We start from the raw sequence: 53,852 nt of genomic DNA, 5'->3' as shown, positions 1-53,852 counted from the left end.
CCCACCCGGGCGCTGGGCCGGTTCGACGCCGGGCGCCCGCCCCGCACTATCGATGAGATGTATGCCTGCGCGGCAACAGAATCCGAGCGCGCAGCGATCGATGACCTGTTGTTCGGGTCGGTCAGCGATGTCCTGGACCGGTATCTACCGGACCGGGACAAACACGGCGCGCTGCGCGGCATGCTGGCGTTCCTGGCGGTCAACACCACCTACCGGGGTCCCGAGACGCCCGGCAGCGCGGCCGCCCTCGCCTACGGTCTGGCGGTGCCCGACGAGAACGCCATGCTGATGAAGAAGCTCGCGGGCGGGATCGGCGCCCTGACCGAACATCTGCAGTCGGTGTTCACCGCCGCCGGTGGCGAGCTGCGGTTGCGCAGCAGCGTCGAGCGGATATCGGTCGACGGCGGCCGGATCACCGGGATCCGCCTGGCCGGCGGCGCGACGATCACCGCCCCCGTCGTGGTGTCGGCGATCGCTCCGGACACCACGGTCACCGGGCTCATCGATCCCGAGGCGTTGCCGGTCGAGGTGCGTGAGCGGTACACCCGCATCGATCACCGCGGCAGTTATTTGCAGATGCACTTCGCCCTCGACGGTGCTCCCACCTTCGACGCTCCCTACGAGATGCTCAACGACCCTGAGATGCAGGCCGCCATCGGCCTTTTCAGCACTCCCGAGGAGCTGCAGCAGCAATGGCAGGATGCCCGCCACGGGATCGTGCCCGCCGATCCGGCGATCGCCTTCCAAATTCCGTCAGCACATGATCCGACGCTGGCTCCGGCGGGTAAACACGCGGCCTCGGCGTTCGCGTTGTGGTTCCCGGTCGAGGAGTCCGCCACCGGGTACGGCGAGATGAAAGCCGAGATGGGCCGGCGCGTGATCGAGAAGATCACCAGGTTGGCACCGGATTTCGAGCGCCGGATCCTCCGTCACACCACGTTCACCCCGCGCCACATGGGGACCATGTTCGGCGCGCCGGGCGGCGACTACTGCCACGGCCTGATTCATCCCGAGCAGATGGGGCCCAACCGTCCGGGGCCGAAAGGGTATGTCGGTCAACCGATTCCCATCGACGGGCTGTATCTGGCCAGCGCCGGGTGCCACGGTGGCCCGGGGATCACCTTCATTCCGGGTTACAACGCAGCCAAGGCCGTGCTCGGCGACTAGCGGTTGCGTAGCTGCTCGACCCAATCCTTGGGCACGCGCCCCTTCGGTCCTGGCACCGGCTGATCATCGGGATGATGCTGTGGCGGCGCCAGCTCCGGCCCGTCGTAGTAGTCGTTGGTCTCGAAGTTCCAGAACCAGTCCTCGCCCGGCTCGAACGAGCGGATGATCGGGTGTCGGCTTTCACGCCAGTGCGCCGACGCGTGACGGGCCGGCGAATCATCGCAGCACCCGATGTGCCCGCAGGCCGCGCAGCGCCGCAGATGCACCCACCAACCTCCGTCGGCGGTGCACTCGGCACATCCGGGTCCGCTGGGCCGAGCGGTCGGATCGACGGCATTGCTCATATCCTGCAGCGTAGCCCCGAGTAATCTCGCCGCATGGCAACCAGCGATTCGCGTGAAGTAGTCATATCGAGGCGACCCCGCAGGAGATCCTCGACGTTGTGGCCGATGTGGAGGCGACGCCCACCTGGTCGCCGCAGTACCAGCGGGCCGAGATCCTGGAGAGCTACGACGACGGGCGTCCCAAGCAGGTCAAGATGACCGTCAAGGCCGCGGGCCTGACCGACGAGCAGGTGATCGAATACACCTGGGGCGAGAACAAGGTCAGCTGGACTCTGGTGAGTGCCGGCCAGCTCAAGGCCCAGGACGCCAGCTACACCCTGACTCCCGACGGCGACAAGACCAAGGTCCGGTTCGACATCACGATCGACCTTTCGGTGCCGCTGCCGGGCTTCATTCTCAAGCGGACCATGAAGGGCGGCGTCGAAACCGCCACCGAGGGTCTGCGCAAACAGGTGCTCAAGGTCAAGAAGGGCTGAGCGCGTTCGTCATCCGGGCCGGTTGGTTCGCACGTCGAAAGTGAAGTGCTGGCCCTCGTCCAAGGATCCGTCGGGCCGTCGCCGCCGGTAGTGCAGGTCGACCTTCGCATACCGCAGGGTCACCGTTTCGGTGTAGGGCTGGGCCTCCAGGCCGGTCTGGGTGACGGCGTTGATCGTCACATCGGTGAGCTTCACCGTCAGGAAGTCCTGCTGGTTCTCACCGGCCTTGCGGTGGCTGATCGTCGCTTGGGCCAGATGCCGCCCGCTGGCGCAGGCCGACAGCAGCGCGGGCGTGGCGCTGTCGATGGTGTGGACGATCAGCAGATCCTGAAACGTCGCCTTGCCCGCGCCGGCACCGCCGCCCGCCGCCGGGGATCCGCCGGCGGCGACACCCCACGAGAACGACACCACGTCGATCTCGTCCCGATGCCGGGAATCGACCGATTCACCTTTGATGTCACCGATTTTGGCGAAGATTTCTGTGGGCACCGGATGTCCTCCCGTGAGATCAGCAGTTCATTTGCCATCTCAACCGGGTGGGTGCCGTCGCGAATAGAGTAATTGCCTACTCGAATTCACGGTTCGGCCTCGCCGGGCTAACTGGAGTTGGCGTCCGAGGCGGACTGTGCCAGCTCGGTCAGCAGGGGCGGGATGTCCATCCGGCCCAGCATCACCTCGACCAACACCATGCGGTCGGGTGTCGCGGCCGCTGCCGTGAGTGCATCGTCGAGTTCGCCGTAGGTGCTGACCCGGAACGTCAGCGCGTCGGGGACGCCCAGCGCGGCGGGCAGCTCCGTCCAGCGCCATCCGGTTATGTCGTTGTATTCGGCTGTGACACCGTGGATTGCGCGTTCCACGGTGTAGCCGTCGTTGTTGACCACCACGATGACGGGTGCCAAGCCCTCACGGCCGAAGGCCCCCAGCTCCTGGATGGTCAGCTGGGCGGCGCCGTCGCCGATCAGCAGCACGGTCCGGCGGTCGCGGTCGGCGAGTCCGGCGCCGAGGGCGGCCGGCAGGGTGTAGCCGATCGAGCCCCACAGGGGTTGGCCGATGAATGTCACCCTGGAGGCCAGCCGGTGTCCGGCCATTCCGTAGAACGACGTGCCCTGGTCGGCCAGCACCACGTTGCCAGGGGTGAGGGCCTCAGAAAGCCTGTCCCACAAGGATTCCTGGGTCAGCGCGGCGTCTCGGGCCGGAGGGTCGGCGGCTGTGCGGGTGGTGAGCGGGGGCAGCGCGGGTGAGGTGATGCCGCGCTCGGCGAGGATCGCGGTGATGGCGTCGAGTGCTGCGGCCATGTCCAGTGGGGCGTACACCTGCCCGGCCACGACGCTCTGGTTGACGCCGATGTCGACAGTGCGTGCCGGGTCGAGGCGCTGGCTGAAGAACCCGCTGACCATATCGGTGAACAGCACCCCGGCGGTTACCAGCACCGGCGCGTCCTCGATCGCCCCGCGCACCGAATCTTCGCTGGCCGCACCCGCGTAGATGCCCAGATAATTCGGCGAGCTCTCGTCGACCAGGCTCTTGCCCCACATCAGGGTGGCGTGCGGCACGGTGTCGGCTGCCAGCAGCTTGTTGAGTTGGTCGACGCAGTCCATGCGGTGCACCAGGAAATCGGCGAGCACGGTCAGCCGGTGGTCAGCGATCAATTCGGCCGCCGCGGCGGTGAACATCGAAAGGGCTCGCGGACTCGTGCCGCCGGTGTAGCGGGGCAGCGGCGCGGCGGGAGGTTCGGTGGGGAACCGGGCCACATCCGTGGCGATCAACAGGTAGCCGGGCCGTTTCTGTTCTCGCACCTCGGAGAGCACGCGGTCGATGTCGCGGGTTGCCGTCGCCGGCGCCAGATTGGCTTGGGCGCAGGTGATCTCACGACTGATCCGCAGGAAGTGCTCGAAGTCGCCGTCGCCGAGGGTGTGGTGCACGATGCGTCGCGCACCCTGGGAATCCTTGGAGGGTGCGCCGACGATGTGCACCACCGGTACGTGTTCGGCGTAGCTGCCGGCGACCGCGTTGGCCGCCGACAGTTCACCGACGCCGAATGTGGTGACCAGGGCGGCCATGCCGCGTAGCCGGCCGTAGCCGTCGGCCGCATAGCCGGCGTTGAGTTCGTTGGCGCCGCCCACCCACCGCAGCGTCGGGTGGGCGAGGATGTGGTCGAGGAATTCCAGTTGGTAATCGCCGGGGACGCCGAACACCTCGGTCACCCCGAGTTCTGCGAGCCGGTCCAGCAGATAGTCACCGACGGTGTAGAGGTTTTCGCCCATCCTTTAGTGTGCCTCGCATGACCAACACCGGACCGCTCGCCGGAGTGCGAGTTATCGAACTCGGCGGCATCGGCCCCGGGCCACACGCCGCGATGATGCTGTCGGATCTGGGCGCCGACGTGGTGCGGGTGCGTCGCCCGGGTGGCCTGACCATGCCTGCCGAGAACGTGGATCTGCTGCACCGGGGCAAGCGCATCGTCGACCTCGATGTGAAGAGCGAGCCGGGCAAGCTGCTGGATCTGGTCGCCAAAGCCGATGTGCTGTTGGACTGTTTCCGGCCCGGCACCTGTGAGCGCCTCGGCATCGGTCCGGCTGACTGTGAGGCCGTCAACCCGCGGTTGGTCTTCGCCCGGATCACAGGCTGGGGCCAGGACGGGCCGCTGGCCACTACCGCCGGCCATGACATCAACTACCTGTCGCAGACGGGCGCGCTGTCGGCGATCGGCTACCGCGACCGCCCGCCGGTGGCCCCGCTCAACCTGGTCGCGGATTTCGGTGGCGGCTCGATGCTCGTCGTCATCGGTATCGTCACCGCGCTGTACGAGCGGGAGCACTCGGGCAAGGGCCAGGTGATCGATGCCGCGATGGTCGACGGGGTCAGCATGTTGTCGCAGATGATGTGGACGATGCGGGCCACCGGATCGTTGCGCGACGAACGCGAGTCGTTCCTGCTCGACGGCGGCGCCCCGTACTACCGGACCTATGAGACCTCCGACGGCGGCTACATGGCGGTCGGGTCGATCGAGCCGCAGTTCTTCGCGCAACTGGTCGCGGGTCTCGGGCTGGACGCCGGCGAGATTCCGGGGCAGTTCGAGCTGGCCCGCTACGACGAGATGCGGGCCATCTTCACCGAGCGGTTCGCCACCAAGACGCGTGACGAGTGGACCGAGATCTTCGCCGGTACCGATGCCTGCGTGACACCGGTGCTCACCTGGGGTGAGGCGGCCAAGAGCCAGCATCTGCTGGACCGCTCGACACTGATCACAGTCGACGGTGTCGCGCAGGCCGCCCCGGCTCCGCGGTTCTCCCGTACCCCGCCGGGCGCACCCGGGCAGCCGCCGCAGTCGAGCACCGACATCGCCGACATCGGCTGGACCTGACACGCACCTGAGGCCTTTGGTCCCTGGCCATTGCGGCGCGCAGCAGCCACGATGAACGTGTGACTTCCTCCAACGCACCTGTAGTGGTCGGAATCGACGGCAGCGACGGGGCGCTCGATGCGGCCCGTTGGGCCGGTGCGGTCGCCGCACGTTTCGGCGCGCCGCTGCGCATCGTGCACGCGCTGCCGTCTGTGGGCCGCAATCTGACCCAGACCGCGGCCGCGTTCACCGCGGCGATGATGTCCTATCAGCGCGACATGGCGGACGCCTTCCTGAAGGCCGCCACCGAGGCCGTGCGCGGCGATCATCCGGAGTTGCCGGTGTCCACGGTGTCGTTCAACGAGCCCGCCGACCAGGTGTTGATCGACGCCAGCGCCGATGCGAGTCTCGTCGTGCTCGGCGGTAAGAAGGTGACTCCGGCCGCGGCACTGTTGCTCGGGTCGACGGCGCTGTCCGTGGCGACCCGGGCGGCGTGCCCAGTGGTCGCCTTCCGAGGGGAGAACGTGGCTCCGGACGACGGTCCCGTCGTGGTCGGGGTCGATGACAGCCCTGCTGCGCAGGCCGCGCTGGAGACGGCATTCGAATTCGCCGATGGCTTCGGGCTGACGGTCAACGCGGTGCGGTCGTTGTCTTTGGCCGCGCCGACCCAGACCGGCGTCACCATCCCGCTGCTGATCGACTGGGATGGCGTGGAGTCCGCCGAACTGGCCGACCTCACCGAGACCGTTGACGTTCACCACAAACGTCACCCGGGCGTCGACGCGAAGTGTTTCATCGAGCCGGAATCCCCTGGCAAGGCACTGCTGAAGCATGTCGCCGACTCCGGGCTCGTGGTGGTCGGTTCCCGGGGCCGCAACGCGCTGGCCGGCGTCCTGCTGGGTTCGACCAGTCTCAACCTCCTGCACCACAGCCCGGTGCCGGTGATGATCTGCCGCGCTGCACAAGGAGATTCGAATGAGTGAACATGACGTCCGCCACGGCATCGTCGTCGGCGTCGACGGGTCGCCCGCCTCGGATGCCGCCGTCGCCTGGGCGGCTCGCAACGCGGTGTTGCGGGGCGTCGGGCTCACCCTGGTGTACGCGCTCCCGGGAGCGGCGTCACCCGTCTGGCTGGATGTCGCTCTGCCCCAAGACTATTGGGATTACCAGGATCAGCAAGGCCAGAAGATTCTGGATGCCGCGCGCGGAGTCGCGGTCAAGGCGATCGCCGGCCATCAGGAACCTCGGATCATCGCGAAGGCGGTTCCCGGGCACGCGGTGGCCACGCTGATCGAGTACTCGCGGCGCGCCGATCTGGTGGTCGTGGGTTCGCGTGGTCTGAGTAAGTGGGGACGCCGGTTGCTCGGATCGGTCAGCTCGAGCCTCGCGGCGCATGCCCACGGACCGGTTGCGGTGATTCCCGAGCGCGAACCCCCGTCGGACGGACCCGTGGTGGTGGGGGTGGACGGGTCGCGCGCCTCGGAGTTCGCCACGGAGATCGCCTTCGACGAGGCGTCGCGGCGCGGTGTGGAACTAGTGGTGGTGCACACCTGGACCGATCTGAACTTCGAGTTCCCCGACCTCAAGTGGGAAGACCTGAGCGCGGAGGCCGAGCGTGCCCTGGCCGAGCAGCTGGCCGGGTGGTGCGAGCGATACCCCGATGTGGTGGTGCGCCGCGTGGTCATGCCCGACAAGCCGGCTCGTCAGTTGCTGGCGCAGGCCGAGAGCGCGCAACTGGTGGTGGTCGGCAACCGTGGCCGGGGCGGTTTCACCGGATTGCTGCTCGGCTCGGTCAGTTCCGCGGTGGTGCATTCGGCCATGTCACCGGTGATCGTCGCGCGACAACCCGGCTGACCGGCCGCGCAGGCTTGTCCCTGACGGCTTCGCTTCGGCGAACCGCAGCCATGGGCGGCGCGCTTCGCTAGATTTGGAGGCGTGGCCGTGCAGGCATCACGCGAGGCGGTCTTCGACGCCTCGCCGGAGGCGATCATGGAGGTGCTCGCCGATGTTGCCGCGCTGCCGTCCTGGTCTGCGCTGCATCGTCGCGTCGAGGTCATCGACCGCTATCCCGACGGCAGGCCGCACCACGTCAAGGCGACGATGCGGCTGCTGGGCATCACGGACAAAGAGCTGCTCGAATTCCATTGGGGCGACCACTGGATGTTGTGGGATGCCGAGCCCAACCTGCAGCAGCGCGGGCAGCACGTCGAATACAACCTGACGCCCGAGGTGGACAAGACGCGCGTGCGCTTCGACATCATCGTCGACCTCGCGATGCCGATCCCGGAGTTCCTGATCAAGCGCGGACGGACACTCGTGCTCGACGTCGCCATCGAGCGGTTGCGTCAGCGCGTCATGAGGCATTCACAGCAGCGCTGATTCCCGGCAAGTCGGCCCCGCCGGTGGAGGATGGCGGGGCCGACGGCCATGGGGTGCGGTTACTCGCTGTCCTTGACGGAGCCCGAGCCGGCGCTGTCGGTGCCGCCATCGGCCTTCTTGGCGCTGGGCTTGGCAGTGGCCTTCTTGAGCCCATCGCGGATCTTCGAGACCGTCGAATTCACCTTCTTGCCGACCGAATCGGCAGACGTCTTGATGTCGCTGCGAAGCTTCTCGGCGGCGACAGCCGTCTTGCCGGTCGTGGACTTGACGCTGCTGCGCACCACCGGGGTCTCGGTGGTCTCGTCGGTGCTGGTGGTCTCGGTGTCGGAAACCGTTGTCTCCGTGTCGGTCACGGTGGCCTGTTCGGCGACCTTGACGACGGTGGCCTTCACCTCGGGCTCCGTGGCCAGGCTGACGGCCACGGTGTCGGCGGTAGCCGACGGCAGCGCGGCTGGATCCTCGGTGGTCGCCGTGTCGGTGGGCGCGGTGAGCGCAGCCACTTTGGCGGCGGGCGCCGGCGCGCCGATCGCCTGGGCGATGGCCCGGCGGACCTGCACCATCACGCCGGCGATCGGGCCGGGCAACGGGGACATCGTGGGACTTTCGGGCGTCAGGATCCCGGGCGTGAACTCCGTGCCGTTGATCACCCCATTGAGAACCAAGGCCGGCGTGGCGATCAGGGCGTTAACGGCCGCGACTGCATCGCCGCCCTTCACCGCGTCGGCGAAGGCCTGCACGCCGACACCGAGCTGGCCGCTGAAGCTCGACATGATCTGCAGCGAACCCAGGACGGTGCCGAACAGCGTCATCGGGTTGGCGATGGTCTGGGCCACGTTGTAGAGGTTCCCAGTGATGCCGACGGTGATCGACGACAGCGACATCAGGGGCATCGCGATGCCGATCGCCAACCCGAACAGTGGATATGTCATCTGCGCAATGGCCAGGTCGAACCGGCCTTCGTCCAGTGCGGTTTTCACCATGTCCGCATACATCGGCAGGTCGTTGACCCACTGCACCACACCGTTGCCCATGCCCTGGACGATGGTGCTGATCGTCTGGGCGTGTTCGGCCCCGTTGTGCAGCAGCTGGGTCAGGATCGGTGCCGGGTCGGCGAGGATCTGCTCGGCAAGTGTGGTCGCGCTGACCCCGGTGTTGGTGAACAGCTTGACCCACGCTTCCAGCGGATCAATCGCTGCGGTTAGCTGAACGGCCGTCGACTGGATTGCCGGCGCCGGTAGATCCGCAGGAAGGGGCGATAGCGGCGTGAGCGCGATGGCGCCGGCGCCGATCAGGGCGACTCCTGTTGCGAGTGGTGAGCGAAGTGTGACGGGCATCTAGTTCCTATCGGTGGGTGATCTTGGACACCGGGAGAGTACCTGGGAAATGCCTGAAAAACACAAAATGGAACGTGTTCGTACCGGGGTGGCGCGGCGGGATATTTTCGTCGGTGCCTGCCAATTTATTGCTGGTCATGCCTGGGTCTGCCACGCCGGGTTCGGAAACTACGACGGTTCACATCAGTCGCCGCGTGGCAGGTGCCCATCGTTGCGTAGGAATGTTTGATTGCCGCTGGTCGAATGACAGGTATCCAGACCTGCCGATCTTGATGGAGCCGTCACGGCAAATTATTTGCTGGGACAAATCCGACATGGCTGCAGAATGAGCCGGTAAGTCTCGCCTTTGCTCGGCGTAGCCGAGAATTTCCACTGAAGTTTGCTGGGTGGCTGTCGCGGGTATGGCGCAGCGTGAGCGGAACGGAATAGCCCGAACTGGCGCGCCGGTTGGTGCGGTTATGCCGACCGGAGTAGTTCTTGCCCTCGACCCATCCGCCCCCAATGTCGTCGACGCCGCGATATCGCAGGCCCGCACCGCGTATGCGGCCGGGGTGCATCAGATCTGGCTCGCCCAGCAATTCGACGTCGACGCCATCACCCTGGCCGCGCTGATCGGGGCGGCCGTGCCCGGCCTCGGCGTGGGCACGTCGGTGGTGCCGATCAATCCCCGCCATCCGCTGTTGGTGGCCTCGGCCGCGCAGACCGCACAGGCGGCCGCGCACGGAAACTTCACGCTGGGGCTCGGTCTGGGTTCGCATGCGCCCGAGCACCGGGCTTTCGGCACGGTGTGGTCCGATCCGGTGGGCCGGCTGCGCGAACACCTGCAGGTGCTCCACGCGATCCTTCACGATGGTGAGGTCGACTTCCACGGCAGTGCCTTCACCGCGAACCCCGAGTGGCCCGTGCGTGTGCCGGGCGGCGCTCCGGTCCCGGTGTACGTGGCTGCGATGGGACCGAAAGCCCTTCAGGTCACGGGTGAACTGGCCGACGGGACACTGCCGTACCTGGCCGGGCCTCGCACAGTGGGGGAGTTCATCGTGCCGACGATCACCGCGGCAGCCGAGGCGGTGGGTCGGCCGCAACCCCGCGTAGTGGCCATGGTGCCGGCACTCGTCGCCGCCGACGCCGATGCTGCCCGCAGTGCCGCCGCGCGGCAACTGGCCTTCTACGAGACCATCCCGTCGTATCAGAAAGTCATTGCCCGCGAGCAGGTTTCCAGTGTGGCTGAACTGGCGGCGGTCGGGTCGGCGGCGCAGGTGCGGGTCCAGCTGCAGCGGTATCTCGACGCCGGCGCCACTGATGTGGCACTCAGCCCGATCCGAACCGAGCCGGAGGACCTGGCCGCCCTGTGGGCGGTGGCCGCCGGCCTGTCCTAGCGCTCGGCGGCGCAGCCGAGGTGGACATACCACTCGAAGGCGCGCGGTGTGCCGGAATGCGGCAGCAAAGTGTCGCGATCTGCGGCCGATTCCTTACATGGTGACAAGGTGGCGCCTAGGCCTGGGCTGGCAGCATGGCAGGCCCAACGCCACTTTCCTCAAAGGGGTGAACGCCTTGTCCCGCACGCTTTTCGACCGTCAGGCCCTGCCGGAATTCGTTGTGCGACAGGCGATACCCGACACCGCCGCCCGCCCGGCGATCCCGATCAACCGCTCCCCGCGCAACCTGCCACCACCTGCGATCGATGAGTGGAGTTGGCAGCAGAGCGGCCTGTGTCGGGACCATCCGGCCGAGGTGTTCTTCCCGGAGGAAGCCCGCGGGCGCCCGCTGCGCCGCCGGGAGGACGCGGCCAAGGCGATCTGCCGCGCCTGTCCGGTGCTGGAGCGGTGTCGTGCGCATGCCCTTTCCGCTCCCGAGGCCTACGGCATCTGGGGTGCGATGACCGCCAGGGAGCGTGCCGTCGAACTGAGCGGCGAACGCTAGACGCGCAGCACGTCGAGCCGGCGGATCGCCTCTTCCATGGTGTCATCGCGTTTGCAGAAAGCGAAGCGCACCAAGTGATTCCACAGATCGGCGTGCGGAGCCTCGGGATCGCAGAACGCCGACATCGGGATCGCGGCGACCCCGGCCCGGTGCGGCAGCTCGGCGCAGAACTGTGTGCTGTCGGAGTAACCCAGCGGCCGCGGGTCGGCGCACAGGAAGTATGTGCCGCGGCTGTCGTGCACCTCGAACCCGATGTCGGCCAGTGCGTTGGACAGCCGGTCCCGCTTGGCCTGGAAGGACTCGCGCAGGTCGGCCACCCAGCCGTCCTCGTGGTTGAGCGCGTGGGCCACCGCGGGCTGGAACGGGCCGCCGCCCACATAGCTCAGGTACTGCTTGGCGGCCCGCACCCCGGCGATGAGATCGGCGGGCCCGCAGGCCCAGCCGATCTTCCAGCCGGTGACGTTGAACATCTTGGCCGCACTGGAAATGGTCACGGTGCGTCCGGCCATGCCGGGATATCCGGCCAGCGGGAGGTGCTGGACACCGAACACCAGCTGCTCGTAGACCTCGTCGGTGATCACCAGCAGGTCATGCTCGATGGCCAGCGCCGCGATGGCCCGCAGCTCGGCATCGGAGGCCACCGCACCGGTCGGATTGTGCGGAGAGTTGAGGATCAGCGCTCGGGTCTTGGGTGTCACGGCCTGGCGCAGACCTTGTATGTCGATCCCGAACCCGGCGCCGTCGGCGACCAGGGGCACCGCGGTACGGACACATCCGGCCATCGCGATCACCGGGGAGTACGAGTCGTAGAAGGGCTCGATCACCAGGACCTCCGAGCCTGGCTCGACCAGGCCGATCACCGCCGCGGCGATCGCCTCGGTGGCGCCGACGGTCACCAGCACCTCGGTGTCGGGGTCGTATTCGATGCCGTAGTGGCGTTTGCGCTGCGCGGCGATGGCGTTCCGCAACTCGGCGATACCGAGGCCGGGCGGGTACTGGTTGTGCCCGCTGGAGATCGAGTCGATGGCCACTTTGAGCATCTCGGCCGGACCGTCCTCGTCGGGGAATCCCTGGCCGAGGTTGACCGCGCCCAGCCGACTGGCCAGCGCAGACATCTCCGCGAAGATGGTGACGGCGAAGGGCTGCAGTCTCTGGACGGTCATGTTGGTCGAGCGTAGGCGTGGTGACTGGCCGAGACTGCGGTGAGATCGTGAAATCGGGCGAAACTGCGGTCTGGACGCAGGCTCGGCGGTCGCAACGCGGGAATGATTGCCGCGCCCCCGGCGCTCTAAGACTGCGTGACCCAGAAACTGAACGCCGACGCCGCCCTGCTGCAGCCGATCCAGGTCGGTGACACCGCCGCCGCCAACCGTCTGTTCATGGCACCGCTGACGCGTTCCCGCGCCGATGCCGACGGCACTCCGTCACCGCTGGCCGCGCAGTACTACACGCAGCGCGCCGGTGCCGGCCTGATCATCAGTGAGGCCACGGCCGTCGCAGAGACCGCCAACGGTGCCTACATGAACACTCCCGGCATCTACACCGACCGCCATCAGCACGGCTGGGCCGAGATCGCGGACTCGGTGCACGCCGCGGGCGGCAAGATGTTCGTCCAGCTGTGGCACGTCGGCCGCCTGGCCCACCCCGAAATCAGTGGGTTCGAGGCCGTCGCGCCCTCGGCGATCGCGGCCGATGTGGTCACCCACACGCCCACCGGCAAGAAGCCGCTGCAGACCCCGCGTGCGCTCGAGACCGCCGAGATCCCGGTGATCGTCGGGCAGTTCCGGGCCGCCGCGCGCCGCGCTGTCGACGCCGGCATGGACGGCGTCGAGATCCATGGCGCCAACGGCTACCTGCTGCACCAGTTCGCCTCCGATGTGGTCAACCAGCGCACCGATGCGTACGGCGGTTCGCCGGAGAACCGGGCCCGGCTGACCGCCGAAGTGGTCGAGGCCGTGGTCGACGAGATCGGTGCGGGCCGCGTCGGGTTGCGCATCTCGCCCGGGAACACGGCGGGCGGCATGCGGGAGAACGACACGGTGGGCACCTACGAGGCGTTGCTCGACCGCATTGCCCCGCTGGGCCTGGCCTACCTGCACGTGCTGATCGATCCGGCCGAGCACGCGTTCGGCGTCGTCCGGGCGCTGTGGTCGGGCACCTTTGTCCTCAACACCGGCCGCAATTCCGGCACCGACTTCTCCCAGCTGGAGAGCTACGCCGAATGGGGCGCGATCAGCGCGGCCGCGGTGGGGCGGGCATACCTGGCCAACCCCGACCTCATCGACCGGCTACTGCTGGGCGCCGAGCTCAATGAACCCGACATGGCCACCTTCTATGCGCCCGGCCCGGCGGGCTACACCGATTACCCGACGCTGATGGCGATCGAGGAGCCCCGCTCCGCCTGACGGCTCCTACTGCCCGTTGCTTCTGCGGTGAAGGGCCAAAGTGTGGTCAGTCCGTCTCGACCTCGGTCACGCCAGACAAGTCCTCGATGGCGACCGGCGCCGACCCGGAGAAACGCACGCCGATGCCGAACTCCTCGCCCATTGCGAGGCCGCACTCGGCGAAGCGGATCATCCAGGAACCGTCGGCCCAGATGATCGCCTCGGGCAGGCCGAACGGCGCCTCCGGCTCGTCGAGCCGTTCGCGGTCCACCGAGTCGAGCGCCCACACAGGATCGGTGAGCTCGGCGACGAGATAGCGCGAAGCGGCGGCTGCGAGCTCGTCGAATCGGGCGATCGCCTCCGCAGCGGAGTCGACGGCCGCATCCGTCGGTGGCCCTGCCGGTTCGATGACGATGCTCACCGTGCGCTGTTCGCTACCGGGCAGAGTGGCCGACCAGCAGGCAAGCTCCTCCGAGAGTGGGATGCAGTCCAGCACGGAACCCCGCACCTCGATTTCCTCGGGTAGGTCGTTCATGCGGCGAGTCAACCATGGGCGATCGGCACTCTCCGGCTGTTGAGAGCGTGATCAGTCGCCTGGGTCCGCCGGTGCAGGAGCGCCGGTCAAAGATGATGCTGAGCACAGGCCCAACCAACGGGTTGGGCGAGGCTGATACTCTGCCGTTCAGAGGACTGCCCACATTGGCTGGACGGTTCCACAACCCAACCTGAACCTGGACGCCGATACGGCAGGGGAGCAGACATGTCCGAAGAAGCCTTCATCTACGAGGCGATCCGCACGCCCCGTGGCAAGCAGCGCGGCGGCGCACTCAACGAGATCAAGCCGGTCAACCTGGTTGTCGGCCTGATCGAGGAGATCCGCAGCCGGTACCCCGACCTCGACGAGACGCTGATCAGCGACGTCATCCTGGGCGTGGTGTCCCCCGTCGGCGACCAGGGTGGCGACATCGCCCGCACCGCCGGCCTGGTGGCCAAGCTGCCCGAGACCACCGGTGGTTTCCAGCTCAACCGCTTCTGCGCCTCGGGCCTGGAGGCCGTCAACCTGGCCGCCCAGAAGGTCCGTTCCGGCTGGGACGACCTGGTGCTGGCCGGTGGTGTCGAGTCGATGAGCCGCGTTCCGATGGGCTCCGACGGCGGCGCCTGGGCGTCTGACCCGGAGACCAACTACCGCATCGGCTTCGTCCCGCAGGGCATCGGCGCCGACCTGATCGCCACCATCGAGGGCTTCTCCCGCGACGACGTCGACGCCTACGCGGCGCGGTCGCAGGAGCGGGCCGCGGCGGCTTGGTCCGGCGGCTATTTCGCCAAGTCGGTCATCCCGGTCCGCGACCAGAACGGCCTCGTCGTCCTGGACCATGACGAGCACATGCGCCCCGGAACCACCGCGGCCGACCTGGGCAAGCTGAAGTCCGCTTTCGAGGGCCTGGGCGCGATGGGCGGCTTCGACGACGTGGCGCTGCAGAAGTACCACTACGTCGAGAAGATCAACCACGTCCACACCGGTGGCAACAGCTCGGGCATCGTCGACGGTGCCGGCCTGCTGCTGATCGGCTCCGAGGCAGCCGGCCAGAGCCAGGGCCTGACCCCGCGGGCCCGCATCGTGGCCACCGCCACCAGCGGCGCCGACCCGGTCATCATGCTCACCGGCCCGACCCCGGCCACCCAGAAGGTGCTGGACCGTGCCGGCCTGACCGTCGATGACATCGACCTGTTCGAGCTCAACGAGGCCTTCGCGTCGGTGGTGCTGAAGTTCCAGAAGGATCTGAACATCCCCGACGAGAAGCTCAACGTCAACGGTGGCGCCATCGCGATGGGCCACCCGCTGGGCGCCACCGGCGCCATGATCACCGGAACCATGGTCGACGAGCTCGAGCGTCGTGGCGCTCGGCGTGCCCTGATCACGCTGTGTATCGGCGGCGGCATGGGCGTGGCCACCATCATCGAGCGCGTCTGAGAGGGCTGAACAACAATGGCTGAGAACACCATTCAGTGGGACAAGGATGCCGACGGCATCGTCACCCTGACGTTGGACGACCCGACCGGTTCGGCCAACGTGATGAACGAGCACTACAAGGAATCCATGCACAACGCCGTGGAACGCCTTGTGGCTGAGCAGGATTCGATCACCGGTGTGGTCATCACCAGCGCGAAGAAGACCTTCTTCGCCGGTGGCGACCTCAAGGGCATGATGAACATCGGGCCCGACGACGCCGCCGAGGCGTTCGAGATGGTCGAGACCATCAAGGCCGACCTGCGCAAGCTGGAGACCCTGCCCAAGCCCGTCGTGGCCGCCATCAACGGCGCCGCGCTCGGCGGTGGCCTGGAGATCGCGCTGGCCACCAACCACCGCATCGCCGCCGACGTCAAGGGCAGCCAGATCGGTCTGCCCGAGGTCACCCTGGGCCTGCTGCCCGGCGGTGGCGGCGTGGCCCGCACCGTGCGCATGTTCGGCATCCAGAAGGCCTTCATGGAGGTACTGAGCCAGGGCACCCGGTTCAACCCCTCTAAGGCGAAGGAGACCGGCCTGGTCGACGAGCTGGTCGGTTCGGTTGACGAGCTCATCCCCGCCGCCAAGGCGTGGATCAAGGCCAACCCCGAGGCCCACACCCAGCCGTGGGACGTCAAGGGCTACAAGATCCCCGGTGGCACCCCGTCCAGCCCGGCGCTGGCCGCGATCCTGCCGTCCTTCCCGGCCCTGCTGAAGAAGCAGCTCAAGGGCGCCCCGATGCCCGCACCGCGGGCGATCCTGGATGCCGCTGTCGAGGGTGCGCAGGTCGACTTCGACACCGCGAGCCGCATCGAGAGCCGTTACTTCGTCTCGCTGGTCACCGGCCAGACCGCCAAGAACATGATTCAGGCGTTCTTCCTGGACCTGCAGGCCATCAACGGCGGCGCTTCACGTCCCGAGGGCATCGCCAAGCAGGAGATCAAGAAGATCGGTGTGCTGGGCGCGGGCATGATGGGCGCCGGTATCGCCTACGTGTCGGCCAAGGCCGGCTACGACGTCGTCCTCAAGGACGTCACCATCGAGGCCGCCCAGAAGGGCAAGGCGTACTCGGAGGGCCTGGAGGCCAAGGCGCTCAAGCGTGGGAAGACCACCGAGGAGAAGTCCGCGGCGCTGCTCGCCAAGATCACCCCGACCGCCGATCCGCAGGATCTGGCGGGCGTCGACTTCGTGATCGAGGCCGTGTTCGAGAACCAGGAACTCAAGCACAAGGTGTTCCAGGAGATCGAGGACATCGTCGAGCCCAACGCGCTGCTCGGCTCGAACACCTCCACGCTGCCGATCACCGGTCTGGCGACCGGCGTGAAGCGCCAGGAGGACTTCATCGGGATCCACTTCTTCAGCCCCGTCGACAAGATGCCGCTGGTGGAGATCATCAAGGGCGAGAAGACCTCTGACGAGGCGCTGGCCCGGGTGTTCGACTACACCCTGGCGATCCGCAAGACCCCGATCGTGGTCAACGACAGCCGCGGCTTCTTCACCAGCCGCGTGATCGGCACCTTCGTCAACGAGGCGCTGGCCATGCTGGGCGAGGGCGTCGAGCCCGCGTCGATCGAGCAGGCGGGTTCGCAGGCCGGTTACCCGGCTGCGCCGCTGCAGCTCTCCGACGAGCTCAACCTGGAGCTCATGCACAAGATCGCCGTCGCTACGAAGGAAGGTGTTGAAGCTGCGGGCGGCACCCACGTGCCGCACCCGGCCGAGGCCGTCGTGGAGAAGATGATCGAGCTCGGTCGCCCGTCGCGCCTGAAGGGCGCCGGGTTCTACGAGTACGTCGACGGCAAGCGGACGCAGCTGTGGCCGGGTCTGAAGGAGACCTTCAACTCCGGAAGCTCCTCGATCCCGCTGCAGGACATGATCGACCGCATGCTGTTCGCCGAGGCGCTGGAGACCCAGAAGTGCATCGACGAGGGCGTGCTCACCTCGACCGCTGACGCGAACATCGGCTCGATCATGGGTATCGGCTTCCCGCCGTACACCGGTGGTTCGGCTCAGTTCATCGTCGGCTACCAGGGTGAGCTCGGCGTCGGCAAGGAGGCCTTCGTGGCCCGTGCCAAGGAATTGGCCGCCCGCTACGGCGACCGCTTCCTGCCGCCGGCCTCGCTGGAGTCCTGAGCACCAAACGTCAGAAGCCCCCGGCGCAAGTCGGGGGCTTTTGCGTGCGTGGGTATCGAGATTGCGCTCATGGCTGTTGATTTCGAGATTTCACGACCCTGGGTGCAATTTCGATCTCAGCCGGGGTTCGAGTACACCCGCACCGGCGTGATCAGCACCGCGGCACGGCGCTCCTCACGCATGACGCGGTCATAGGTATCCCAGTCGTCGTGGGTGCCGCCGGCGGCTTCGAAGACGGCACGCAACAACAGCCGCAACGCCTCGGCGTCGGTGCCGGGTTCGGGATCGTCGGGCCCGATGATCCCGGCCGTGCCCTCGACCGTCACCCACTGCCAGCCGGTGCGGGCGACGACGGTGGCCCGCGGATCGGTGCGCAGGTGCCGGAGTTTGAGTGATCCGCCGATCGCCACGAGTGCGACGACCGGATCGCAGGTGCGGGGGTGGGCCATCACGCCGGCGTTGACCACCGAGGATTGGATGCTGCCGTCACCCCGCAGGGTGCTCAGCACGCAGAGCCCGTGATCGCCGGACAGCATCTCGGCGAATGCGGAAACCTCAGCCACGTCGGCTCCTCATCAATCCGCCACGTCGAAGGCGGCGTGCACCTTCGTCGGTTTGACCCGCACCACGAGTTCTCCGGGGACGCCGTTGCGCCGGCCGAATTCCTCGGCGCGGTCGGCGCCCATGTAGCGGCCGCCGATGCGGGTGGCGGTACCGAGCAACTCGTCGGGATCCTCGCTGATCGACGCGACACCCTGAACCTGGACGAACGAGAACGGCGGGGTGTCGTCATGGATGCACAGCACCACCCGCGAATCCCGGGCCAGCGCCCGGCCCTTGGCGGTGTTCTTGCCGGTGTTGAAGACGAGTTCGCCGTCGTCGACCGCGAACCACACCGGCGCCGACAACGGCCGGCCGTCAGTTGCCACCCAGCTCAGCACCGCGGTGCGGGTGCCTTCGGACAGAAAAGCGATCACATCCTCAGAAAGTTCGCCCATGCGGCCACGCTACGCCCAGACGGGCAACGGCATTGTGTCGTAGAGCCGCACGCCTTTGGTGTTGAGCCGGGCGAGCGACTGGATCAGGCCCAGTGGCAGCAGCGAGATCAATCGGCCGGCGCCGACCAGCGTGCGGATGCCCCAATCGGTGGTGGGCACCACGGTTTTCGCGTTCACGCGGGCCAGCTTGCGGCTGCCGACCACCGGCGCGAGCATCGTGCGTTCGTAGGCGGCGAACGCCGCGGCGTGATCGTCACCTGCCCGCACCATCTCGGCGGCCAGGACGTAGGCGCCGTACACCGCGAGGCTGGTGCTGCCACCGACCGCGGGACCGGGGCAGTAGCCCGCGTCGCCGACGAGGGTCACCCGGCCGCGCGACCAGGTCGTCATCTCCAGTTGAGTGATGGCGTCGAAGTAGAAGGTCGGCGTCCGCGGCACCTCGTCGAGCCAGCGGTCCACCTCGGAGCCCATGCGCTCGAACGCGGCGCGCAGTTGCGTCTTTTGACGGTCCACGTCGCGGTAGTCGTAGTCCAGCGGCTCGGTCGGCCGGAAGATGAACACCGCGCGCGCGTCGTCGAGATGGTCGGCGGTGTAGAGCCCGGCCATGTGACCGGGTTTGAAGTAGCCGGTCATCTCACCGTCTTGGGCCAGGTCCTTCGGTACCGACACCACAGAGAGGTATCCGCCGAGGAAGCTCTCGGAAACGTTGTCGCCGAACACCAGACGGCGCACCCCGGAGTGCAGCCCGTCGGCCCCCACCACCACGTCGAATCGCCGGGGTGGGTGCTGCTCGAAGGTCACGTCGCCATCAGGAGAGATCGAGGTGATGGTGTCGCCGAAGAGGTACTCGACGTCGTCGCGGCCGGCCCGGAAGTAGATCTCGCTCAGGTCGTCCCGCATGATCTCCACGTGCCGGTCGGACATGGCCCCGATGATCTTGAGGTAGTCCAGCCGGGCAGGCCGTGCGGCGCCGGGCCGATGGATGATCATCTGCGTGGTGCCGGTGGCGCGCGCCTCGATGTCGGAGAGCACGCCCATGCACTCGGAGATCTCCATGGCGGGCCGGAACAGGTCGACGGCGTGGCCGCCCGTTTTGCGCAGTGCGGGTGAGCGTTCGACCACGGTGACCTCGACTCCGTGTCGCGACAGCCAGTAGGCGAGTACGGGCCCGGCGATGCTGGCGCCGGAGATGAGTACTTTCACGATGCCCCCTTACTTAACGGTCGGTAAGTGCTCCTGTCGTGAGCTTACCTATCGTTAAGTAAGTTAGGGTGGCTACGTGGCCAAGCCTGCTCCGGATACCCGGCAACGCATCCTGGATGTGGCGCGCGAGCTGTTCGCCGAGAAGGGGGTGGTGCGCACCAGCCTGCAGGACATCGCCGACCGTCTCGGCATCACCAAACCCGCGTTGTACTACCACTTCCGGTCGCGTGAAGACCTGGTGCGCAGCATCCTGCAACCGCTCATCGAGGAAGGTGAGGAGTTCATCGCCGAGCAGGAGCGCAAGCGGGGCGCGGCCCGGGCATCGGCGCGAGAACTTCTCGAGGGCTACTTCGATTTTCACTACCGGCACCGTGCCGATCTCATCCTGATCGTGTCCGAGCTGACCACGTTGGTCGATCTGGGGCTGATCGACCAACTGCTGGCCTGGCGGGCCCGGCTCGGTGTGCTGGTGTTCGGGCGACGGCCGACGCTCGAACAGTCCACCCGCGCGGTCATCGCCTTCGGCGGCCTGCAGGACTGCTGCCTGCAGTTCCCCGACACTGGATACGAGCAGCTGCGCACTGCCACCGTCGATGGCGCGATGGCGGCGTTGGGCCTCTGACTGCCGCTACCGTCGAGTGGGCATGATTGATTGCATCGCCGATGACGGGGGGCTGGGAATGTCCGATGGTGTGGGAGACGTGAAACTCATCCCGCTCGAAGTCCTGCTGGGGCAGCCGGAACGGGGCGCGGCGCAGATATCGCCCGACGGCACCCGGCTGTCCTTCATCGCCCCGCTCGACGGAGTGTTGAACGTCTTCGTCGGTGACGCCGGGTCGGGTGTCGAGCGGCCGGTCACCCACGACACCGATCGCGGGATCCAGGGTTATTTCTGGGCGCATGACAATCGCCACCTGATGTACATCCGGGACAAGGACGGCAGTGAGAACTTCCGGCTGTTCGATGTTGATCTGCAGACTGGTGCCGAGCGCGATCTGACGCCGATGGATGACGTGCAGTGCCGGCTCATCGCGCATCGCAAGCGGTTTCCCAACGACGTGCTCGTCGGCATCAACAAGGACAATCCGCAGCTGCACGATGTGTATCACCTCGACCTGACTACCGGTGAGTTGCGCAAGGTCGTCGAGAATCCCGGCTACCTGGGCTGGGTCGTCGACGATGACCTGTTGGTGCGGGGTGCGGCCGCCCCGACCGCCGACGGCGGCCTGATCATCGTGGTGCGTGACGACGAGACGTCTCCGTGGCGGACGCTGCTGGAGGTCGGGCCCGAAGACGCCGAATCCACTGGGCCGGTGGGCTTCACGAAGGACGGCACGGCGATGTACCTGCAGTCCTCGGTCGGTTCGAACACCAGCCGGCTGGTTAGGATGGACATCGAGACCGGCTCGACCGAGGTGATCGCCGAGGACCCCACCTACGACATCGACGGTGTCATCATCCATCCCGACACCCGAGAAATTCAGGGCGTGACGGTGTATGGCGAGCGGCTGGAGTACCGGATTTTCGATGACTCGATTCGGGGCGACATCGAGGCACTTCAGCGGCTGCATCCGGGCGAGTTGGTGATCAGCGACCGCGACGACGCCGACACGACGTGGCTCGTCGCGTTCGACCAGGACTCGGGACCGGTGAAGTTCTACCGCTGGGATCGTGGTTCGCAAACGGCGACATTCCTGTTCGACCACCGGCCGGAGCTCAACGACTACCCGCTGGTGCCGATGGAACCGTTCAGCTACACCGCCCGGGACGGCCTGACGATCCATGGCTACCTGTCATTCCCTCCGGGCGTCGACCGCAGGAATCTGCCCACCGTTCTCGACGTGCACGGCGGGCCGTGGGGCCGTGTCGGCTGGGGCCTCGACCCCGAGGCGCAGTGGCTCGCCAACCGCGGTTACCTGTGTGTGCAGGTGAACTTCCGCGGCTCCAGCGGCTACGGCAAGGATTTTCTCAACGCCGGCAACCGTGAGTGGGCCGCCAAGATGCACGAGGATCTACTGGACGCCATCGATCACCTCGTCGGCCAGGGGATCGTCGACCGGGATCGGGTGGCGATCTACGGCGGCTCCTACGGCGGGTACGCGGCGCTGGTCGGCGCGACCTTCACACCCGACGTGTTCCGCTGCGCGATCTCCATGGTCGGCCCGTCCAACCTCAACACCCTCATCGAGTCGTTCCCCGAGTACTGGAAGCCGATGATCATGCTGTGGCACAAGCGAGTCGGGGAGGATCCGGACTTCCTGTGGTCTCGGTCGCCGCTGTCGCGGGTAGACGCGATCCGGATCCCGATCCTGATCGGCCAGGGTGAGAACGATCCGCGGGTGAAGCGCGCCGAGTCCGAGCAGATCGTGGCGGCCATGGAAGAACGGGGCCTCGACTACGAGTATGCGATGTACGAGAACGAGGGCCACGGTTTCGTCAAACCCGAGAACCGCCTCGACTTCTACCACCGGGCCGACCGGTTCCTGGCCAAGCATCTCGGCGGGCGTGCCGAGTGAGGGTCAGTCGAAGGTGACTACGGCGGCTGGTCCGCCGAACCACGATGGGCTGATGGCTGAGTCAGCCGCTGCGGGCGAACAGATAGTGCCGCGCGCGGTTGTTGCCGTTCTGGTCCAGCGCCGGCTCGTCTCCGCTGGAGAGCAACGTCCAGCCGTCCTTGAACCGGCGCTGGACTTCGTCGAACCCGATGCCGGGCACGCCCATCGCGGCGCCCGGGATGAAGGCCACGATCAGCAGTTGCGCACCGGGGGCGGCCACCGCTCCGACCTCCCGGACGTAGGCATCGCGGTCGGGGGAGCTCATGCCGTGCAGGCAGCCGCTGTCCACGACGAGCTGGAAGCCGGCCCCGATGCCTGATGAACTCAGTTGTGTCACATCGGCTTTGACAAAATTGGCGGGTAGGCCCGCGGCCTTGCGGCGGGCCTTCTTCAATGGTTTGGCCACAAAATCCACGCCGGTGACCTGCCAACCGTGCCGGGCGAGGTACACCGCGTTGTCCCCGGTACCGCAGCCCAGATCGAGCGCGGTCCCGGGGTGCGACCACGGGTGGGTGGTGTTGTCCACGAGTTTCGTCAGACTGTGCGCCAACGGGTGACCGTCCCAGGGCGTGAACCCGAGCCGGTAGAGCCACCGGTACAGCCGCTGACGCGAGCTCATGGGGTCACAGCGAACCCAGGTCAGAGGACAGCCAGTGCTCGGGCTTGAAGAACACCGCGACGCTCTCACCGTGCTCGCGGCGGGCGAACTCCAGGTACGGCTCCACCTTCTCCGGCGCCAGGTAGCGCTTGGTCATCTCGACGAGCTGCTCGTCGGTGCCCGGCTCGATGCGGGTGACCGGACCGTCGACGGCCACATAGCGCACCGTCGGCTCAAGCCGCTCGACCATCAACGTCAGATGGCCGGCCGCCTCGATCAGCCGGTGCTTGCGTGATCCCACTCCGGTCAACACCCACGGCTCCCCACCGGGGGTGTACTGGTACCAGATCGGGACGGTCAGCGGACCGCGCTTGTCGCCGGCGTAGACCGAGAGGGCGGCGATGTGCGGTTCGGCAAGAAACTGTTCGCGTTCATCCTTCGAAAGGGCCATGAATTCCAGGCTAGCCCCGTACCGCGACAGGGGTCGGCGTCGTAGAGTCGGGGTCCATGCGCTTCGGACTCTTCATCCCGCAGGGCTGGCGCCTTGACCTCGTCGACATTCCCACCGAAAACCACTGGCCGGTGATGCGTGACCTGGCTTCCTACGCTGACGCGGGCGACTGGGACTCGCTGTGGGTCTACGACCACTTCCACACCGTTCCGGTGCCGACCGACGAGGCGACGCACGAGGCCTGGTCGTTGATGGCTGCCTATGCTGCCACTACGTCGCGGATCAAGCTGGGCCAGATGTGTACCGCGATGAGCTACCGCAATCCGGCATACCTGGCCAAGATCGCCGCCACCACCGACATCATCTCCGGCGGCCGCGTGCAGATGGGTATCGGCGGCGGCTGGTATGAACACGAGTGGCGGGCCTACGGCTACGGTTTCCCGTCGGCGGGCGTGCGGTTGGGCCGGCTCGACGAGGGTGTCCAGATCATGCGCGACGCCTGGCGCGACGGGCGGGTCAGCTTCGACGGCAAGCACTACCAGGTCGACGGCGCGATCGTCGCACCTAAGCCGTTGCAGGACACCGGTATTCCGTTGTGGATCGCCGGAGGTGGGGAGAAGGTGACGCTGCGCATCGCAGCCAAGTACGCGCAGTACACCAACTTCACCTCCGAGCCCGAGGGCTTTGCCCACAAGTCGCAGGTCCTTGCCGACCATTGCCGCGACGTCGGAACCGACTATGGCGCGATCGTGCGGTCGGCCAACTTCAACGCCGTCATCGGCGACTCGGAGGCCGACGTCGCCGAGCGCGTCGCGCGGTTACGGGCCCGGCAGGCACCCGTGGCAGGGGAGACTGCCGTCGATGCCATGCTCGCCAACGCCACCGCGCCCGAATCGGCAAGCGGTACACCCGAACAGGTCGTCGAGAAGCTGCAGCGGATGCGCGACCTCGGTTGTGAGTACGCGATCCTGTACTTCCCGGAGGCCGCCTATGACCGGTCCGGTATCGAGCTGTTCGAGCAGAAGGTCATCCCCGCACTGAGCTAGGCCCGGGCGCAAAGGCCGTCAAACGTACATCGCATGACGGGCAGATGACCAGAGCCGTTATCTCGGGTTACACCTGTGTCATCGCTGGGAGCCGGGTGGGTGCTCCATGATCCCCACGTGACGCTGATATCACGGGAATTCGGTAGCGGAAGCATCTCCGCACCGACAGTCGGGGCCGATACGGCCGCGGTGCTCAACCCGCTGCCGCGCATGGTTTCGCGCGCGGCCGCCACCCTCGACTGTTCCAGGCCCGTGCACAGCGCTGACGTGGCCCAATCGCGGCTGTTCGAGGACATTCTGATCGACGAGATCGCCGAGCTGAAGGACCTTCTCGCCGCTACCGAACTGCGGTGGCGACGGGTGCGGGAACGCAGCCGGGTGGCGGATGCGCCCGTGCCGGAAGCACTGGTCCGGCTGCACGCGCGTATCGCCGAGGCCGAGCGTCTGCTCGTTCAGCTGCGCAGCCGGTTCGGCTACGACGGAGATTCACTCCGGGTGATTTAATCTCCGGCCCCGTATCGGTGCCCAGGAGGTTGCGGCACCGGGCTGACCTGGTAGTGCGCGATGCGCCAATCGTCGTCGGTGCGGGTCACCACCACGCTGAGGTTGAGGTGCACGGGATCCCGGTCGCGGAACGCGAATTCCGCGACCAGGTATCCCAGCGCCACATCATCGGCGGGCCTGCGGGTTTCCAGGAAGCGGAAATCCACGGTCATGCCCTGCGGCTGGGAGTCGTAGTAGTCGAAGACTCCCTGACGCCCGACGCTGTAGGGCCGCAGGCCCTGGAAGATGGCGTCGGCGGTGAACACGTCGGCCACCCGCTGTGGGTCATGCGTGTCGATGCCGGCTTTCCACTCGTCGAGGGCCGCGCGGACGATGGCCGCCGTGTTCTCCTCAGTGCCCGGCACTTTGGCCTCCGTCCACGTGCAGGATTTCGCCGGTGACGAAGCCGGCCCGCTCCAAGTACAGCACCGCGTCGACCACATCGTCGATATCGCCCATGTGGCCGACCGGGTGCAGGGCCGAGAGGAACGCGTGGGTTTCGGGCGCGTGCATCGGGGTGCGGATGGTGCCGAGTGCGACAGCGTTGGCGCGGATGCCACGGGTGCCGTACTCGACTGCCAGGGCCTTGGTCGCGGCATTCAGCCCGCCCTTGGTCAGGGATGCCAGGGCCGAGGGCACCTGGGAGTTGGCGTGGTCGACGAGGCTCGTGGAGATCGTGACGACGTGACCGCCTTCGCCGTGTGACTCGATGGCGGCGATGCCGGCCCGGGTGAGTTCGAAGAAGCCGCGCTGGTTCACGCCGGTGATGGCGTCGTAGTCGGCGTCGGTGTATTCGGTGAACGGTTTGGCGATGAAGATGCCGGCGTTGTTGACGAGGGTGTCGACGCGGCCGAAGCGCTCGACGGCGGCGTCGATCAGCTGCCTGCCGACGCCGGGCTGCCCGATGTCGCCCGGCACCGCCAGCACCATCGGGTCGTCGCTCTCGCCGATGTTGCGGGAGTTGGCGACGACGGCGTAACCCAGCTTGCGGTAGCCCGCGACCAGGGCCTCGCCGATGCCCTGGGAGGCGCCGGTGATGACTGCGACGTGTGGTGTGGTGCTCATGGGATGGTCTCCTTCGGTTGGTCGGATGCCTGGCTCAACGTGATCGCGGGTGCCGGTGATGTCCGCGCGACGGGACCTGTTGGCTCTCTGCTGGGAGGCTGCGCCTACTACGCTGCAACGGTGGAGCTACGGCAGCTGCGCTATTTCGTCACCGTCGCCGAGGAACTGAACTTCGGCCGGGCGGCCGAGCGCCTGCGGATCGCCGGGCCGTCGCTGTCCCAGCAGATCAAGGCGTTGGAGCGCGATCTCAAGGTCACCCTGTTCGACCGTGACCGCCGGTCGGTGGCGCTGACTCAGGCGGGCAGTTCATTGCTGCCAGAGGCGCGGGCACTCGTGGCGCAGGCGGATGAATTGCGCAGGCGCGCACAAGGTCTGGCGATGTCGGAGCCGGTCCGGATCGGGTATGTGAACTGGTGTCCGACCGATTGGGCCGAGCGGGCCGCCGGGGTGGCCCAGGTACGGGTGGACACCTGGGTCATGCCGTCACACACCCAGGCGGCCCGGGTCTCCGAGGGCAGCCTGGACTTGGCGATCTGCTGGGTTCAGGGTGCCGACCTGGACTCGTTGTCGTTGCAGGCCAGGCTGATCGGGGTGGATCGGCTGTACGCCCTGTCCGCCGGCACCGACGAATCCCCGGTCACTGCACGCGACACCACGGTTCTGATCGATACGGATGCGGCGAGCTGGTCGTCGTGGAATCGCTACGGCGAACAGTTCGCCGCCGCGTTCGGGGCGCCGGTGATGCGTACGGACGACGGCGGCGTGACCGGTCCGACGTTCTTCGAGCATGTCCGGCGGCTGGGCCGTCCCGTCCTCAACAACCCCAAAGGGCAGGATGCACCATTGCCCGCCGGCCTGGTGCGGCGCCCGGTGGTGGCTCCGACACCGTTATGGACGTGGTCGTTGGTCTGGCGTCGTGGCGAGTCCAGCCCGGCCGTGCTCGCCGTGGTCGACGAGTTCACCCGAGGTACAGGCGATCTCGTGCTGGGCGCCCCCGATACCTGGGTGCCGGACGACGATCCGCATCACCCCGGACACTGCCGCGGCGGCTAGCACCACGACCGCACCCACCAGCAGTGCGGGTCCGAAACCGTGGTGCAACAACGGGGCAACCACCAGTGGCCCGAGGATCTGGCCCACCGAGTACCCGGTGGTGAGGAGGGCGACAGCGCGCGGATACCGCAGCAGCCGCCCGGCCGCCAGGGCCAGCGTGCTGACACCGATGAAGGTCCCGCCGAACAGCACGGCGCCAACCAGTGCGGCGGTGACCCCGCCGAGCGCGCCGGCCACGGCGATCCCCACCGCCTGCAGGGCCAGCGCCGCCATCAGCAGCATCGGATGTGACCACCTGCCGCTCAGCGCCGCCCACAGCGCTGCCGACGGCACCGTGGCGAGCCCGACAACCAGCCACGTGCTCCCGCCCAGCCAGGGTGGTGCGCCCTGCGCAACGGCCGCTACCAGGAAGGTGCCGGCGATGATGTATCCGATCCCTTCCAGCGTGTAGCTGGTCAGCAGCAAGGTGAACGCGCCGTGGGGTGGCCGGGCATCGGCGGCCGGCGCGGTTGGGTTGCCGTGCGGGACGCCGGGCATCGACCAGGCGCAGGCGCCCAGCACGACCGCCACCGCCGCGGCGGCCCACCAGGCCACCTTCCAGTCCCCGGCGGCCAGCACCAGCAGCGCGGACAGGGCGATTCCGGCCCCGACCCCGCCGAATCCCCAGCCGGCTAGGTGTACTGAGTCATGAGGTTGGTGTCAGTCGGCTGATCGGTGGGAGGCCGCCGAGTGCGCTGTGACGTCGTTGAGTGTTGTAGTCCTTGAGCCAGGGCGCAAGGGCTGCAGCGCGGTCGGCGTTGGAAGCGAACACACGCTTGTAGGCCCATTCGGTCTGCAAGGTCCGGTTGAGGCGCTCGACCTTGCCGTTCTGCCACGGGCAGTGCGGCTTGATGAACACTTGCCGTGCGCCCAGCTGCGCGCACACGTCGCGGATTGAGTGGCGGTAAGCCCAGGCGTTGTCGGTCATCACCGCTTCGATGACCTCGATTCCGTAGGAGCGGAAGTTCAGGGCCGCCCGACGTAAAAATGCCGCACAGGTCGGTCCTTTCTCGTCAGGCAAGATTTCGGAATAGGCAAGACGCGAATGGTCATCGACTAGCGAATGCACATAGTCGAATCCGCTTCCGTTCCTGCGACTTCGATTGCCGCCACCCTGTCGGCCGTGCGCCCGCCAACCGCCACCGTCGGGAATTCGTCCCAGTTTCTTGACGTCCATGTGGACCAGTTCGCCGGGGCGGAGTCGTTCGTAGCGCACGGCTGTGGCCTTCGAGGCGCGGATGACCTGCCCGGTCATCGGGTCCAGGTCGCGTAGATAGGGCATCTGACGGCGGTTGAGCACCCGCGACACTGTTCGTGGGCACACCCCCAACTTGGCGCTGATCTCGTCAGGGCCGCACTGGTGGCGTTTGCGCCATGCAACGATCTGGTTTTCCAGCCGGCGCGGAGTTCGGGCCGGCATCGAGTGCGGACGTGACGACCGGTCGGCCAGGCCGGCCTGGCCCTCGGCTTCAAACCGGCTGATCCAGGTATGCACGCACTTGCGTGACACCCCCATTGCCGCGGCGATATGAGCCTTGGGCCAGCCAGCTTGATAGCGGCGCACCATCAGCAGGCGACCATGAAACGTCGTGCGGGCATTACGGTGGGACACGAGAACCTCCGGCGGGAAATGGACCTAGACAATCCACACCTCACCCGGAGGTTCTCCTCACATCAAGCCAACACGCCTGCTACCAACGTCCTGTCCAAGTACAGCTAGGTGCGCGGGGTGCCCGTGCAGGTGCTCGAGCATGGTGTTGACGGCGATCACGAACACCAGGGCACTGGTGAATCCGGCCACCGTGCGCAGGACTGCCCATTCGAAAGTGTTCGTAGACAACGGCATCGCGGCCAGGCTGGCCGCCATGATCAGGAGGCACACGCGGCACGCCGTGACCGAGCGGGCCAGCCGCGGCCAGACCGAACCCGCCACCGCACCGGCGAGATAACCCACATAGTTCGCCGTGGCCAGGACCGCGGCATCGTGGGCGGTGAGACCGGCCTGCGCCGACATCAGCGGCAGGATCGGGGTGTAGACGAAGCGGCCGATCCCCATCGCCGACGCCAGTGCCGCCGCGGTTCTGGCGACGTGTCGGTGTGTGCGCATCGGCCCATCGTGCGGTGCGCCGATCCGGTATCGCCACGACCGAAAGGCTCTCAGCTGGAAGGTGGTGTCTCTCACCGGTCGGTGCTGTCCTGGGCCGCTCGGCGCAGGTTCGGGCGTAGCGTGGGAAATTGTTCACGGTTCATCAACCGGAGGTGGCACGATCTGTGGGTATGGAGAAGATCTCGCTCACCGCGATCGCCCGTCAGCAGTTGGCCTCAGCCCGCACGGCCAGCAGCGGACGCAGTGCGCATACGGTCTACGGCGGGCATGAGCACCAGCTGCGCCAGACGCTGATCGCGCTGACCGAGGGCACCGGGCTCGATGAGCACGAGAGCCCCGGTGAGGCCACGCTCCAGGTGATCGAGGGCAGGGTGAGACTGGCCAACTCCGAAGCCAGCTGGGAGGGTTCGCCCGGCGATCACATCGTGATCCCGCGCACCCGGCACAGCCTGCACGCGCTCGCGGACTCGGTGGTGCTGCTTACCGTCGTCAAGAGCATGGGGCCGCACACCTAGAGGTTGACGCTGGCTTTAACCCGGTACCGCCGGTACTGTATACCCCGAGTCCGGGCTGGCTGTCCGGCGCTCACGGGGAGGTGGCCGGATGAACGTGCCCAGCGCGCAAACTGCCAACAGCGCATGCCCAGTTCGCGGGACCGGGGCATTGCACCCACCGCGCTGGGCGCCGACGCCGGTGCGCTGGCAGCACACCGAGATCGGGTACCTCACATCGTGGTGGCTGGCCCTCAAGGCGATCCGGGCCGGCTACCGGCACACCATCTACGAGTACGCCACCGAACTGCCCGGCCAGGACGACATCGTCGTCGCCCGCACACCGCTGGCCAAGTTCGTGGTGGTCCGCAATCCCGATATCGCCCGTCACGTGCTGGTGTCCAATCAGGACAACTACGCCAAGAATGCCGAGTACGACCTGCTGGCGGTGGCGTTCGGGCGGGGTCTGGTCACCGACCTCAATGATGAACTGTGGCAACGTAACCGGCGTTTGGTCCAACCGATCTTCGCCAAGCGGCAGGTGGATGCCTTCGCGCCGCAGATGACCGAGGCCGGTATGGCCGCCGCCCGGCGCTGGGAGGCAAACCTGGCCGCCGGTCAGCCGGTGGACATCGCCGCCGAGATGAACTACGTGACCCTGGACATCATCGCCCGCACGATGTTCGGCATCGAGCTCGACGGCCGCCTCGCCGAGCAGATGCGCACCGACTTCGCCCGTCTGTTGACGCTTTTCGGCTACGGGTTCCTGCTCGGGGCGGCCCGGCCACTGCGCCGGATCGCCGAGCGGCTTTCGTCGCCGCGGTTCTCGATCAACGCGTTGCGGCGCGGCGCATGGGTGGTCGCACCCCGGGCTCGGCTCGGGCTGCGGCGCATCGAACGGTTCATCGACCAGCTCATCGCCGACCACCGCAGCGGCAAGATTCAGCGCACCGACAATCTGCTGGCCTTGTTGATTGCCGCCGAGGATCCCGAAACCGGTTACCGCTACCGCGATCTGGAGATCCGCGACGAGGTCATGACGTTCCTCGGTGCGGGCTTCGAAACCACCGCGGCAGCGCTGGCGTGGACCTGGTACCTGCTGTCGCAGAACCCGGATGCGCGCGATCGGCTCGGGCGTGAACTCGACGAGGTGCTCGGCGGTCGAGAACCCACCGCCGACGATGTCGAGAACCTGCCGTGGACACAGGCCGTGGTGGCCGAGGCGATGCGCGTCTACCCACCCATCATGGGTGTGGCCCGCGTCGCGAAATCCGATGACGTGCTGGGGGATTACCCGATCAAGGCCGGCACCAGCGTCGCCATTCTGACCCACAGCATGCACCACAACGAACGGGTGTGGGAGAACGCTGACACATACGATCCGGAGCGGTTCCTGAAGGAGAACCTCGACGGACCGCAGCGCCGTGCCCAGATGCCGTTCGGTGCGGGCCGGCGGATGTGCGTCGCCTCGGGGTTCGCCAGCTTCGAGGCCGCGTTGGTGATCGCCACTCTCGCACAGCGTTTCGAGCTCGACCTGGTGCCGGGTCAACGGCTACGCCGCGAGCTCACCTTCACCGGCGGTCCGGACGGAGAGTTGCTGATGACGGTGCGCAAGAGGTCTACCCGCGGTGGCTGAGCACGTTGACCACGTTGCCCGCCGCGTCTGCGAAGAAGAACCGCCGCACGCCCCACTCCTCGTCGCTCAGCGGATGCACGATCTCCAAGCCCGCCTCGACGGCGGCCGCGTACGCGGCGTCGACGTCGTCGACTTCGATCGAAACCGACGGATTCACCGGCGCTGTCGCATCTTTGGTCATCAGGCTCACCTGATGGCGGAGCTCGGTATCGGCCAGGGTGACGATCCAGCCGTGGTTCATCACCTCGGTCCGCCCGAGGGTCCCGGTGTATGCCTCGGCGACAGACAAGTCGGAAACCGTCAGCACGGGCATCACCCGCCGCACTGTCATATCGCCGGGCCCAGCAAGTCGTCGGCGTCCTTGATCACGTAGCCGTAGCCCTGCTCGGCCAGGAACCGTTGCCGGTGCGCGGCATACTCGGCATCCAGCGAATCGCGTGAGACCACCGAGTAGAACACCGCCCCACCGCCGCCGGCCTTGGGTCGCAGCAGCCGGCCCAGCCGCTGCGCCTCTTCCTGGCGGGAGCCGAAGGTGCCCGAAACCTGAACGGCCACAGATGCTTCCGGTAGGTCGATGGAGAAGTTCGCCACCTTGCTGACCACCAGGGTGGAGATCTCGCCGCGCCGGAACGCGTCGAACAGGGCCTCGCGTTCGGAGTTCTTCGTCGACCCCTGGATCACCGGGGCATTCAGTTCCTGGCCCAGCTCTTCCAGCTGATCCAGGTAGGCACCGATCACCAGGGTCGGTTCGCCCGGATGGCGGTCCAGGATCGAGCGGACCACCGCGATCTTGGTGTGCACCGTCGAGCACAGCTTGTAGCGTTCCTCGGGCTCGGAGGTGGCATAGAGCATCCGCTCGTTGTCGGTCATCGTCACCCGCACCTCGATGCACTCGGCGGGGGCGATCCAGCCCTGGGCCTCGATGTCCTTCCACGGCGCGTCGTAGCGCTTCGGCCCGATCAGTGAGAACACGTCGCCTTCGCGCCCATCCTCGCGGATCAGCGTCGCGGTCAGGCCCAGCCGGCGCCGGGACTGCAGATCGGCCGTCATCCGGAACACCGGGGCGGGCAGCAGGTGCACCTCGTCGTAGATGATCAGCCCCCAGTCGCGGCTGTCGAACAGCTCCAGATGCTTGTACTCGCCCTTGGTGCGGCGGGTGATCACCTGGTATGTGGCGATGGTGACCGGCCGGATCTCCTTCTTCTCACCCGAGTACTCGCCGATCTCGTCCTCGGTGAGTGAGGTGCGGGCCACCAGCTCGCGCTTCCACTGCCGCCCGGCCACGGTGTTGGTGACCAGGATCAGCGTCGTCGCGCCGGCCTTGGCCATCGCGGCCGCCCCGACCAGCGTCTTACCCGCACCACACGGCAGCACCACCACACCCGAGCCGCCCGCCCAGAACGAGTCTGCGGCCATCTCCTGGTAGTCGCGCAGCTGCCAGCCGTCCTGGGCCAGCTCGATCGGATGCGCCTCGCCGTCGACGTAGCCGGCCAGGTCCTCGGCCGGCCAGCCGATCTTGAGCAGCATCTGCTTGACCCGGCCGCGCTCGCTGTTGTGCACGATCACGGTGTCGTCGTCGATGCGCGCGCCCAGCATCGGGGCGATCTTCTTGTTGCGCAGGACCTCCTCGAGCACCGCGCGGTCCAGGCTCACCAGAGTCAACCCGTGCGCGGGGTGCTTGATCAGCTGTAGCCGACCGTAGCGGGCCATGGTGTCGACGATGTCGACCAGCAGCGGCTGCGGCACCGGGTAGCGCGAGAAGCTGACCAGCGCATCGACCACCTGCTCGGCGTCGTGGCCGGCCGCGCGGGCATTCCACAGCGCCAGCGGCGTGATGCGGTAGGTGTGCACGTGCTCGGGGGCACGTTCGAGCTCGGCGAACGGCGCGATGGCGGCGCGGGCCGCCCCGGCCTGCTCATGGTCGACCTCGAGCAGCACCGTCTTGTCGGACTGCACGATCAGCGGGCCGTCAGTCATGCGGGATCCATTTCACTCACGGCGGGAAAACTCATCCCGCCCATTATTCCGGTTCGCGCTAGTTGTCGGCCGAGACCACCGATGTCACGCGGTGGATCGCGAACTCGCGGACCCGGCCGGCTGCCGGATCGAACGCGGTCAGCTGACCGCCGCGCACGTTGATGGGGGAGACCACCCGCTGCGTGGCCACCCCGGCCGGGTCGACGTAGCCGATCACCACGGCGGTCTGGTTGATCGCGGCGTCCTGCAGCTGGGTGATGGCCATCGCCGGGTCCAGACGTACACCGGCGAACGGTCCCGAAGCCACCTTGCGCAGCACCGCGACGATCGCCCCGAGGGTCTGCGCGGTCGGCGGCGTGGGCGGGCGGTAGACCCGGCGGCGAGTCGGTGCGACGACGCGCGCGCCGCGGGCCCTGATGTCGACGACGGTGCCGGTGGAGTCCTCGGCGGCCGGCGCGAAACCGGCTTCGCGCAGCACGGTCAGCACATCGGCGATCGGTGCCTGAGACACCGCCACGGTTGGGGCCAGCAGCCGCAGCTCGAGGCGGTCGGCGCCCGGGGAGGCGATCGCCTGAGCCAGCAGGGCTGGATCCTCGCACCGCAGGAACGACGTGGCCATCCCGACCCGCAGCTGGCCGTGGCGGCGCGCGACGTCGTCGATGAGGTACGTCAAACCTTGCGGCACCGGTGTTTTCGAGTGTTTCTCGAACAGGGTGTGCAACTCGCTGGCGGTCCGACCGGCATCGAGCGCGCGCCGGATGGATGCCTCGCTGATCCGGTAGACCATGGCCGCGCCCGCCGATTCGACAGTGGCCACCTCGGCCAGGTGCTCGGCCAGGTCCCGCTCCAGCGGACCGGGCACGATCACCGTCAGGTCGGCCTGCAGCAGGAAGTGGTCGAGTGGTTTGGGCAGCGCCTTGTCCATCGCGGCCAGCACGTCTTCGTCGGGGTCGCCGGCCAGCAGCCCGCGGGCCGGCGTGCTGATCGCGCCGCGGCCCACCATGCCCAGGGCATGCGCTTCGGCGAGCAGTCCGCTGACGGTCGCCGGCTGCAGCCGCGCCGCCCAGCGCGGCCGCCGCCACATCATCGCCCGCGCCGGCGGCAGCTCGGCCAGCACGCTCAGCATCAGCCGCCGGTCCAGTGGGGCCGCGGTCGAGTACAGCGAATCCGACAGGGCGGCAAAGGGTTTGTTGTCCGGCCCGCGGCTGCCGATCAGGGCGGGCCGGGCCGGCAGGTCCAGCCAGGTTGCGGCCAGCAGGTGCCAGCGCACGGCGGTCGGGGATTCGATGAACCGGTCGGCGGCCACCGTCGGCGCCCAGTAGGGCCCCGTACCGTCGCCGGGGTCGGGGTCGGGCATGCCGGCGGCGATCAGTCCCGCGCCCGCGGCCAGTTCCAGCAGCAGCCCCAGGCGCGGTTCGTCGATGCCGGTGGTCTTGGCCAGCCGTTTGACGTCGCGCACCCCGAGCCCGCCGTTGCGTAGCTCGGGAACCGGTGTGCTGCCGAGGGTTTCGATGATCAGGTCGATCTCGCGCAGCAGGTCGATGGCCGCACCGGCGGCTACGGCGTCCACGTCGGCAGGCGTCGTCGACGTCGTCTGCAGTACCGGCTTGGTCAACTCCACCGGGCCGGGCGCCTCGCCGCGCATGACCTGGCCGACCACCCGCGGCAGGATCACCGTCTCGTCGTCGATCCGGCGCAGCAGCCCGGCCTCCACCAGGCGCGGCACCGGCCGGTCCGGTGGGGTGTCCGGCGCCGCGTCGCGGGTGCGGCCCATGGGCGAGCCCTCCAGCAGCCGGGCCAGCAGGTCGCTCTGCGCCTCGTCGAGGCTGTCGAGGAGCGCGGCGATCTCCCCGGCGCTGCGGTCGGACACCTCCACTGACGCCTGGCCGACGAACCACGGCAGGCCGGCGGCCGCCTCGGGCGCCAGCCGGACGGTGGCCTCGCCCCACACCAGGGCCCGCTCGCGCAGATCCTCGAGCGCAGCGGTCACCTCATCGGCGCCGACGCGCTCGCCCAGCAGATCGCTGACCGCCGAAACGGGGACGGCGTGGGTGTCGGCGTGCAGGACCAGCAGCGCATCCAGGACGGCCAGCCGCAGGAAGTCCAGGGAATCGGTGGCAGCCTTCACCGACTGCCGTGAGGTGGCGCGCGCGGCAAGCGCGGCGATCGTTCCGGGTGGCGGCTGGCTCAGGTCGGGCCGCAGTTCCAGCAGGCGGATCAGGCCCAAGTCGTCGAGGTCGGACAGCCAGGCACCCAGCGGGATTCCGGGAGTCTGTGCGGCGGTCATATCCTGACCAGCGTAAAGCAGCCCGCCGGTCTCGCCACCGGATGAGGAGCCTGCCACAATGTGGGGCGTGGCTGACAAGAAGAAGAACCATTACGTCGACAACGGCTGGCCCGTGCTCTCCGACGGCGATGATCACGCCGTAAGCGAGCTCGCCACCGACCGCACCGGCGCACTGTCACCGTTCGGCGATGTGACCTTTCCATTGCCGGCCGACGAGCTGCCCTTCATCCAGTCGGTCACTGTCGTCAACAGGTAACGGTGGGACTGTCGCATCTCGACGAGTCCGGCGCGGCGCACATGGTCGACGTCTCGGCCAAGGACGTCACCAAGCGCACCGCGGTGGCCGTGGGCACCTTGCACACGCGCCCGGATGTGGTGGCCCTGATCGCCTCGGGCGGGCTGCCCAAGGGTGATGCCCTGGCCACCGCACGGGTGGCCGGGATCATGGCCGCCAAGCGGACTCCCGAGCTGATTCCGCTGTGCCATCAGTTGGCCCTGACGGGCGTCGACGTGGATTTCGACGCCCGCGAGGCCGCGGTGGCCATCACCGCCACCGTGCGCAGCACCGACCGCACCGGGGTGGAGATGGAAGCCCTGACCGCGGTGAGCGTCGCCGCGCTGACGCTGTACGACATGATCAAGGCCGTCGACCCCGCCGCGCGCATCGACGACATCAAGGTGTTGCGCAAAGAAGGCGGTAAAACGGGATTGTGGGAAAGAACTACTCAGTGACGCGTTCGGCGCGGGTCATCATCGCCTCCACCCGTGCCGCAGCCGGGGTGTACGACGACCGGACCGGCCCTCTCATCGTCGGCTGGCTTTCCGATCGCGGTTACGACGTCACCGAGCAGATGGTGGTCGCCGACGGGCACGCCGTCGCCGACGCCCTGCGGGCCGCCCTGTCCGAGCGCGTCGACCTGATCATCACCTCCGGCGGTACCGGCATCTCACCCACGGATGCCACGCCGGAATCCACCATGTCGGTACTCGACTATCAGATCCCCGGGTTGGCCGACGCGATCCGGCGGGCCGGCGTGCACAAGGTGCCCACCGCGGTGCTCTCGCGCGGCGTCTGCGGTGTCGCCGGGCGAACGCTGATCATCAACCTCCCCGGGTCGCCGGGCGGAGTCAAGGACGGGCTGGGTGTGCTGGCCGGAGTGCTGGAGCACGCGTTGGACCAGCTCAGCGGGAAGGACCATGTCCGATGAGCACCAGCGCATCTGTTCTGCGTGTCGAGCTGACCGAAACCCCGATCTCGCTGACCGAGTACGAGGCGCTGGTGGCCCATGAGGCGGCCGGAGCGGTGGTGGGGTTCTCCGGGGTGGTGCGTGATCACGACGCCGGGCGTTCGGTCACCCGGCTCGACTACTCCGCGCATCCCAATGCGCTTCAGACCTTGCAAGAGGTGGCCACAGAGGTCGCCGCACAGGCCACCGGCGTCCGCGCCATCGCGGTCAGCCACCGCATCGGAACCCTGCAGATAGGAGACGCCGCCCTGGTGGCCGCTGTGGCAGCGGACCATCGCAGGGCGGCGTTCGAAACCTGTGCCCGTCTCGTCGACACCGTCAAAGAGCGGCTACCGGTGTGGAAGCACCAGTACTTCTCCGACGGCACCGACGAGTGGGTCGGTTCGGCCTGAAACTCAGCCGATGACGACGTTGCCGTCGAGGCCCTGGTTCTCGATGGCCTGCTGGATCTGATCGACGTAGTTGACCGGCTGCACGGGGGCAGGCGCCGCTTCGGGTGCCGGAGCGGGGGCCTCCGGGGCGGGCACCTGCAGTGCGGCGTCGGTGATCGGGGCGGCCTCAGGGGCGGGCGCCAGTGCGGCGTCCATCGGGGCGGCCTCAGGCGCCGGGGCCGGGGCCTCGGGGGCCGGCGGCAGGTTCTCCGGGGCGGGCGGCAGAGCTTCGGGGGCCGGCAGCGGGGCGTCCATCGGAGCGGCCTCGGGGGCCGGGGCCGGAGCTTCGGGCGGGGGCGGCAGTTCACCGTTGACCGCGGGGGCGTCCAGCGGGGCCGGAGCGGGCTCGGCGACCACGTTGCGCGGGGTGGCGCCCGAGAGGCCGCGGCCGCAGGTGGGCCAAGCGCCCTTGCCCTGGCTGGCCAGCACGCGCTCGGCGACGGCGATCTGCTCTTCCTTGGTGGCCAGGTAGGCGTTGGGTGCGTACTCACCGCCGCCGTGGGAGGACCACGTGCTGGGGGAGAACTGCAGGCCGCCGTGGTAGCCGTTGCCGGTGTTGATCGCCCAGTTACCGCCGGACTCGCAACGAGCCACGGTGTCCCACTCGCCGTCGGTGGCGGCCATGGCCTGACCGGCCAGGGCGAGGCCGCTTCCACCGAGCACAGCGCCGGTGAAGGCGATCTTGGCGACATTCTTTGCTGAAGACGAGGAAGCGGGCTTGCGATGCCGTCCACTCATAAGCGTGAAGGTCCTCTCGTAGGCGCCCACGAGGTCAGCTGTCGGGTTCGGGTGGGAGAGGTCACCCGGCCGGCGTCGTCGAAACGGCGACGGCTTCACCCCAAGGGGCCGCAAGCGGCTCCTGGTCCTGAAATAAATCGGTGGACCGGTTGGGTCCCCCGCCTCCATCCTTGTTGTTCGTCGTAACCCCCGCCCGGTGGATGGAGCTCGGCGCTACCGGTCTGGGGTGGGTCAACTGATTAGGGTCCGTTGACTTGGGAATGAACGGTAACGGCTCCCCGCTATCCCGTCACCTTTAGCGGCCTCGGGCGTTTTGGCTCGGAGCAAACTCTAAAAGTTGTTTAAAGGTGCAGGTTATTTTTGCGTTGTCGCAGGTGGATGCGTCGCTCCACCGCGCTGTAGCCAGCTCGTGACCATTTCGTTATGTGATGCAAATCACGTTAGCCGCCGGCGAATGGCGGTAACACATCCAGGGTTTGAGACGTTGACACCGGCTTGCCCAGATCTCGGACCGCAACGCCGTCCAACAGGTATGAGCAGCGCTTTAACACTCGAGCGAGTTCGGTGTCGCGACCGCTGAGGTGCTCGACGAGCGTCGCGATCGTGGAATCCTTTGCCAAATCTAACGTTTCCGTATCAACTCCGGCCGCGGCGGCCGCAGCAGCGAAATAACGGACCGTCACGGCCACGGTGTGCTCTGCCATCTAGCCGCCGATCGCGCTCATCGGCCGCACGGGCTGAACGAAATCCGGGTCGTTGATGCCGTGCCCCGCGGGCTTGGCCCACATCGCAGCCCGCCAGGCCGCCTCGATCGCGGCGTCGTCGGCGCCGCCGCGCAGCAGCGCGCGCAGATCGCTCTCCTCGGTGGAGAACAGGCAGCTGCGGATCTGGCCGTCGGCGGTCAATCGGGTGCGGTCGCAGGCGGAGCAGAAGGCGTGCGTCACCGAGGCGATCACGCCGACGCTGCCTGCCGGATGTTCGGCGCTCGCGGCGACCTGCCACAGCTCGGCCGGGGCCGACCCGCGCGGCTTCGGATCGGCCCGCAGATCGAAGTGACGGCGCAGCGTGGTCAGGATGGCCTCGGCATCGATCACCGTGCCGCGCTGCCAGGTGTGCCCGGCGTCCAGCGGCATCTGCTCGATGATCCGCAGCTGATATCCGTGATCCAGGCAGTAGCCCAGCAGGTCCACCACGTCGTCGAGACCCGAGACCGGGTCGAGTACCGCGTTGACCTTCACCGGTTGCAGCCCGGCCGCCTTGGCGGCCGCCAGGCCGTCGAGCACGTCGGCCAACCGGTCCCGGCGGGTGATGCGGGCGAAGTGTGCGGCGTCGACGCTGTCCAGTGACACGTTGATCCGGTCCAGCCCGGCCTGTTTGAGGCCCGCGGCTCGTCGGTCCAGCCCGATGCCGTTGGTGGTCAGCGTGATCTCCGGTCGCGGCTGCAGCGATGCCGCGGCTGCCACCACCTCCTCGAGGTGGCGGGTGACCAGCGGCTCGCCACCGGTGAACCGCACGCTCGTGATGCCGAGCCGGGTGACGGCGATGCGCAACAGCCGGCTCAGTTCGGCGGCGCTCAACAGCGCCTCGCCGGGCAGCCAGTCCAGCCCCTCGGCGGGCATGCAGTAGGTGCATCGCAGATTGCACTTGTCGGTCAGCGACACCCGCAGGTCGGTGGCGACCCGGCCGTAGGTGTCCACCAGCGGGCCACTCGTCGGGGCCGGCTCCAGGGGCGCCCCGCCGGACCGGTTCACGGTGGGCAATCCGAGCGAGGTCAGCGTCATGCCGCGGCCTTCAGCGAGTCGACCGGGACGATCTCCTTGCCCAGCGGCACCAGTGAGACCGGGATCATCTTGAGATCGGCCAGCGCCAAGGGGATTCCGATGATGGTGACGGCCATCGCCGCCGCGCTGACCAGGTGGCCGATGGCCAGCCAGATGCCGAACAGCAGCACCCAGATGATGTTGCCGATCAGCGCCCCGGGGCGGGTACCGGGCTTGTCCACGATCGTGCGGCCGAACGGCCACAGCGCATACGAGGCGATGCGCAGCGAGGCGAACCCGAACGGGATGGTGATGATCAGGACGAAGCAGATCAACGCGGCCAGCAGATATCCCAGCGCCAGCCACAGGCCGCCGAAGATCAACCAGATGATGTTCAGGATCACTCGCATTACCGGCGCATCTCTCTTCCAGAGGTGGTTCCAAGCGTACCGAGTAATAGGGGTGAAGCACCCAGCCAGGCCCGAGTAAGATCGCTGCATCGCGTCCCGGCGCTGACGGGGCGCGAACTTTATGTGTGTACGTAGTTCTGACAAGACGAGCGGGTGAGTAGCAGTGCCGACCGGCAAGGTGAAGTGGTACGACGCCGAAAAGGGCTTCGGCTTCCTGTCCCAGGAGGACGGTGAGGACGTCTATGTGCGGTCCTCGGCGTTGCCCGCGGGTGTCGAAGGCCTCAAGGCCGGTCAACGTGTGGAGTTCGGCGTGGCCGCGGGTCGGCGTGGCCCGCAGGCGTTGAGCCTCAAGCTGATCGATCCGCCGCCGAGCCTGAGCCGGTCCCGGCGCGAGGCCGAGCGTCCCGAGCACAAGCACACTCCCGATGAGCTGCACGGCATGGTTTCGGACATGATCACGCTGCTCGAGGACATCGTGCAGCCGGAGCTGCGCAAGGGGCGCTACCCCGACCGCAAGGTCGCGCGCCGGGTGTCCGAGGTGGTCAAGGCCGTCGCACGGGAGCTCGACGCCTAGTACCCGCGTGCCGAACGTCGACTTGTGTTCGAAGATCCGTTGATTTATCGAACACAAGTCAACTCTCGACGGGGAGACTGGGGATATGACCCAGGGCTCTTACGTCGCGACCGGCAGCGGTGAGTTCAACCGCGACACCAACTACATCACCACCCGGATCACTTCGCGCACGCGAGGAGCAGAGGATGGTGGAGGTGGGCGCCAATTTCCCGTCGAGCCGGGCCGGTACCGGCTGATCGTGGCGCGGGCCTGTCCGTGGGCCAACCGCACGATCATCGTGCGACGCCTGCTGGGCTTGGAAAGAGTTCTGTCCATTGGCTTCTGCGGTCCGACGCACGATGCGCGCAGTTGGACGTTCGACCTCGATCCCGGTGGTGTCGATCCGGTGCTGGGTATCCCGCGGTTGCAGGACGCGTACTTCAAGCGTGACCCCGACTATCCGAAGGGCATCACCGTGCCCGCGATCGTCGAGGTCGCCACGGGGGCGGTGGTCACCAACGACTTCGCCCAGATGACGCTGGACTTCTCCACCGAGTGGACTGAGTATCACCGCGAGGGCGCCCCGCAGCTGTACCCCGAGCCGTTGCGTGCCGAGATCGATGAGGTGGCCCGCCGCGTCTACACCGAGGTCAACAACGGTGTGTACCGGTGCGGCTTCGCCGGCTCACAGGAGGCCTACGACGCCGCCTACGACCGGTTGTTCACTGCGCTGGACTGGTTGACCGAGCGGTTGAGCACCCAGCGTTATCTGGTGGGCGACACCATCACCGAAGCCGATGTCCGGCTGTTCACCACGCTGGCCCGGTTCGACCCGGTGTATCACGGGCATTTCAAGTGCAACCGGTCCAAGCTGGCCGAGATGGACGTGCTGTGGGCGTACGCACGGGATCTGTTCCAGACACCCGGCTTCGGCGACACCATCGATTTCGTCCAGATCAAGCAGCACTATTACATCGTGCATTCGGACATCAATCCGACGCAGATCGTGCCGAAGGGCCCGGACCTGGCCAACTGGCTGACGCCGCACGGCCGGGAATCCCTGGGCGGCAGGCCTTTCGGTGACGGCACCCCGCCGGGGCCGACGCCCGAGGGGGAACGGGTCCCGGCCGGGCACTCAGCGGGTTAGCGCGGGTCTGCCTGCTCGTCGCGGTCCGGCCAGACCGTGCTGACCGACCATTCGGCGTGCGGCAGGGCGAACTCCTCGCCGTTCTGATCCTGTACGAGCGTCAGCATCTGGACCGCCAGCCCGGTGAGCCGGCCCCGGTTGGGATCGACCGTGGGGATGGTGACGGCCAGCGTGGTCTTGGGTGCGTAGTACGTGACCGTCGTGTCGATCGGGTTCTCGTAGACCCGCAGCAGGCGCCATGGCGCCCGCGCGACCGCGCTGGACACCGAGAGCTGGACCGGGCTTTCCTCGGTGACGCGAAGCTCGCCCGTCTCGCCTGATTCCTCGCAGTCGTCGAGGTTGAGCACCTCGCAGTACTGGAACGGGCCGATCCGCACCGAGTGTCCGTGCGAGTACGCACTGATCTCGGGCAGCTTGTCACCGTGTGCACTGTGCAGCCGCCAGACCCCGACCGTGGTGCCGGCGATCGCCAGCACGACCACGGCCGCAAGGACCGCCAGGGCACGCTTCATCGGGACTCCCACTGTGGTGTCGTCGGGGCTGCCGCGGCACGGTTGCCGCCTTCTCGTGCGGCGTGGACCGGGCGGTTACCGCCGAGGCCGGGGATCAGTGATTCGCCGCGATAACTCACTATGGTCTGCGCCAGGCCCAAGATCAGCACGGCCGTGATCGTAGTGAACCCCACTGTGAGGTCTGTGTAGATCAGCACCCCGGTGGCGCCGCCGGCCACCCAGGCCAGCTGCAGCACCGATTCGGACCGGCCGAACGCCGATGCCCGCGAGGCTTCGGGCAGATCGTCCTGCAGGGACGCGTCCAGCGAGGCCTTGGCGATGGCGCTGGCGGCGGAGGTGACGAGGGTCGCCCCGGCGGCCACCAGCAGGTTCCCGGTCAGCGCGGTGGCCAGGGCGACGGCGGTGACCGCGGCGGCGGCCCGCACCACCAGTTGCGGCGATGTTGCCGCCGAAGTTGCCGATGCCGGCCGCGGCCCCGATCAGCCCGAGGATCAGCAGCTGCTCCCAGCCGCTGGCGTCGTGCGACTTGGCGACGAACGCGGGGTAAAGGAACAGGAATCCGACCATCACCTTGATGGTGCAGTTGCCCCACAGCGCGGTGATGGTGTTGCGGCCCAACGGCTGCCGTTCGGCCTTTGGCTTGCCGGGGTGACGGCGCATCTCGTGGCCGCCGTCGGACTGGCCGTGGTAGCTCAACGTGGTGGGCACCTCGCCCTCGGTGACCTCGACCCACTTGGGGATCCGCATGGCCAGCACCGCGCCGGCGACGCTGACCGCGACGACCACGTACAGCGCCCCGGGCAGCTGCGCCACGTTGAACAGGTATTCGGCGCCCGCGGCGATTCCGCCGCCGACCACGGTGCCGCCGAGCAGGCCGAAGGTGGTCAGCCGGGAGTTCACCCGGACCAGGTCGATGGACGGCGGCAGCACGCGCGGGGTGACCGCGCTGCGCAGCACCGAGAACGATTTGGACAGCACCATCATGCCGAGCGCGCAAGGGTAGAGCACCCACGACGGATAGCTTCCGGTTGCGCCGTCGTAGTTGGCGATCAACACCACGATCAGCACGGTGCGCAACGCGAACGAGGCGGCCAGCGCCATCCGGCGGCCGTGCTGCAGGCGGTCGAGCGCGGGGCCGATCAGTGGTGCGATCACCGCGAACGGCGCGATGGTGATCAGCAGGTACAGCGCGACCTTGCTCTTTGACTCACCGCTGGCCGCGGCGAAGAACAGCGTGTTGGCCAGCGCGACGGCCATGGCCGCGTCGACGGCGAAGTTCGCCACCACGGGCCAGGTCAGTGCGGTCAGACCGGATTTGTCGGCGCCGTCGGCGGTGGCGGCGCGGTGGACGAATCCGTACATCCGCGAGCCCATTTCGCGGCTGCGCGCCGCGGCGGCCCGAGTGACGGTGACCCTTTCGCCGGCCGCTGAGCCGACCCCGTGAGAGCGGGGCGCGTCCTGCGGGGCCGAGTACGCGGCGGTGTGTTGCTCATCGAGCGGCGGCAGCCAGCGGTTGGAGCTGGGCACCGATTGCCTGCGTGGCCGGCGCGGCGTCTCGTCGCTGGGGTAGTTGGCCATTCCGGGATGTTCCGCACCGTCATCGGCCGGCGGCCGCGGCGGGTAGTAGGTCACCCCACGATTCTCTCTTATGCGGCGCGTGGACGGCCGACAGGCGACCGGTGTGGCCCGCGGTTGCCCCGATCAGGCACTATGGAGGCGATGGAAAGCGTGACCGAATCTGCTGAGCAGACTCCCGACTCAGACGCGACGCCCGCCCCCGAGGCGCCGTCGCCGGAGCAGGAGGCCGTGCTTCTGGGTGCCGCCGAGCAGGCCCGGGCGGCGTTGATCGAGTTCAGCGGCGAGAGCGCGGTGGGCGAATACCTCGGCGCGAGCATCGAGGATGCCGCCTCGGCCACGCACCGGTTCCTGGCCGATCTGCCCGGTTACCGCGGGTGGCAGTGGGCTGTCGTGGTGGCGGCCTACCCGGGCGCCGACCACGCGACGATCAGCGAGCTGGTCCTCGTTCCCGGCCCGACGGCGCTGCTGGCGCCGCAGTGGGTGCCGTGGCAGGAGCGGATCCGGCCCGGCGATCTCGGGCCGGGCGATCTGCTGGCGCCGCCGCCGAACGATCCGCGTCTGGTTCCGGGGTACGTGGCCACCGGCGATCCGCTGATCGACGACGCCCCCCTCGACCTCGGCTTCGGCCGGCGTCAGGTGCTCAGTGAGTGGGGCCGGGCACAGGCGGCGCAGCGTTGGCACGATGGCGATTACGGGCCGGGTTCGGCGATGGCCCGCTCGACGCGCCGGGTCTGCCGCGATTGTGGTTTCTACCTGCCGCTCGGCGGCGCACTGGGCACGATGTTCGGTGTGTGCGCCAATGACCTGTCGGCCGACGGGCATGTGGTGGAGGCCGAGTACGGCTGCGGGGCCCATTCGGACACCCCGCAACCGCCGGGCACCGGGTCGCCGATGTACGAGCCGTACGACGACGGTGTGCTCGATCTCGCCGAGTGAGCGTCGCTCAATTCTCGGCGGCGGCCTTGATCCGCGCCAGCGAGGCATTCATCCCGTCGACGAGTTCATCCTCGAAGCTGGGCACTCCGCCGAACAATGCGCCGACCAGAGCGTTGGACACCGCCGTGGTGCCGTTCTCGGCGTGCCGGGATTCGGTCACCCGGGTGCCGGTCGCGGTCGGTTCCAGCTCGTAGCTCCAGATGGTGTTGTTGCCTTCCACCAGGAATGCCAGCCTCTTGTTGTCGACGACCTCGGTGATGCGTGACGTGGTGGGCCAGAAAACGAACTTGCGGCGGTTGAGGTTGAAGGTGCGGGTTCCCGGGCGCAGCGGGCCGAGGGTCTTCATGAACCGGCACTGCGGGCTCCACTGCGGCATCCGGCTCAGGTCCGAGATCAGCCCCCATACTTTCTCGACCGGTGCGTCGATGTCGATGCTGGCTTGCAGCAGTGGTGCGGCCATGGTGTCTCCTCAGGTCAATCCGCTTTGCGCACCGCGAGATCCGCGGCGCACGGCGCGGCGCTGGATCAGAAAGATAGTCGTGCCGAGAACGCCGATCGCCAGTCCGGCGAGCGTGAACGGGCGCCAGTGTTGCAGATCGCTGACGGTGAACGACACGATGGTGGCGATCAACCAGCCCGTGGCGATCACCACGATCACCGGCCACGGCTCCAGCAGCGCGGCGGGCAGGGCCGGTGGCTGGGGCTCCGGCGCGCCGTTGGTGTCCTCGGTCATCGGTGACCAACGTATCCGATGCGGTGGGGATTCATTGGTCTTGGTTTTAGCCCTTTACTCCCGCAGCCTCAGTACTATTTCCGATGTGAAGGATCCGGAGGCGCGGCTCGCGAATGATCTGGCTCTGGCAGTGGTCCGTCTCGCGCGTCAATTGCGTACGCGGCGTGCGGAATCCCCGGTTTCGTTGACTCAGTTCTCGGCACTGGCCACGCTGGCCAAGGAAGGCGCGATGACACCGGGCGCCCTGGCGCTGCGGGAGCGGGTGCGTCCGCCGTCGATGACCCGCGTGATCGCTTCACTTGCCGAGCAGGGTCTGGTGGCCCGCGCCGCCCATCCGGTGGACGGACGCCAGATCGTGGTGTCTGCCTCCCCGGCCGGGATGACCCTCGTCGAGGCTGAGCGCAAGGCCAGCCAGGAGTGGCTCAAGGCGCAGTTGTCGCGGTTGGATCCCGATGAGCGCCAGACCCTGGTCAATGCCGCCGACCTGATGTCGGCCATGGTTCTCGAAGGCGCGTGAGTCTGCTGCAGGTCATCGATATCGACGATCCGGCCGATTCCCGGTTGGACGACTTCCGCGATCTCAACAGCGTGGACCGCCGGCCGGATCTGCCCAGTGGCAAGGGCCTGGTGATCGCCGAAGGCGTGCTGGTGGCTCAGCGAATGCTCGCCTCCCGGTTCGTCCCGCGGGCGCTGCTGGGCACCGACCGCCGGCTGACGGAGCTGGCCGCCGATCTCGACGGCGTGGACGTGCCGTTCTACCGGACCAGCGCTGAGGTGATGGCGGCCGCGGTGGGTTTTCACCTGAATCGCGGCGTGCTGGCCTCGGCCTCGCGGGCGCCGGAATTGTCGGTGGCCGAGGTGATCTCCGGGGCGCGTACCGTGGCGGTGCTCGAAGGCGTCAACGATCACGAGAATCTCGGGTCGATCTTCCGCAACGCGGCCGGGCTGGCGGTGGACGCGGTGGTGTTCGGCGCGGGCTGTGCCGATCCGCTGTACCGGCGGGCCGTGCGGGTGTCGATGGGACATGCGCTGCTGGTTCCGTTCGCCCGGGCCACGTCGTGGCCCGGTGATCTGCAACTCTTGCGGGACAAGGGGTTCCGCCTCATGGCGATGACGCCGGACCCGGCGGCCGCAACCCTGTCCGAGGCGATGACACAGCTCGAGGGCGATCGGGTGGCGGTTCTCGTCGGCGCCGAGGGGCCGGGGCTGACCGAACACACGATGCGGGCCAGCGATGTGCGGGTGCGCATCCCGATGTCGCGCGGCACCGATTCGCTCAACGTCGCCACGGCGGCGGCGCTGGCGTTCTATGAACGGGCCAGGCTCGGCAGCTGAGATCGCGTTAGATTGACTCCGTGACCGACGATTCCACGCCATGGGGTACCGGCCTGACGGTATCGGCCTTCGTGGCCGTGGTGCTGGGCGCGGCGATCGTGGTGCTCGGAGTGGGGCTGCTGCGGGTGCACCCGCTGCTGGCGATCGGGCTGAACATGGTGGCCGTCGGCGGCTTGGCCCCCACCGTCTGGGGTTGGCGGCACCGGCCGGTGTGGCGCTGGTTCGTCCTGGGGTCCGCAGTCGGGGTGGCGTGCGGCTGGGTGGCGCTGCTGGCGATCGGGCTGACCCAGGGCTGACCGCTCAGGCCACCAGTTCGGCTGCGGTGTATCTGGCGTCGAGCAGTCCGGCGACCGCCTCGTCGCGGCGGAACTTCCGGCCGTGGACCGCGAACATCCTTTCGGCCGTGGTGGTTTCGGGTTGCCATCCGGATGCGGTCAGGTAGTCGGCGACGCCGTTGCGGTCGCCCGAGAAGATCAGGTCCGACAGGTCGTCGAGTTCCCGGCCCTGCTCGCGCTGGTGGTCGGTCAGTGTCCGTATCCGGCTCTCGGCCAGCTCGGTGTGCTCGGTCATCCAGTCGGTGGCGATGCGGCTGCCCGGTGCGCTCAGCGCGGTGATGTTGTCGAACAGCCGGTCCTGGGCGTCGGGAGGCAGATAGCCGAGCAGCCCTTCGGCGATCCAGGCGGTCGGAGCCTGCGGGTCGAAGCCGCGGGCGCGCAGGGCGGCCGGCCAGTCCTGGCGCAGGTCGATGCCGATCGCATGCAGTTGGGCGGCCGGAGCGGCGCCGAGTTCGGCGAGGGCTCGGCCCTTGAACTCGATCACGGCCGGCTGATCGAGTTCGAACACCGTCATGCCGGCCGGCCAGGGCAGCCGGTAGGCACGGGCGTCCAGCCCCGAGGCCAGGATGACGGCCTGGCGGATACCCGCCTCGACGGCAGTCAGGAAGAAGTCGTCGAAGTAGCGGGTGCGGATGGCCATGCCGTCGGCGATTACGTGGGGATCGAGCGGTTCGGCGGAGCCGTCGGCCACCAGGTCGCCCTGGGCCAGGCGGACGTAGTAGTCCACGCCGACGGCGTCGACGAGGGGCCGGGCGTACGGGTCGGAGATCAGCGGGTCGGCGGCGCTGGAGGCCAGTGCCCGGGAGGCGGCGACGCCGGTGGCGGTGGCGCCGACGCCGGTGGCCAGGTCCCAGGTGTCGTTGTCGGTGCGTGGCATGACCCCTCCAGGTGTATAGCAAGTCTAGTTATTAGACACTATAACTAAATCATGGGCATGACGGAGGGTCGCCTTCGCCACAGTGGGGGCGCAAGCAGTTATCCGCAGGTGCGCGGAACGTGGTCTGGTCGTGGAGATGCTGGGGGAGAGCGTCGACGGCGTTGTGCCTGAAGTCCGCATTGAGCGGCGTCGGGCTGGCGGCCTGACGTGTGGGCGTCTGAGTAGGCCCCTAGAACGCGATCAGGGCTGGGTGCCCGACGAACGCACGCCCAGCAGGACGTCCTCCCAGGCCGGAACCGCCGGACGCGCCTTGCGGCTGCGCTTGGCGGCCGGGGGAGCAGGCGCGGGCGCGGGCTCGGCGGGCCGGCTGAACTCATCGGGAACCGCGGCCGGCGTCTGGGCGACCTCGTGGGTGTCGTGATCGTCGAACAGGTGCGGCACCGCGGCGACGGGGCGCAGCGGCCTGCCGAAATTGGGATCGATCAGCTGGCGGGCCGCATCGTCGGATGCGGCGACGGTGCCGCCGTGGGCGCCGGGGGTGAATCGGAAATGCGCGAGATTGTCCGACCGGCCGGCTTTCCAGGCCAGCTGCACGGTCCAGCGGCTGTCCTCGTTGCGCCAGGCATCCCAGGCGATGGAGTCGGGATCGAGTCCCCGGGCCACCAGGGCGCTCGTGACGGTTTCCAGCAGGGTCAGCACCGCGGGGCCGTCGGCCAGGACCGGATGCGCCGCGGCGGCCAGTTCGGCCGCACGGGCACGCTCCAGCAGCACCGGATGGGCGAACCGCTCGACCCGTTCGACAGGCACCCCGGCCGCGGCGGCCAACTGCTCCACCGACGCCCCGGCGCGAATCTTCGCCTGAATCTCCTTGGGTCGCAGCACGTTCTGCACCTCTACATCGATCTCGGACTGATTCGAGGCGACCTTGTCCCCGCGCAATGCAGCGCGGAGCCGGTCATCGACACGCAAGCTGAACATGTCCTTGGCGGAGTCGTCGGATTCACAGATGATGCGTCTGCCGTCGACGTTCAATCCAACGACTCTGAGTTCTCGCATACCGACCTGACCTCCTGGGCGAACCCTACTGCGTTATCAGCCCGTTACCGGGCTGACACGCGGGCGGGAGAGGGATGGAGATGGAGGTTCGTTCAGAGGTTCTCGACGACCCAGTCGACGCAGCTGGTCAGGGCGCTCACGTCGTCGGGCTCGACGGCCGGGAACATGCCGATCCGCAGCTGGTTACGGCCCAGCTTGCGGTAGGGCTCGGTGTCGACGATTCCGTTGGCCCGCAGCACCTTGGCGACCGCGGCGGCGTCCACCGCATCGCTGAAGTCGACGGTGCCGACGACCTGCGAACGCAGCGCCGGGTCGGTGACGAACGGGGTGGCGAAGCTCGACGCCTCGGCCCACGTGTACAGCCGCTGCGAGGAATCTGCCGTCCGCTTGACGGCCCAGTCCAGTCCGCCGTTGCCGTTGAGCCAGTCGAGCTGCTCGGCGAGCAGGATCAGAGTGGCGATGGCCGGGGTGTTGTAGGTCTGGTTCTTGAGGCTGTTCTCCACCGCGATGGGCAGCGACAGGAAGTCGGGCACCCACCGGCCCGTCGCGGCGATCGCCTCGATACGGGCCAGCGCCGCGGGGCTGACGATGGCCAGCCACAGGCCGCCGTCCCCGGCGAAATTCTTCTGCGGCGCAAAGTAATACGCGTCGGTGTCGGCGATGTCGACCGGCAGGCCGCCGGCGGCCGAGGTGGCGTCGATGAGCACCAGCGCATCGCCGGCCGGACGCTGCACCGGCACCGAGACACCCGTCGAGGTCTCGTTGTGGGCCCAGGCCACGACGTCCACCGAAGGGTCGGACTGCGGCTGCGGCGCGGTGCCCGGGTCGGTCTTGACGATGATCGGGTCGCCGACGAAGGGGTTCTTGGCCACGCACGAGGCGAACTTGGCGCTGAACTCGCCGTAGGTCAGGTGCAGCGAGCGCTTGTCGATCAGGCCGAAGGCCGCGGCATCCCAGAACGCGGTCGAACCGCCGTTGCCCAGGACCACCTCGTAGCCGTCGGGCACCGAGAACAGCTCCCGCAACCCGTCACGGACGCGGCCGACCAGATTCTTGATCGGTGCCTGCCGATGGGACGTGCCGAACAGATCCCCGGCGGCGGCCAGCGCGGTCAGTTGCTCGGGGCGGACCTTGGAGGGTCCGCATCCGAAACGGCCGTCGCGGGGCTTGAGGTCGGCGGGGATGATCAGTTCAGCCATGGCGTTCAGATTATCGGCCCGAGACGATCCAGCAGAAATCAGCCGGCCTGGGGCACCACATACGTGGGTTGGTACGGGTTCTGTCCGTTCTCGATCGCCTTGGCCTTGAGATAGTCCTCGGCGCTCGGATAGCCGGCGATCTCGGCCTGCTTCTGCAGTGCCACCTGGCGGGCCAGTTCGGTCTGAGCCTGCGCCGCGGCCTTCTCGGCCTCCGCCTTGGCCCGCGCGGCGTTCGCGTCGGCCACGCCCTTGGCCTCGGCCGCCCTGGCGTCGGCGATCGCCTTTTGCTCGGCGATGATCGCGTCCTTGAGCCCCTCGTCCACCGGGTCGGGCTTCATGACGGTGACCTGGAAGTTCGTGAAGAATTCGCGACCGTCGGTGCGGGCCCGCGAGGCGCCGGGCAGCGCGTCGCGCAGCGAGTTCTGGAACTCGATCCGCACCTTCTCGTCGTTCCAGATCTCGCGCCAGGTGTACTTCTGCGCCACGCTGATGAGCACCTGCTCGGCGGGCTGGCCGATGACGTAGCGCAGCAGGTTCACCCACCCGGTGGTGACCAGCCCGTCGTTGTCCAGCCAGCCCTGGTACTTCGTGCCGAAGTCGCGGTGAAAGTCCATCAGCATGTCGCAGTCGGTGGTCAGGTCGAAGGTGATCACCACCGGAACCCGCAGTTCGGCAGGGGCGGTGGCGTTGGACACCACGATGGTCGACTCGGCCTCCGAGTCGGGGCTGCCGGTGGCGTCCCAGCTGATCTGCCGCGACGGGTATCGGTATGCCTTGAAACCGCCGGGAGGATTGAACTCGGAGGTCTCCGGGTCGATGCAGCCCTCCACCTTGGGGTCGGTGGGGATCAGGGCGTAGTCGTCCACCTTGACCGCGGTCTGCCCGGGTCCGACCTGAGTGGCACAACTCGACAGGATGGTTCCGGCTATCAGGACGCCCACGATGAGCACCCCACCGACGACTATGCCTTTGGCTTTGCGATTCATGGGGCCCGCATCCTTTGTCCGCGCTGTGAGACAGCTGACAGTGATGGGGAATCTTAACTAGGCGGTCAGGATTACGGGCCCTTGATCGGTGACAGCGACGGTGTGTTCACTGTGCGCCGCGCGGGCCCCGGTGGCGGTGCGCAGCGTCCACCCGTCGGGGTCGTGGACGTAGCCGGTGGTGCCGTCGGCGATGAGCATCGGCTCGATCGCGATCACCAGGCCTGGCTGCAGTGCCATGCCTTCCCCGGGTCGCCCGGAGTTGGGGACGTGCGGCGCCTCGTGCATGGTGCGCCCGATGCCGTGCCCGCCGTGGTTGGCCAGCAGGCCGTAGCCCGCCTCACGGGCCACCGCGGCGATCGCGTGCCCGATGTCGCCCAGTGTGTTGCCGGGCCGGGCGGCGGCGATACCGGCGGCCAGGGCCGCGTCCGTCGCCTCGATCAGCGCGGCGTCGGCCGGCCTCGGTGTGCCGATCACGAAGCTGCGGGCGGCGTCGCCGCACCAGCCGTTCAGGACCGCCCCGAAGTCCACCGACACCAGGTCACCTTCGGCAAGCACCGTGTCGTCGGGGATCCCGTGCACCACCGCGTCGTTGACGCTCACGCACAGTACGGCCGGGAACGGGCTGGGCGCCCAGCGCGGCTGGTAGTCGAGGAAGGGCGATGCGGCGCCGCGGGCAGCCAGGATCTCGGCGGCAATCCGGTCCAAATCGGCCGTGGTGTGGCCCGCGGTGGCCTGACTGGCAAGCGCGCGGAGTGTGTCGCCTACCACAGCTCCGGCTGCCGCCATCGCCTCTACCTGGTATTCGGTCTTCAGATCGACCACGGGCGGCCACCTGTCGGCAAACTTAGGGAATCGGGCATGGACTTTTACTCGATACCTGCGGTACCGTTTGTACAACAAGTGGGTAGATGTAAACCTCAGACGAGTATAGAGAGGTCTGCAACATGGCTCGGACCAAGATGGTCAGGCGCTGGCGCAAGAACATGGACGTCAGCGACGACATTCAGTACACCGACATGCTCGCGACACTGTCCGAGGGCTCGGTGCGACGCAACTTCAACCCGTACAAGGACATCGAGTGGGATTCGCCTGAGTTCGCGGTGATCCCGAACGATCCGCGCTGGATCCTGCCGGCGACCGACCCGATGGGTGGGCACGCGTGGTACCAGGCCCAGCCCGTCGAGCGGCAGATCGAGATCGGCATGTGGCGCCAGGCCAACGTCGCCAAGGTCGGCCTGCACTTCGAGAACATCCTGATCCGCGGCCTGATGGAGTACTCGTTCTGGGTGCCCAACGGCTCGCCGGAGTACCGGTACTGCCTGCACGAATCCGTCGAGGAGTGCAACCACACCCTGATGTTTCAGGAGATGGTGAACCGGATCGGCATGGACGTGCCGGGCATGCCGCGGCTGCTCAAGTGGCTGCAGCCGCTGATCCCGCTGGCCGCCGGCCCGCTGCCGATTCCGTTCTTCTTCGGTGTGCTCGCCGGCGAGGAGCCCATCGACCACACGCAGAAGAACGTGCTGCGCGAGGGTAAGGCCCTGCATCCGATCATGGAGCGGGTCATGGCGATTCACGTCGCCGAGGAGGCCCGTCACATCTCGTTCGCGCACCAGTACCTGCACAAGCGGGTGCCGAACCTGCGTCGCCGCCAGCGCTGGATCCTGTCGCTGTTCGTGCCGCTGACCATGCGCATCCTGTGCTCGGCGATCATCGTGCCGCCGCGCGCGTTCTGGAAGGAGTTCGACATCCCGCGCTCGGTGCGCAAGGAGCTGTTCTTCCGCTCACCGGAGTCGCGCAAGATGCTGCGGGACATGTTCGGCGACGTGCGCATGCTGTGCCACGACACCGGCCTGATGAACCCGATCGCCAAGCTGATGTGGCGGATCTGCAAGATCGACGGTCAGCCCAGCCGCTACCGTAGCGAGCCACAGCGCGAGCACCTGGTCTCTGTCGCCTAAAGCTCGCCCGAGAAGCCGCAAGGTCTGCAGAGGTTCTGATGCCCCATGTGATCACCCAGTCGTGTTGCAGCGACGGGTCCTGTGTTTACGCGTGTCCGGTGAACTGCATCCATCCGTCACCGGATGAGCCGGGCTTCGCGACGGCCGAGATGCTCTACATCGATCCCGAGGCGTGTGTGGACTGCGGCGCGTGCGTGAGTGCCTGCCCGGTCGGCGCGATCTCGGCCGATACCAAGCTGACCGACAATCAGCTGCCGTTCATCGAGCTCAACGCCGCCTTCTACCCGAAGCGCGAGGGCAAGTTGCCGCCGACGTCCAAGCTGGCGCCGGTGATCGCGGCACCGAAGGTGGCGGCCCGTTCCGGTGGGCCGTTGACGGTGGCGATCGTGGGCTCGGGCCCGGCCGCCATGTACGCGGCCGACGAGTTGCTGACCCAGCGCGGTGTGCGGGTCAATGTCTTCGAGAAGCTGCCGACGCCCTACGGGCTGGTGCGGGCCGGTGTGGCGCCGGACCACCAGAGCACCAAG

The 53,852-nt window shown here is 67.8% G+C and carries 58 protein-coding genes, 4 pseudogenes and 1 riboswitch (2 of these 63 running past the window's edge); of the genes and pseudogenes, 30 read left to right on the top strand and 32 right to left on the bottom strand.

Translation table 11 applies throughout. The annotated features are described in order from the left end of the window. On the top strand, nucleotides 1-1,167 hold the 3' portion of the coding sequence (locus BN2156_RS28390; protein WP_090518257.1) for a phytoene desaturase family protein. Its footprint begins 390 nt before the window's first position; only the last 1,167 of its 1,557 coding nucleotides appear in the window; its start codon lies off the left edge, out of view; it ends in the stop codon at nucleotides 1,165-1,167. Here BN2156_RS28390 and BN2156_RS28385 read toward each other — a convergent pair. Then, the gene (locus BN2156_RS28385) at nucleotides 1,164-1,511 is read right to left on the bottom strand and encodes a UBP-type zinc finger domain-containing protein (RefSeq protein WP_090518256.1); all 348 of its coding nucleotides are present in this window, start codon (nucleotides 1,509-1,511) and stop codon (nucleotides 1,164-1,166) included. The two genes, BN2156_RS28390 and BN2156_RS28385, sit on opposite strands and share 4 nt — an antisense overlap. A 33-nt stretch (nucleotides 1,512-1,544) precedes the next feature. Between BN2156_RS28385 and BN2156_RS28380 the strand changes: the two are divergent. Next, a pseudogene (locus tag BN2156_RS28380) lies at nucleotides 1,545-1,987 on the top strand (SRPBCC family protein). Between the two features lie 9 nt (nucleotides 1,988-1,996). Here the strand turns inward: BN2156_RS28380 and BN2156_RS28375 are convergent. Together BN2156_RS28375 and BN2156_RS28370 are read right to left on the bottom strand one after the other, a co-directional pair. After that, complete coding sequence (locus BN2156_RS28375) at nucleotides 1,997-2,476, bottom strand: Hcp family type VI secretion system effector (protein WP_090518255.1); 480 nt, start codon at nucleotides 2,474-2,476, stop codon at nucleotides 1,997-1,999. A gap of 107 nt (nucleotides 2,477-2,583) precedes the next feature. After that, nucleotides 2,584-4,251, bottom strand: a complete 1,668-nt coding sequence (locus BN2156_RS28370; protein WP_090518254.1) for an alpha-keto acid decarboxylase family protein — start codon at nucleotides 4,249-4,251, stop codon at nucleotides 2,584-2,586. A gap of 17 nt (nucleotides 4,252-4,268) precedes the next feature. Between BN2156_RS28370 and BN2156_RS28365 the strand changes: the two genes are divergently transcribed. The 4 genes from BN2156_RS28365 to BN2156_RS28350 all read left to right on the top strand — a co-directional run bounded on the left by BN2156_RS28365 (nucleotide 4,269) and on the right by BN2156_RS28350 (nucleotide 7,709). Further along, nucleotides 4,269-5,351: a CaiB/BaiF CoA transferase family protein gene (locus BN2156_RS28365; protein ID WP_090518253.1), complete on the top strand. Its 1,083-nt coding sequence runs from the start codon at nucleotides 4,269-4,271 to the stop codon at nucleotides 5,349-5,351. Nucleotides 5,352-5,410: 59 nt separating this feature from the next. Continuing rightward, nucleotides 5,411-6,313 carry a universal stress protein gene (locus BN2156_RS28360; RefSeq protein ID WP_090518252.1) on the top strand — a complete coding sequence of 301 codons (903 nt, stop codon included), beginning with the start codon at nucleotides 5,411-5,413 and terminating at the stop codon, nucleotides 6,311-6,313. Continuing rightward, the gene (locus BN2156_RS28355) at nucleotides 6,306-7,184 is read left to right on the top strand and encodes a universal stress protein (protein WP_090518251.1); all 879 of its coding nucleotides are present in this window, start codon (nucleotides 6,306-6,308) and stop codon (nucleotides 7,182-7,184) included. Before BN2156_RS28360 ends, BN2156_RS28355 begins: the two co-directional genes overlap by 8 nt. Before the next feature lie 81 nt (nucleotides 7,185-7,265). Beyond that, nucleotides 7,266-7,709: an SRPBCC family protein gene (locus tag BN2156_RS28350; RefSeq protein ID WP_090518250.1), complete on the top strand. Its 444-nt coding sequence runs from the start codon at nucleotides 7,266-7,268 to the stop codon at nucleotides 7,707-7,709. Nucleotides 7,710-7,768: 59 nt separating this feature from the next. Here the strand turns inward: BN2156_RS28350 and BN2156_RS28345 are convergent, their stop codons facing one another. Then, on the bottom strand, nucleotides 7,769-9,043 hold the full coding sequence (locus tag BN2156_RS28345) for a hypothetical protein (RefSeq protein WP_090518249.1): 1,275 nt from the start codon (nucleotides 9,041-9,043) through the stop codon (nucleotides 7,769-7,771). Nucleotides 9,044-9,501: 458 nt separating this feature from the next. Here BN2156_RS28345 and BN2156_RS28340 point away from each other — a divergent pair, with 458 nt between their 5' ends. Both BN2156_RS28340 and BN2156_RS31325 read left to right on the top strand, forming a co-directional pair. Continuing rightward, nucleotides 9,502-10,419 carry a TIGR03564 family F420-dependent LLM class oxidoreductase gene (locus tag BN2156_RS28340; protein WP_090518248.1) on the top strand — a complete coding sequence of 306 codons (918 nt, stop codon included), beginning with the start codon at nucleotides 9,502-9,504 and terminating at the stop codon, nucleotides 10,417-10,419. 166 nt (nucleotides 10,420-10,585) lie between these two features. Beyond that, nucleotides 10,586-10,963, top strand: coding sequence for a WhiB family transcriptional regulator (locus tag BN2156_RS31325; RefSeq protein WP_308208115.1), 378 nt, complete (start codon nucleotides 10,586-10,588; stop codon nucleotides 10,961-10,963). On the opposite strand, the gene BN2156_RS28330 is transcribed toward BN2156_RS31325, so the two are convergent. Beyond that, nucleotides 10,960-12,126: a pyridoxal phosphate-dependent aminotransferase gene (locus BN2156_RS28330; RefSeq protein WP_090518246.1), complete on the bottom strand. Its 1,167-nt coding sequence runs from the start codon at nucleotides 12,124-12,126 to the stop codon at nucleotides 10,960-10,962. The two genes, BN2156_RS31325 and BN2156_RS28330, sit on opposite strands and share 4 nt — an antisense overlap. Before the next feature lie 135 nt (nucleotides 12,127-12,261). Here BN2156_RS28330 and BN2156_RS28325 point away from each other — a divergent pair, with 135 nt between their 5' ends. Next, a complete protein-coding gene (locus BN2156_RS28325; RefSeq protein ID WP_090518245.1) occupies nucleotides 12,262-13,368 on the top strand; it encodes an alkene reductase in 1,107 nt (368 codons plus the stop codon). Between the two features lie 46 nt (nucleotides 13,369-13,414). Here BN2156_RS28325 and BN2156_RS28320 read toward each other — a convergent pair whose 3' ends face one another. Next, nucleotides 13,415-13,882, bottom strand: coding sequence for a hypothetical protein (locus BN2156_RS28320; protein WP_090518244.1), 468 nt, complete (start codon nucleotides 13,880-13,882; stop codon nucleotides 13,415-13,417). Between the two features lie 225 nt (nucleotides 13,883-14,107). Between BN2156_RS28320 and BN2156_RS28315 the strand changes: the two genes are divergently transcribed. Together BN2156_RS28315 and BN2156_RS28310 are read left to right on the top strand one after the other, a co-directional pair. After that, complete coding sequence (locus tag BN2156_RS28315) at nucleotides 14,108-15,319, top strand: acetyl-CoA C-acetyltransferase (protein ID WP_090518243.1); 1,212 nt, start codon at nucleotides 14,108-14,110, stop codon at nucleotides 15,317-15,319. A 15-nt stretch (nucleotides 15,320-15,334) separates the two neighbouring features. Continuing rightward, on the top strand, nucleotides 15,335-17,482 hold the full coding sequence (locus BN2156_RS28310; RefSeq protein WP_090518242.1) for a 3-hydroxyacyl-CoA dehydrogenase NAD-binding domain-containing protein: 2,148 nt from the start codon (nucleotides 15,335-15,337) through the stop codon (nucleotides 17,480-17,482). Between the two features lie 116 nt (nucleotides 17,483-17,598). Here the strand turns inward: BN2156_RS28310 and BN2156_RS28305 are convergent, their stop codons facing one another. The 3 genes from BN2156_RS28305 to BN2156_RS28295 are packed head-to-tail and all read right to left on the bottom strand — an operon-like array spanning nucleotide 17,599 to nucleotide 19,683. Further along, nucleotides 17,599-18,045 carry a TIGR03618 family F420-dependent PPOX class oxidoreductase gene (locus tag BN2156_RS28305; protein ID WP_210436724.1) on the bottom strand — a complete coding sequence of 149 codons (447 nt, stop codon included), beginning with the start codon at nucleotides 18,043-18,045 and terminating at the stop codon, nucleotides 17,599-17,601. Between the two features lie 12 nt (nucleotides 18,046-18,057). Beyond that, entirely contained in the window at nucleotides 18,058-18,480 is a 423-nt protein-coding gene (locus BN2156_RS28300; RefSeq protein ID WP_090518241.1) for a PPOX class F420-dependent oxidoreductase, read from the bottom strand. 9 nt (nucleotides 18,481-18,489) lie between these two features. Beyond that, complete coding sequence (locus tag BN2156_RS28295) at nucleotides 18,490-19,683, bottom strand: FAD-dependent monooxygenase (protein ID WP_090518240.1); 1,194 nt, start codon at nucleotides 19,681-19,683, stop codon at nucleotides 18,490-18,492. Between the two features lie 76 nt (nucleotides 19,684-19,759). Between BN2156_RS28295 and BN2156_RS28290 the strand changes: the two genes are divergently transcribed. Together BN2156_RS28290 and BN2156_RS28285 are read left to right on the top strand one after the other, a co-directional pair. Continuing rightward, nucleotides 19,760-20,305, top strand: a complete 546-nt coding sequence (locus tag BN2156_RS28290) for a TetR/AcrR family transcriptional regulator (RefSeq protein WP_090518239.1) — start codon at nucleotides 19,760-19,762, stop codon at nucleotides 20,303-20,305. 22 nt (nucleotides 20,306-20,327) lie between these two features. Beyond that, nucleotides 20,328-22,199: a S9 family peptidase gene (locus BN2156_RS28285; RefSeq protein WP_235625527.1), complete on the top strand. Its 1,872-nt coding sequence runs from the start codon at nucleotides 20,328-20,330 to the stop codon at nucleotides 22,197-22,199. Between the two features lie 61 nt (nucleotides 22,200-22,260). On the opposite strand, the gene BN2156_RS28280 is transcribed toward BN2156_RS28285, so the two are convergent. Further along, nucleotides 22,261-22,857, bottom strand: a complete 597-nt coding sequence (locus BN2156_RS28280; protein WP_090518238.1) for a class I SAM-dependent methyltransferase — start codon at nucleotides 22,855-22,857, stop codon at nucleotides 22,261-22,263. Between the two features lie 4 nt (nucleotides 22,858-22,861). Continuing rightward, nucleotides 22,862-23,287, bottom strand: a complete 426-nt coding sequence (locus tag BN2156_RS28275; protein ID WP_090518237.1) for a pyridoxamine 5'-phosphate oxidase family protein — start codon at nucleotides 23,285-23,287, stop codon at nucleotides 22,862-22,864. A gap of 56 nt (nucleotides 23,288-23,343) precedes the next feature. Between BN2156_RS28275 and BN2156_RS28270 the strand changes: the two genes are divergently transcribed. Together BN2156_RS28270 and BN2156_RS28265 are read left to right on the top strand one after the other, a co-directional pair. After that, a complete protein-coding gene (locus BN2156_RS28270; RefSeq protein WP_090518236.1) occupies nucleotides 23,344-24,333 on the top strand; it encodes an LLM class F420-dependent oxidoreductase in 990 nt (329 codons plus the stop codon). A 117-nt stretch (nucleotides 24,334-24,450) separates the two neighbouring features. Further along, nucleotides 24,451-24,837, top strand: a complete 387-nt coding sequence (locus BN2156_RS28265) for a hypothetical protein (protein ID WP_090518235.1) — start codon at nucleotides 24,451-24,453, stop codon at nucleotides 24,835-24,837. On the opposite strand, the gene BN2156_RS28260 is transcribed toward BN2156_RS28265, so the two are convergent. After that, nucleotides 24,834-25,241, bottom strand: a complete 408-nt coding sequence (locus BN2156_RS28260; protein ID WP_235625526.1) for an SgcJ/EcaC family oxidoreductase — start codon at nucleotides 25,239-25,241, stop codon at nucleotides 24,834-24,836. The genes BN2156_RS28265 and BN2156_RS28260 overlap by 4 nt on opposite strands. Further along, a complete protein-coding gene (locus tag BN2156_RS28255; RefSeq protein ID WP_090518233.1) occupies nucleotides 25,228-25,941 on the bottom strand; it encodes an SDR family NAD(P)-dependent oxidoreductase in 714 nt (237 codons plus the stop codon). The genes BN2156_RS28260 and BN2156_RS28255 overlap by 14 nt, the downstream gene beginning before the upstream one ends. 120 nt (nucleotides 25,942-26,061) lie before the next feature. Here BN2156_RS28255 and BN2156_RS28250 point away from each other — a divergent pair, with 120 nt between their 5' ends. Next, complete coding sequence (locus BN2156_RS28250; protein WP_090518620.1) at nucleotides 26,062-26,994, top strand: LysR family transcriptional regulator; 933 nt, start codon at nucleotides 26,062-26,064, stop codon at nucleotides 26,992-26,994. 42 nt (nucleotides 26,995-27,036) lie between these two features. Here the strand turns inward: BN2156_RS28250 and BN2156_RS28245 are convergent. The 3 genes and pseudogenes from BN2156_RS28245 to BN2156_RS28235 form a co-directional block, all read right to left on the bottom strand. After that, a pseudogene (locus BN2156_RS28245) lies at nucleotides 27,037-27,627 on the bottom strand (YbfB/YjiJ family MFS transporter); the annotation flags it as partial. Between the two features lie 52 nt (nucleotides 27,628-27,679). Continuing rightward, nucleotides 27,680-28,645 carry an IS481 family transposase gene (locus BN2156_RS28240; protein WP_090517112.1) on the bottom strand — a complete coding sequence of 322 codons (966 nt, stop codon included), beginning with the start codon at nucleotides 28,643-28,645 and terminating at the stop codon, nucleotides 27,680-27,682. A gap of 102 nt (nucleotides 28,646-28,747) precedes the next feature. Next, nucleotides 28,748-29,140, bottom strand: a pseudogene (locus tag BN2156_RS28235) (YbfB/YjiJ family MFS transporter); the annotation flags it as partial. Between the two features lie 170 nt (nucleotides 29,141-29,310). Between BN2156_RS28235 and BN2156_RS28230 the strand changes: the two are divergent. Continuing rightward, nucleotides 29,311-29,655, top strand: a complete 345-nt coding sequence (locus tag BN2156_RS28230; RefSeq protein ID WP_090518231.1) for a cupin domain-containing protein — start codon at nucleotides 29,311-29,313, stop codon at nucleotides 29,653-29,655. Nucleotides 29,656-29,743: 88 nt separating this feature from the next. Beyond that, entirely contained in the window at nucleotides 29,744-31,267 is a 1,524-nt protein-coding gene (locus BN2156_RS28225; protein ID WP_090518230.1) for a cytochrome P450, read from the top strand. On the opposite strand, the gene BN2156_RS28220 is transcribed toward BN2156_RS28225, so the two are convergent. From BN2156_RS28220 to BN2156_RS28210, 3 genes are read right to left on the bottom strand one after another with little or no spacing between them, the layout of a single operon-like run. After that, nucleotides 31,251-31,598, bottom strand: a complete 348-nt coding sequence (locus BN2156_RS28220) for a VOC family protein (RefSeq protein WP_090518229.1) — start codon at nucleotides 31,596-31,598, stop codon at nucleotides 31,251-31,253. The genes BN2156_RS28225 and BN2156_RS28220 overlap by 17 nt on opposite strands. Next, on the bottom strand, nucleotides 31,595-33,244 hold the full coding sequence (locus BN2156_RS28215; protein WP_090518228.1) for a DNA repair helicase XPB: 1,650 nt from the start codon (nucleotides 33,242-33,244) through the stop codon (nucleotides 31,595-31,597). The genes BN2156_RS28220 and BN2156_RS28215 overlap by 4 nt, the downstream gene beginning before the upstream one ends. A 58-nt stretch (nucleotides 33,245-33,302) precedes the next feature. Continuing rightward, nucleotides 33,303-35,531, bottom strand: a complete 2,229-nt coding sequence (locus tag BN2156_RS28210) for a helicase-associated domain-containing protein (RefSeq protein ID WP_090518227.1) — start codon at nucleotides 35,529-35,531, stop codon at nucleotides 33,303-33,305. 58 nt (nucleotides 35,532-35,589) lie between these two features. Here BN2156_RS28210 and BN2156_RS28205 point away from each other — a divergent pair, with 58 nt between their 5' ends. The 4 genes from BN2156_RS28205 to BN2156_RS28190 are packed head-to-tail and all read left to right on the top strand — an operon-like array spanning nucleotide 35,590 to nucleotide 37,170. Beyond that, nucleotides 35,590-35,787 carry a hypothetical protein gene (locus BN2156_RS28205; protein WP_090518226.1) on the top strand — a complete coding sequence of 66 codons (198 nt, stop codon included), beginning with the start codon at nucleotides 35,590-35,592 and terminating at the stop codon, nucleotides 35,785-35,787. A 2-nt stretch (nucleotides 35,788-35,789) separates the two neighbouring features. Continuing rightward, nucleotides 35,790-36,263, top strand: coding sequence for a cyclic pyranopterin monophosphate synthase MoaC (gene moaC, locus BN2156_RS28200; protein WP_090518225.1), 474 nt, complete (start codon nucleotides 35,790-35,792; stop codon nucleotides 36,261-36,263). Next, nucleotides 36,260-36,739: a MogA/MoaB family molybdenum cofactor biosynthesis protein gene (locus tag BN2156_RS28195; RefSeq protein ID WP_162490990.1), complete on the top strand. Its 480-nt coding sequence runs from the start codon at nucleotides 36,260-36,262 to the stop codon at nucleotides 36,737-36,739. Before moaC ends, BN2156_RS28195 begins: the two co-directional genes overlap by 4 nt. Then, nucleotides 36,736-37,170 (top strand): molybdenum cofactor biosynthesis protein MoaE, encoded by a 435-nt coding sequence (locus BN2156_RS28190; protein WP_090518223.1) that lies wholly within the window; start codon nucleotides 36,736-36,738, stop codon nucleotides 37,168-37,170. The genes BN2156_RS28195 and BN2156_RS28190 overlap by 4 nt, the downstream gene beginning before the upstream one ends. 3 nt (nucleotides 37,171-37,173) lie before the next feature. On the opposite strand, the gene BN2156_RS28185 is transcribed toward BN2156_RS28190, so the two are convergent. The 4 genes from BN2156_RS28185 to BN2156_RS28170 all read right to left on the bottom strand — a co-directional run bounded on the left by BN2156_RS28185 (nucleotide 37,174) and on the right by BN2156_RS28170 (nucleotide 40,117). Further along, complete coding sequence (locus BN2156_RS28185; RefSeq protein WP_090518222.1) at nucleotides 37,174-37,947, bottom strand: transglycosylase family protein; 774 nt, start codon at nucleotides 37,945-37,947, stop codon at nucleotides 37,174-37,176. Between the two features lie 8 nt (nucleotides 37,948-37,955). After that, nucleotides 37,956-38,140, bottom strand: a riboswitch (cyclic di-AMP (ydaO/yuaA leader). A gap of 247 nt (nucleotides 38,141-38,387) precedes the next feature. After that, nucleotides 38,388-38,651: a MoaD/ThiS family protein gene (locus tag BN2156_RS28180; RefSeq protein ID WP_090518221.1), complete on the bottom strand. Its 264-nt coding sequence runs from the start codon at nucleotides 38,649-38,651 to the stop codon at nucleotides 38,388-38,390. Then, the gene (moaA, locus tag BN2156_RS28175; protein WP_090518220.1) at nucleotides 38,652-39,728 is read right to left on the bottom strand and encodes a GTP 3',8-cyclase MoaA; all 1,077 of its coding nucleotides are present in this window, start codon (nucleotides 39,726-39,728) and stop codon (nucleotides 38,652-38,654) included. Continuing rightward, complete coding sequence (locus BN2156_RS28170) at nucleotides 39,725-40,117, bottom strand: YccF domain-containing protein (protein WP_036392054.1); 393 nt, start codon at nucleotides 40,115-40,117, stop codon at nucleotides 39,725-39,727. Before BN2156_RS28170 ends, moaA begins: the two co-directional genes overlap by 4 nt. Nucleotides 40,118-40,280: 163 nt before the next feature. Here BN2156_RS28170 and BN2156_RS28165 point away from each other — a divergent pair, with 163 nt between their 5' ends. Both BN2156_RS28165 and BN2156_RS28160 read left to right on the top strand, forming a co-directional pair. Further along, nucleotides 40,281-40,691, top strand: a complete 411-nt coding sequence (locus BN2156_RS28165) for a cold-shock protein (RefSeq protein ID WP_090518219.1) — start codon at nucleotides 40,281-40,283, stop codon at nucleotides 40,689-40,691. Between the two features lie 85 nt (nucleotides 40,692-40,776). Then, nucleotides 40,777-41,817 (top strand): glutathione S-transferase family protein, encoded by a 1,041-nt coding sequence (locus tag BN2156_RS28160; RefSeq protein ID WP_090518218.1) that lies wholly within the window; start codon nucleotides 40,777-40,779, stop codon nucleotides 41,815-41,817. Here BN2156_RS28160 and BN2156_RS28155 read toward each other — a convergent pair. Then, nucleotides 41,814-42,329, bottom strand: coding sequence for a DUF2771 domain-containing protein (locus BN2156_RS28155; RefSeq protein WP_090518217.1), 516 nt, complete (start codon nucleotides 42,327-42,329; stop codon nucleotides 41,814-41,816). The two genes, BN2156_RS28160 and BN2156_RS28155, sit on opposite strands and share 4 nt — an antisense overlap. Next, nucleotides 42,326-43,907 (bottom strand): annotated as a pseudogene (locus BN2156_RS28150) (MFS transporter). The gene BN2156_RS28155 and the pseudogene BN2156_RS28150 overlap by 4 nt, the downstream one beginning before the upstream one ends. Before the next feature lie 141 nt (nucleotides 43,908-44,048). On the opposite strand from BN2156_RS28150, the gene BN2156_RS28145 reads away from it, so the two are divergent. Beyond that, nucleotides 44,049-44,843, top strand: a complete 795-nt coding sequence (locus tag BN2156_RS28145) for a DUF3027 domain-containing protein (protein ID WP_162490989.1) — start codon at nucleotides 44,049-44,051, stop codon at nucleotides 44,841-44,843. A gap of 7 nt (nucleotides 44,844-44,850) precedes the next feature. Here BN2156_RS28145 and BN2156_RS28140 read toward each other — a convergent pair whose 3' ends face one another. Both BN2156_RS28140 and BN2156_RS28135 read right to left on the bottom strand, forming a co-directional pair. Continuing rightward, a complete protein-coding gene (locus BN2156_RS28140; RefSeq protein ID WP_090518216.1) occupies nucleotides 44,851-45,303 on the bottom strand; it encodes an SRPBCC family protein in 453 nt (150 codons plus the stop codon). 9 nt (nucleotides 45,304-45,312) lie between these two features. After that, nucleotides 45,313-45,576, bottom strand: a complete 264-nt coding sequence (locus BN2156_RS28135) for a DUF2530 domain-containing protein (RefSeq protein WP_090518215.1) — start codon at nucleotides 45,574-45,576, stop codon at nucleotides 45,313-45,315. A gap of 85 nt (nucleotides 45,577-45,661) precedes the next feature. Here BN2156_RS28135 and BN2156_RS28130 point away from each other — a divergent pair, with 85 nt between their 5' ends. From BN2156_RS28130 to BN2156_RS28120, 3 genes are read left to right on the top strand one after another with little or no spacing between them, the layout of a single operon-like run. Next, entirely contained in the window at nucleotides 45,662-46,093 is a 432-nt protein-coding gene (locus BN2156_RS28130; RefSeq protein ID WP_090518214.1) for an Rv0880 family HTH-type transcriptional regulator, read from the top strand. After that, nucleotides 46,090-46,911: a TrmH family RNA methyltransferase gene (locus tag BN2156_RS28125; RefSeq protein WP_090518213.1), complete on the top strand. Its 822-nt coding sequence runs from the start codon at nucleotides 46,090-46,092 to the stop codon at nucleotides 46,909-46,911. Before BN2156_RS28130 ends, BN2156_RS28125 begins: the two co-directional genes overlap by 4 nt. A 20-nt stretch (nucleotides 46,912-46,931) precedes the next feature. After that, complete coding sequence (locus tag BN2156_RS28120) at nucleotides 46,932-47,207, top strand: DUF2537 domain-containing protein (RefSeq protein WP_090518212.1); 276 nt, start codon at nucleotides 46,932-46,934, stop codon at nucleotides 47,205-47,207. Nucleotides 47,208-47,211: 4 nt separating this feature from the next. Here the strand turns inward: BN2156_RS28120 and BN2156_RS28115 are convergent, their stop codons facing one another. The 5 genes from BN2156_RS28115 to map all read right to left on the bottom strand — a co-directional run bounded on the left by BN2156_RS28115 (nucleotide 47,212) and on the right by map (nucleotide 52,186). Further along, nucleotides 47,212-48,123, bottom strand: a complete 912-nt coding sequence (locus BN2156_RS28115; RefSeq protein WP_090518211.1) for an SAM-dependent methyltransferase — start codon at nucleotides 48,121-48,123, stop codon at nucleotides 47,212-47,214. A gap of 240 nt (nucleotides 48,124-48,363) precedes the next feature. Further along, on the bottom strand, nucleotides 48,364-49,179 hold the full coding sequence (gene sepH, locus BN2156_RS28110) for a septation protein SepH (RefSeq protein ID WP_090518210.1): 816 nt from the start codon (nucleotides 49,177-49,179) through the stop codon (nucleotides 48,364-48,366). Nucleotides 49,180-49,271: 92 nt separating this feature from the next. Beyond that, complete coding sequence (serC, locus tag BN2156_RS28105; protein ID WP_090518209.1) at nucleotides 49,272-50,378, bottom strand: phosphoserine transaminase; 1,107 nt, start codon at nucleotides 50,376-50,378, stop codon at nucleotides 49,272-49,274. A 38-nt stretch (nucleotides 50,379-50,416) separates the two neighbouring features. Next, nucleotides 50,417-51,364: a membrane protease subunit, stomatin/prohibitin gene (locus BN2156_RS28100; protein WP_090518208.1), complete on the bottom strand. Its 948-nt coding sequence runs from the start codon at nucleotides 51,362-51,364 to the stop codon at nucleotides 50,417-50,419. A gap of 57 nt (nucleotides 51,365-51,421) precedes the next feature. Continuing rightward, nucleotides 51,422-52,186, bottom strand: coding sequence for a type I methionyl aminopeptidase (map, locus tag BN2156_RS28095; RefSeq protein ID WP_090518207.1), 765 nt, complete (start codon nucleotides 52,184-52,186; stop codon nucleotides 51,422-51,424). Between the two features lie 122 nt (nucleotides 52,187-52,308). On the opposite strand from map, the gene BN2156_RS28090 reads away from it, so the two are divergent. Together BN2156_RS28090 and BN2156_RS28085 are read left to right on the top strand one after the other, a co-directional pair. Continuing rightward, nucleotides 52,309-53,325 (top strand): AurF N-oxygenase family protein, encoded by a 1,017-nt coding sequence (locus tag BN2156_RS28090; protein WP_162490988.1) that lies wholly within the window; start codon nucleotides 52,309-52,311, stop codon nucleotides 53,323-53,325. A 38-nt stretch (nucleotides 53,326-53,363) separates the two neighbouring features. Further along, nucleotides 53,364-53,852, top strand: the 5' portion of a protein-coding gene (locus tag BN2156_RS28085; RefSeq protein WP_090518206.1) for a 4Fe-4S binding protein. Its footprint extends 1,170 nt past the window's final position; only the first 489 of its 1,659 coding nucleotides appear in the window; its start codon is at nucleotides 53,364-53,366; its stop codon lies beyond the right edge, outside the window.

This window comes from Mycolicibacterium neworleansense (genome assembly GCF_001245615.1).
In the GTDB taxonomy this organism is placed as follows: domain Bacteria; phylum Actinomycetota; class Actinomycetes; order Mycobacteriales; family Mycobacteriaceae; genus Mycobacterium; species Mycobacterium neworleansense.
This window is presented reverse-complemented; position numbering and strand designations above follow the sequence as displayed.

Excerpts from the sequence above, each read along its gene's own strand:
- sepH (WP_090518210.1), bottom strand. The coding sequence starts at position 49,179 with ATGCGAGAACTCAGAGTCGTTGGATTGAACGTCGACGGCAGACGCATC.
- serC (WP_090518209.1), bottom strand. The coding sequence starts at position 50,378 with ATGGCTGAACTGATCATCCCCGCCGACCTCAAGCCCCGCGACGGCCGT.
- BN2156_RS28310 (WP_090518242.1), top strand. The coding sequence starts at position 15,335 with ATGGCTGAGAACACCATTCAGTGGGACAAGGATGCCGACGGCATCGTC.
- BN2156_RS28255 (WP_090518233.1), bottom strand. The coding sequence starts at position 25,941 with ATGAGCACCACACCACACGTCGCAGTCATCACCGGCGCCTCCCAGGGC.
- BN2156_RS28385 (WP_090518256.1), bottom strand. The coding sequence starts at position 1,511 with ATGAGCAATGCCGTCGATCCGACCGCTCGGCCCAGCGGACCCGGATGT.
- BN2156_RS28115 (WP_090518211.1), bottom strand. The coding sequence starts at position 48,123 with ATGCCACGCACCGACAACGACACCTGGGACCTGGCCACCGGCGTCGGC.
- BN2156_RS28170 (WP_036392054.1), bottom strand. The coding sequence starts at position 40,117 with ATGCGAGTGATCCTGAACATCATCTGGTTGATCTTCGGCGGCCTGTGG.
- BN2156_RS28180 (WP_090518221.1), bottom strand. The coding sequence starts at position 38,651 with ATGGCAGAGCACACCGTGGCCGTGACGGTCCGTTATTTCGCTGCTGCG.
- BN2156_RS28270 (WP_090518236.1), top strand. The coding sequence starts at position 23,344 with ATGCGCTTCGGACTCTTCATCCCGCAGGGCTGGCGCCTTGACCTCGTC.
- BN2156_RS28135 (WP_090518215.1), bottom strand. The coding sequence starts at position 45,576 with ATGACCGAGGACACCAACGGCGCGCCGGAGCCCCAGCCACCGGCCCTG.
- BN2156_RS28355 (WP_090518251.1), top strand. The coding sequence starts at position 6,306 with ATGAGTGAACATGACGTCCGCCACGGCATCGTCGTCGGCGTCGACGGG.
- BN2156_RS28155 (WP_090518217.1), bottom strand. The coding sequence starts at position 42,329 with ATGAAGCGTGCCCTGGCGGTCCTTGCGGCCGTGGTCGTGCTGGCGATC.
- BN2156_RS28300 (WP_090518241.1), bottom strand. The coding sequence starts at position 18,480 with ATGGGCGAACTTTCTGAGGATGTGATCGCTTTTCTGTCCGAAGGCACC.
- BN2156_RS28220 (WP_090518229.1), bottom strand. The coding sequence starts at position 31,598 with ATGACAGTGCGGCGGGTGATGCCCGTGCTGACGGTTTCCGACTTGTCT.
- BN2156_RS28160 (WP_090518218.1), top strand. The coding sequence starts at position 40,777 with ATGACCCAGGGCTCTTACGTCGCGACCGGCAGCGGTGAGTTCAACCGC.
- BN2156_RS28100 (WP_090518208.1), bottom strand. The coding sequence starts at position 51,364 with ATGAATCGCAAAGCCAAAGGCATAGTCGTCGGTGGGGTGCTCATCGTG.
- BN2156_RS28345 (WP_090518249.1), bottom strand. The coding sequence starts at position 9,043 with ATGCCCGTCACACTTCGCTCACCACTCGCAACAGGAGTCGCCCTGATC.
- BN2156_RS28210 (WP_090518227.1), bottom strand. The coding sequence starts at position 35,531 with ATGACCGCCGCACAGACTCCCGGAATCCCGCTGGGTGCCTGGCTGTCC.
- BN2156_RS28365 (WP_090518253.1), top strand. The coding sequence starts at position 4,269 with ATGACCAACACCGGACCGCTCGCCGGAGTGCGAGTTATCGAACTCGGC.
- BN2156_RS28190 (WP_090518223.1), top strand. The coding sequence starts at position 36,736 with ATGAGCACCAGCGCATCTGTTCTGCGTGTCGAGCTGACCGAAACCCCG.
- BN2156_RS28205 (WP_090518226.1), top strand. The coding sequence starts at position 35,590 with ATGTGGGGCGTGGCTGACAAGAAGAAGAACCATTACGTCGACAACGGC.
- BN2156_RS28315 (WP_090518243.1), top strand. The coding sequence starts at position 14,108 with ATGTCCGAAGAAGCCTTCATCTACGAGGCGATCCGCACGCCCCGTGGC.
- moaA (WP_090518220.1), bottom strand. The coding sequence starts at position 39,728 with ATGACGCTGACCTCGCTCGGATTGCCCACCGTGAACCGGTCCGGCGGG.
- BN2156_RS28215 (WP_090518228.1), bottom strand. The coding sequence starts at position 33,244 with ATGACTGACGGCCCGCTGATCGTGCAGTCCGACAAGACGGTGCTGCTC.
- BN2156_RS28090 (WP_162490988.1), top strand. The coding sequence starts at position 52,309 with ATGGCTCGGACCAAGATGGTCAGGCGCTGGCGCAAGAACATGGACGTC.
- BN2156_RS28145 (WP_162490989.1), top strand. The coding sequence starts at position 44,049 with ATGGAAAGCGTGACCGAATCTGCTGAGCAGACTCCCGACTCAGACGCG.
- BN2156_RS28330 (WP_090518246.1), bottom strand. The coding sequence starts at position 12,126 with ATGACCGTCCAGAGACTGCAGCCCTTCGCCGTCACCATCTTCGCGGAG.
- BN2156_RS28140 (WP_090518216.1), bottom strand. The coding sequence starts at position 45,303 with ATGGCCGCACCACTGCTGCAAGCCAGCATCGACATCGACGCACCGGTC.
- BN2156_RS28280 (WP_090518238.1), bottom strand. The coding sequence starts at position 22,857 with ATGAGCTCGCGTCAGCGGCTGTACCGGTGGCTCTACCGGCTCGGGTTC.
- BN2156_RS28230 (WP_090518231.1), top strand. The coding sequence starts at position 29,311 with ATGGAGAAGATCTCGCTCACCGCGATCGCCCGTCAGCAGTTGGCCTCA.
- BN2156_RS28320 (WP_090518244.1), bottom strand. The coding sequence starts at position 13,882 with ATGAACGACCTACCCGAGGAAATCGAGGTGCGGGGTTCCGTGCTGGAC.
- BN2156_RS28340 (WP_090518248.1), top strand. The coding sequence starts at position 9,502 with ATGCCGACCGGAGTAGTTCTTGCCCTCGACCCATCCGCCCCCAATGTC.
- BN2156_RS28185 (WP_090518222.1), bottom strand. The coding sequence starts at position 37,947 with ATGAGTGGACGGCATCGCAAGCCCGCTTCCTCGTCTTCAGCAAAGAAT.
- BN2156_RS28275 (WP_090518237.1), bottom strand. The coding sequence starts at position 23,287 with ATGGCCCTTTCGAAGGATGAACGCGAACAGTTTCTTGCCGAACCGCAC.
- BN2156_RS28225 (WP_090518230.1), top strand. The coding sequence starts at position 29,744 with ATGAACGTGCCCAGCGCGCAAACTGCCAACAGCGCATGCCCAGTTCGC.
- BN2156_RS28370 (WP_090518254.1), bottom strand. The coding sequence starts at position 4,251 with ATGGGCGAAAACCTCTACACCGTCGGTGACTATCTGCTGGACCGGCTC.
- BN2156_RS28285 (WP_235625527.1), top strand. The coding sequence starts at position 20,328 with ATGATTGATTGCATCGCCGATGACGGGGGGCTGGGAATGTCCGATGGT.